The sequence below is a fragment of the Mesorhizobium sp. SARCC-RB16n genome (assembly GCF_008520305.1).
Taxonomy (GTDB): domain Bacteria; phylum Pseudomonadota; class Alphaproteobacteria; order Rhizobiales; family Rhizobiaceae; genus Mesorhizobium.
In genome coordinates this window covers 1-56,964 of sequence record NZ_ML703297.1, presented here as the reverse complement: position 1 = coordinate 56,964, position 56,964 = coordinate 1, and the positions used below count along the sequence as shown (strand labels likewise).

Below are 56,964 nucleotides of genomic sequence, written 5' to 3'. Positions count from 1 at the left end.
CCGTTTTTGAGACGAGGATCCGCGAAAATGTCGTCGAAGTCCTCATCGAAGGGACCGTCTAAGCTGTGGTCAGTTCGGTACCCGGAACGCCGCTTCGGTAGTTCCAATTGTCACGTCATCGGATCGCTTACGCTTTGATCGTTTCCCTCAGAGTGGAGCCCGGATACTCCTTGCGGAATAGACCGCGCTTCTGGAGGATCGGGACGACCGATCGCGTGAAGGCCTCGAAGGAGCCTGGCATTACGGTGGGCGTCACTATGAAGCCATCACAGCCCTTATTTTCGAAGAAATCCTGAAGCTGGTCGGCCACGGTCTCGGGCGTGCCCACGACTTGAGGGCAGAGTTCGCTTATGGCGAAATGCTTGGCCGCTTCGCCGAGCGTGAGATTGTTGGCCTTGGTGCCTTGAAGGATGATATCGAAGGAACCACGAGAGCCGGTTTCTGCCGGGATGTCGATGATTGGCTTGTCGACCGGATACTGCGACAAATCGAGCCCGGTGTGGTCAGACATGAAGGGGATTCCGACGTGAGGGTCGACCAAGTCATTGATGTAAGCCTGCTTTTCGCGGGCAAGAGAGTTCGTTTCGCCGACGATCGGGTCTACTGAGACAAGGATGGCGCAATCGTCCGGATTTCGCCCCGCCCTGCCGACGCGATCCTTCATCTCGGCATAAAATTCCTGCATGTCCGGCAACGAGTGCTGAAGCGTAAAGACAAGCTCGGCGTGGCTGGCGGCAAAATCGCGGCCGCGCGGTGACGATCCGGCTTGCATAATGACCGGGTGTCCCTGAGGGCTCGGTGGGACGGTGAATACGCCCCTTGCTCCGACGTATTTCCCGGCGATCTCGGTGCGGCGCACCTTCGCCTCATCAATGAAGTCGCCGCTCTCCTTGTCAAGGACGAGCGCGCCGTCCGCCCACCCCGTCCACAAGTCGAGGCACACTTTCAGGACCTCCTCGGCGCGGTCGTAACGTTCACTGCGCGGCAGGAGCGCCTCCTCGCCAAAGATCTGCGCATCCAGGTCGCTAAAGGAAGTCACAATGTTCCAGGCGATGCGGCCGCCACTTAGCACATCAAGCGAGGAAAGCACTCGGGCTATCGCATAGGGGTCTTGGAAAGTCGTCGATAATGTCACACCGAGTCCAATGCGCGACGTCGCCCGCGCCATCATCGCCACTAGCGGGACAGGATCAAGCAGCGACATCTGCCCGCCTCGCGCCATAGTGGTTTCGTTATGGAAAGAGAGAACATCCGCGAAGAATAGTCCGTCAAATCTGCCGGCCTCGAGCGTTCTCCCCAGCGTTTCCCAGAACGCGGGGTCGAGAAACCGATTCTCTGTTTGCGGATGGCGCCACATGGCATGATGATGGCAAGTTGGCCCCGCCAAGAGAAACGCTACAAACTTCATCTGGCGAGACATTCTGGACTCCTACAATTTGGCTTTTGATATATATGCTGTTCTCATTGCAAGGGATGTGCCGACGGAGAAAACGTCCAGCTAGGTAACTGATTTACAATCGCTTTCCTCAAGCCATCCAAGGATGGTGCGAAAACTTTCCCGCAAAGCACTAGGAATGTGGGGCTAATGTTAGATTCAGAACAAGGTCTTGTGCAGATTCCGACGATTTATCGGACGGCATTCCGATCAAAAGCCGGACGCGTCCGGTTTCGTCCCGGAATCACCGTCCGGTTTCATTGGAATACGCAGTCTTGTTCATAGTCAGACTGGGGACGAACCAATGAAAGCGGATTGTTGCGGGGGATCCTCGACGCCGGCCCGTCGCAAGGCGCGGTCGACGATATGCGAGATCGAAGAGGACGTCGTGAACGGGCGATAGAGCGTCTTCGATCGCAGAACAGCCGATCTTCCACCACCATCGGCCGCCCGTTCTTGATTTATGTGTCAAACGCCGCGTCGCCGACCTCCTGGGCAGCGGCAGACGAACGCTCCGCCGGCTCTTACCGCACACGCGCACGGCGCTGGTATTACGCCAATGTGCGTCAAACCCGACCTTCATCCTTCGCCACGTCATACATTTCAGGCGAGATCAAGTTCTCCGGCAAGCCTGTAATTACGCGCCAGCGTGCGCAGCTTGTCCCAGGTCGCTTTCTCTATCTCAATGCCGTTTGCCATGCGCTTCTGTGCGCGCAAATATCCGATCTCGCCGGGGTAGAACACGCCGGGCGAGCCTTCCGACGGCGTCGCCGATTTAAGGTACCGCGCGAACTCGGCGACCTCATGTTTGAATTTGTTAAGCGGGCAGAACGCAGCCACGTTGAAGACAGCCATAAAACAGCCTAAATTCTCCCGGCCGCTCGACTGGGGCCCGAAACCAGGATCTGGCAGCAGTCCGCATAACAGTTCCACGATTGCAGCGAGGCCGCTGCCCTTGTAACCCTCGGGTCCGCCGAGCGGCAGTAGCACCCCGCCCTTGCGATAGTCGTGGGGGTTGGTCGTGGGGCGACCCTCGGCATCGATCAACCAGCCCTCGGGAATTTTCTCACGGCGCGCGATCGCCAGTTCAAGCTTGCCGGCGGCAGCGGCTGAGGTTGCCATGTCGAGCAGAAATGGGGCTTGGAGATTGGAGGGCACCCCGATCGAGATGGGGTTGGTTCCAAGCCGCGCCTCACGTCCACCGAAGGGCGCGACACAATCGGGAAAGCTACCGGAACCAGCGACCGCAAACCCGATCATGCCGGCGCTTACCGCCATCAAAGGATACGCGGCTAGCCGTCCAACATGGCTCTGCCTGAAGACTGTGCACGCCGCGACGTTCGCGGTCTTTGCTTTTTCGATCAAGAGCGCCATCGCCTTAGTGTTGACATGAAAACCAAAACCCCAATTGCCATCGATAACAGCCGTGGTGGGGGATTCTCGCACAATTGTCCACTCTGCACCCGGCACGATATCCCCTGCCTTCAGGCTGTCGATGTAGCCTGGAATGGCGATCACTCCATGAGAATCATGGCCAGCCAGGTTGGCGTTGACGCAGCCGGTGGCGACTGCTTGCGCTTCGTCCTCTGAAGCGCCGGCTGCTTTCAACAGCGCCGCGCATATGCGGGTGAGACGGTCGGGCTCCACCACCAAAAAGCGCCCTTCGTGCGGTTCACCCAGCCGTAGGTCTTCGGTTGAACTCATGAACGTTTCCTCGATTCAGGCCCATCACGACCATCAGGCGGCGTAACACCCCTAGCAAATTTCTTGCCACCCGCGTGGGTCGAACTCGTGAGTAAGGGCGAGTCCTCAAAACTCACTGGCGCGGCTACGCCGCTCACGCCTCGGTCATGGCGTCTAACCGGCCGCGATCACCGACGGCGCTATCCCTATGGATCGCCCCGTCGACAGCAACTCCGGTCGAGCTACGTCCTGCCTGGGTTACGAGCGAAGCTCTCTCTCAGAGCCAAGCTACGACTTTCGAAGCCACGCATTTGGCGCACAAGTAACATTAATCCCGAACGCGTCGGTGTAATAGGTATCTATCAGGAAACCTGATTCTTCTATCAATCTAAATCCATCTATAACCTCGTGATTTACTACCGCACTATTATCCTCTATTACATAGTAATCGCCAGACGACATAAACCTGTTCAAGTAACTAAATATTGAGAATATCTTCACGTGCGCATCGTCAACCACAAGCCAGGGATGCGGCAGCCTCGCCAGCAAATTTTCATCGAAGTTAGCGACGTCAGATATGTCTACTTGATGAAAGGTCAGCAATGGATGCTTTTTTGCGTTTTCATGAACGCATTTCGTATACAAATCAAAGGAGTGAACTTCACCGGGTATATCACAGAGCACCGACATGTTATCAGCAAACCATAGCCCACTGCCACCCTGATATGACCCGAGTTCTAGAATTGTTCTTGGCTGAAGTTCCCAAATGAGCCGTGGATATAAAGCTAGGTCAAAAGGAAGCTTGAGAAGTATCAGCCCTTTATAAGTCTTTGCTAAGGCGCCAGCTTTTGTGGCGCGCTTGTCAGCACTCCATGGGAAGAGAGTCTGCATCCATACCCGATCGGACGGCTTCGCAAAGCGGTCAGAATGATCAGCATTCAGGACGTTGCTGATGGTGTCACACATTCCTGGCCAGTCAGGAAGGAAATCTTGCCACCCCTGATCAAGAAGTCCGCCTGGTTTTATATGATCGGGATAGTTCTCGTGGGCGGCATCCCAAAAGGCCTGATAGCCGGAAGTGAGTTTCATAGGTCTATCTCCATATTGCGTCTGCCTCATTATCCGCGCAATCGGCGTGCCACTCGCGGAACGAGGTCGCACATGCTTTAACGAGGGTGATCAACCCATGAATGCCGGCGTGCCCGCTGTCAGGTGTCGGCGTGCTTTGTCGGGTTCAGGACATCGGCGCTCAGATGGCGCCTGCTACCTGAGTGACCTCTAACGGTACATGCGTCCTAATGCCGAGCACGTCCTCGACTACTTTCAGATCACAATGCGCATCACCGTCCTGCAACAGATGGCGCGAGGCCTGCCTGCGCAGTTCAATGCGGCAGCACCTGCGGCAGTCGCCGTGCTTGAAAGCGTGAGGTGTCATCTCTGGCATGCCTACGTCGGATCGGGCCCTGGCGCTTTTGGAGGATTTTGGCGATGGCTTGATCTCATCAGCGATCCGCCACATGAAGGTAAGCGATGCATCAAGGCACCTTGCAATAGGCCGATGAACATGGAGCTTTCGCGCCATGACATTGGAACATGCAGAAGGCGATGTAGTCGCCGAGATCAGCGGCGCCGCGGCGGCTGAAGATTGTGCAACGATGCCCGGGCGCGCGCGGCGACGGAGGCTGTGGAGTTGCGCGGAGAAGCGCGCGCTGGTCGACCTTGCGAACGCGGCGGGGTCTTCGGTGACCGAGGTCGCGCAAGCGTTCGGCGTAGCTCCTTCGCAGCTCTATGCGTGGCGCAAGCAGATGGCCGGCGGCGAGCTCGATGCCGACCAGGCGATGGCGACCTTCGCACGGATCGAGGTCAACGATCTGCCTGAGGTCGACCGGCCCGCCGCCTATTGCCCGGACCCGGCCGGCAAGCCGAGCGGTGCGCGATTGCGGATCGACGGGACCGTCGATCCGACAGCGCTGAGCATCGTCCTGGCGGAGTTGACCAGGTGATCACGGTGGTGCCGACCGACCAGATTTACTTGTGCTGCGGCGCGACCGATATGCGCCGCGGGATCAATAGCCTCGCGCGGATGGTGCAGCAGGTGCTCGCGCTCAATCCGCACACTGGCGCGATCTTCTGCTTCCGGGGACGCAAGGGTCATATCATAAAAATTTTGGCGCATGACGACCAGGGGTTCTGCATGTTCACAAAGCGACTGACCGATGGCTGTTTTGCCTGGCCAGCCACAAAGGATCAGGTCGCCGTTTCGCTTACCAAGGCGGAGCTTTCGCTGCTTCTAGAAGGGATCGACTGGCGCCGACCGAGCAAGACTTATCGGCCGCGTCTGGCTGGCTAATTTTGCTCGTTTCTTATTGATTTTGTGTCGATTTTGCTTCCGTAACGGAAGTCTTTGGGGTATGTAATTTGGGTGTCGGAACAAGCTCCCTCAACCGCTGATTTCCTCGCCCGGATCGCGCTTCTGTAGGCGGCCGTTTCTGCCCGTGACATCACCATCGCCGAACGCGATGAGCAGCTGCGCAGAGAGCGCGCGGAGGCCGCACTTCGCATCCAGCGCCTGCAGCTGCGGATCGATCGCTTCAACCGCAAGGCCTTCGGACGCTCGTCCGAGAAGCTGGGCCAGATGCTGCTCGAGCTCGAAGATCTCGAGACCGATTTCGCCGCCGGCGTGCCCAATATCGAGCTGCCCATCGTCGCCGACACCGACAAGGTCCGGGTGCTGCCAGTGCGCAAGCTCAACCCCAACCTGCCGCGCAAGCGGATCCTTCGCGAGCCGTCTTGCGCGTGCTGCCCCCTCTGCGCGCCATGGGCGAAGATAGCGACGAGATGCTCGACCTGGTCGTCCAGGCCTGGCAGGTGATCGAGACCGTTCGACCCAAGTACAGCTGCCGGACCTGCGATAAAATCGTTCAGGCGCCGGCACCGGCCAAGGCCATTGCACGCGGCAAGCTCAGCTATGCCGCGCTCGCCCATGGAAGTGGGGTTATCACCTGCCGTGCTACCGTCAGACCCAGATGATGGCCGCCAAGGGCGTCGATATCGAGCGATCCACGCTTGCGCGCAGCGCCGGCTATGCCGCCGCCTTGCTCGATCCGATCTACAACCGCATTCGTGAGATCGGTCGTACCCGCACCAAGTTGCATACCGACGACACGCGGCTTCCGATCCTGGCGCCCGGCACCGGCAAGACGCACAAGGGCGCGCTCTGGGTTTACGTCGCCGACGACCGCAACTCGGGTTCGCAGGAGCCGCCGATCGCCTGGTATCGCGCCACCATGGGCCGCGCCGGCGAGAGCGTGATGAGCGAGCTCGCCGGATTTGCCGGCACACTCCAGGCCGACGGATTCAGTGGCTACAACCAGATCTACAAAGGCGGCGCCATTCGGGAAGCTGCCTGCCTGGCCCATCTGCGTCGCAAGATATTCGACGTTCACGACAGTCAGCCGACCGAGCTCAGCACGACGGCCATGGCCGGTATCCAGGCGATCTACCGGATCGAGGAAGAGATACGGGGGCTCCCGCCCGCCGAGCGATTGGCCGCACGACGAAGACGGACCCGACCCCTGGTTCGGGCGCTGCGACGACAGCTCACGCGCCAGGCCAACGGTTTGTCGCGCCATGCCGATATCGCGAAGGCCTTCGCTTATGGCACCAAGCGATGGCGCGCGTTCAATCGCTTCCTCTACGACGGCAAGCTCGAGCCAGACAACCTGATTGCGGAGCGGGCGATTCGTGGATTTACGGTCGGCGGGCGCAATTGGGTTTTCTCGGGCAACTTCACCGCGGCCGAGCGATCCGCGGTCGTGCTCAGCATCATCGAGACCTGCAAGCTCTGCAGCGTCGATGCCGAAGCCTACATGGCCGATGTCATCGAGCGCATCCAGAACGACTGGCCAGCCTCGCGCTGGGATGAGCTGATGCCATGGAACTGGGTGCGCCGCCAAGAGATGCCGCTCCCCTTGGCGGCATGAGCGCGATCGACGACATGGCGCTGTCGGATGAGGCGCTCGAGGCCTGGATGGCCGCCAAGACCAACCCCCGCCCGCTGGTGCGGACCATGTCGGCGCTGGATGGGTTCGTAACGGCGGCGGTCACCGGGCCGCGGTTCGCGGACCCGCAAGACTGGATGTGCCCGGTCATGGGATTGCCGCGGGACATCCTGGCCAAAGGCTCTGCAACCGATCACGCCGTGTCTGCCAGCATGGCCAGGATCCACAACCGGATCAACGAGACGCTCTTCGACAGACCGCAGGATTATGCGCCCCGGTTCGCCACCAAATCCAGCGGCGGCGTCGACCCACGGCCGTGGTGCCAGGGGTTCTACGCGGCCATGAATCTCAACATCAAAAAATGGAAATCGCTCCTCGACCTCAACAACCCCAACCACGGCCTGCTGCTGCCGATCCTGATCTACTGCGTCGACAAAAAGGGAAGGCCTGTCCTCGGCAAGCCCAGGCCGGGGCCCGAGACCGCGCGCCTCATCGAGCACGAGGCGTACAAAGATATCGCCCTCGTCATTCCCGCCCTCCGCGAACTCCACTACGTCACCCACTACGACCCCGAGTGATCGCCGGCGCACCAACCAACGAGCGACCTAATCAACCATCAAGACGATTCAGGAAAGGCGCCTTGGTGCAACGCTTACCATGAAGTGCGCAAGCTGCGCCGATATCTGGAAGAGTTCAGCCGCTATGTCGCTATGTCGACAGCAATGCCGATCTCATGCCCAAACGCCGAACGCCATCGCTGTGGCGAGGTCGTCTCGACCGCGTTCGTGGAATCGACGGTTAATCGAGTGATCGGGAGCGGGAGGCGATGACACCCCTGGCACCTTGCTTTAAGAATTCGGCCTAATGCCCCGCGCTCGCCATTTTTCTGCCACCAATGGCCTGCTCGAGCCACCCGATCTCCATTGCCGGCACCGACGACAGGAGCAGGTCCGTGTAGTCATCAAACGGCGGCGTTAGCACCTTGCTTTTGGAACCGTAGCGCACCACCTCGCCGCGATACATGACCGCAATGGAGTCGGCGATCGACTTCACCGTCGCGATGTCGTGTGTGATGAAGAGGTAGGCGACCCGTTCGATCTGCTGAAGATTAAGCAAAAGCTTCAGAATGCCATTTGCCACCAGAGGATCGAGAGCCGAGGTCACCTCGTCGCAGATAATGAGTTTCGGCTTACCGGCCAGCGCTCGGGCGATACACACTCGCTGCTTCTGGCCGCCCGAAAGCTCGGCCGGATAGCGGTTGATGAAGCCCTGACCCATCTCGATCTCTTCGAGCAGTTCTTTCACACGATTGTCGCGTTCGGCACCCCTAAGACCAAAATAGAAAGTCAGCGGCCGGCCGATGATGGTGCCGACGGTCTGGCGGGGGTTCATTGCCACATCGGCCATCTGGTAGATCATCTGCAGCTGGCGCAGATCTTCCTTCGGCCGGTCGGCAAGCCGGTTGGCAAGTGGCCTGCCGTCGAAGGTGACGGTGCCTTCTACGGGCGGTAGAAGCCCGGTGATCGCGCGCGCCAGTGTCGATTTTCCGGAGCCGGATTCGCCGACGACGGCCAAGGTCTGGCCCGGATAGATTTCGACCGAGATGTCCCTCAGCACCTTGACGTTGCCACCCCCGTACGCGGCGGTGATATTCTTCACCGACAGAAACGGCGTTGCGCCAGGCTTCTCCTCAGCGTGCTCGATCTCGTGCACGGAGACCAGGGCGCGCGTATAATCTTGGCGCGGTTCCTTGATGATCTGTCGCGTGTCGCCACATTCGACCAGCCGGCCGTGGCGCAATACCATGATCTCGTCGGAGACCTGGGCGACGACGGCAAGGTCATGGGTGATATAGAGTGCTGCCACGCCGGTGTCGCGTATGGCATCCTTGATCGCCGCCAGCACGTCGATCTGCGTCGTCACGTCGAGCGCGGTGGTCGGCTCGTCGAAGACGATCAGGTCGGGCTCCGAACACAGCGCCATGGCCGTCATCACGCGCTGCAACTGGCCGCCGGAAACCTGGTGCGGAAACCGTTCGCCGATGGTTTCTGGGTTCGGCAAGCTGAGCTTCTTGAATAGTGCCACGGCGCGCTTCTCGGCCTCCGTCCGCGTCGCCATCCCGTGCAGAAGTGTGGCTTCCACCACCTGGTCCATCAGGCGGTGCGCCGGGTTGAAGGCGGCAGCCGCCGATTGCGCGACATAGCAGACCTCGCGGCCGCGAAGCTTGCGGAAGCCTTCCTTGCCGCCTTTCATGATGTCGCGGCCATTGAGGATGACCTCGCCACCGGTGATGCGCACGCCGCCGCGGCCATAGCCCATGGACGACAAGCCGATGGTCGACTTGCCGGCGCCGGACTCGCCGATCAGGCCGAGCACCTTGCCCTTTTCCAGCGTCAGCGAAACATCGTGGACCAGCACGATGTTCTTCGGCGGCTCGCCGGGCGGGTAGACCGTGGCCTCGATGCGCAAGTTGCGGATGTCGAGGAGCAGGCCAGGCTTCGCTTTGCTGTCGGCCATCACCCGCGTCCTCCCTTCAGGCTCGTCGTACGGTTAAGCACCCAGTCGGCGACGAGATTGACTGAAATCGCCAGCATGGCGATCGCCGCCGCCGGGATCAGCGCCGCCCCGATGCCGAACACGATGCCGTCCTTGTTCTCCTTGACCATGGCGCCCCAGTCGGCATCTGGCGGCTGCACGCCAAGGCCGAGGAAGGAGAGCGTCGACAAAAACAGCACCGCATAGATGAAGCGCAGTCCAAGTTCGGACACCAGCGGCGACAGCGCGTTGGGCAGGATCTCGCGGAAAATGATCCAGCCGCTGCCTTCGCCGCGCAGCTTGGCGGCCTCGACATAGTCCATCACGTTGATGTCCACGGCGACCGCCCGCGACAGCCGGTAGACCCGGGTTGAGTCGAGAATGCCCATGACCAGGATCAGCGTCACCAGGTTGGAGGGCAGCACCGAGAGCACGACCAAGCCCATGATCAGTGTCGGGATCGACATCAGCAGGTCGACGAGGCGCGACAGGAGCGTGTCGAACCAGCCGCCGAACACCGCGGCTGAGAAGCCGAGGATGGCGCCGAGCGAGAACGACAGCGCCGTGGCAAGAACGGCGATGAACAGCGTGATGCGGGCGCCGTAAATCATGCGGGACAACAGATCACGGCCAAGATTGTCGGTGCCAAGCCAGTGCGCCGCAGTCATCGGTTCCCAGACATCGCCGATGATCTCGCCATTGCCGTGCGGAGCGATCAACGGGCCGAAGATCGCCGCCAGGACAAACATGGCCGTCAGCACGATCCCGATCAGCGCCGGGATCGGTATGCGTTTGATGTCGAGCATGCCCGGCGCCTATTTCGGATGTCTGAGGCGCGGATTAGCGACGATCGCCGCAATGTCCGCGATGATGTTGAGGCTGATATAGACGGCGGCGAAGATCAGGCCGACCGCCTGCACCACCGGCACATCACGCTTGGTGACGTGGTCGACTAGATATTGTCCCATGCCCGGATAGACGAAGATCACTTCAACCACCACCACGCCGACGATGAGATAGGCAAGGTTGAGCATGACGACGTTGATGATCGGAGCGATCGCGTTCGGAAAGGCATGCTTGCGGATGACGGCGAAGGCCGACAGGCCCTTCAGCTCGGCCGTCTCGACATAGGCCGACTGCATGACGTTGAGGATCGCCGCGCGGGTCATGCGCATCATGTGCGCCAGCACCACCAGCGTCAGGGCCGTCACAGGCATGGCGATCGCCTGCATGCGCTCGAGGAACGGCATGCCGTCATAGACGGTCGAGATGCCGGGGAAGATCTGCCACTTCACGGCAAAGAAATAGACGAGCACATAGCCAATGAAGAATTCGGGAAACGAGGTCGAGGCGAGCGCCAAGCCGGAGATCAGCTTGTCGACCCAGCCATTGCGGTAGCGCACCGCGATCAGCCCAAGCGTGATGGCCAGCGGAATGGCCACGATCGCGGCCCAGAAGGCCAGAAACAGAGTGTTCCACAGCCGGCCCTTGATAGCGCTGCTGATCCCCTGTCCACTCGTCATCGACGTGCCGAGATCACCGGCGAGCACACCCCCTAGCCAGTGGAAATACCTGACATAGGCAGGCTGGTTGAGCCCGAGCTGCTCGCGCAGATTGGCGAGCGACTCCGGTGTCGCTGACTGTCCGAGAATGGCTTGCGCGACGTCGCCGGGCAGGATCTGGGTGCCGGCGAATATCAGGACCGAGACGGCCAACAGCAGCATGATGCCCAGCGCAATCCGCTGGGCACCAAGTTTCACGATAGAAGAAGACATCTACTGGTTCCTCAACCGGCAATCCAGCACCGTGACAGGGCATAGTATCCTGACAGCTCATAGTTCGGATCGTCGATCCAACCCTCGACCTTTGCGCCGGTCGCATCGATGAACTGATTGAACATCGGGACGATGGTACCGCCTTCCTGATTCACAATTGTGCCCATGTCCGCGTAAATCTTCTTGCGCTTCTCGGGATCCAACTCGGCGCGGGCCTGGTAAAGCATTTTGTCGAACTTGTCGTTCGCGAATTGCGATTCGTTCCAGTCAGCTTTGGAGTAGTAGCCGACGGAATACATCTGATCCTGGGTCGGGCGGCCACCCCAGTAGGAGGCGCAGAAGGGCTGCTTTTGCCAGACTTCTGACCAGTATCCGTCGCCCGGTTCGCGCTTAATCTCCAGCTTGATGCCAGCCTTGGCAGCACTTTGCTGGAACAGCTGTGCGGCATCGACGGCACCGGGGAAGGCGACGTCCGACGTCCTCAGCAGCACGGGGCCGTCATGGCCGGACTTCTTGTAATAGAACTTGGCCTTGTCGGGATCGTATTTGCGCTGCTCAACCTCGGTGAACAGCGGGTAGGCGGCGTTGATCGGGAAGTCGTTGCCGACCGTGCCATAGCCGCGCAGCACTTTGTCCAGCATCTCGTCGCGGTCGATCGCAAACTTCAGAGCCAAGCGCAGGTCGTTGTTGTCGAATGGCGCCGTCTTACAGCGAGCGACAAAGACGTAGTGGCCACGCCCTGACACGTTCCGGATGGTCATGCCAGGTACCCGCTTGATGAGATCGACGAGTTTCGGCTGGACAAAGTTGACGATGTGCACCTGGCCGCTCTGCAAGGCGGACATTCGGGCTGTCGGATCATTGATGACAATGACTTCGACCTGGTCGGCAAAGCCGCGGTCGTCGCGCCAGTAGCCGGCAAACTTTTCGCCGCCGAGACGGACGCCGGGTTCGTTCACGGTAACCTTATAGGGGCCGGTGCCAATCCCTGCGGCCGGGTTGTCCTTGCCGCCATTCGGCTGAATGATCAAGTGGTAGTCATCCATTAGGTAGGGGAGGTCGGCGTTGGGGTCCTTGAGCGTAAAGACCACATTTTGGCCGTCGACAGCAATCTTATCGATGCCCTGCATAATGCCGAGCGCGCCCGACTTTGAATTCTTGTCGGAATGGCGCTCCATAGTGGCAAGCACGTCGGCCGGGGTCATTTCCTTGCCATCGTGGAACTGCACACCCTTGCGGATTTTGAAGGTCCAGACCTTGGCGTCCTTCGACGAGCCCCACTCTTCGGCGAGCGCCGGCTGAAGTCCACCCTTGGGATCGATCTGCACAAGCTGCTCACCCCATGCACGACCGAACGCAATATCTACCGAGGTCGAAAAGTGTGCCGTGTCGAGAGTGTCGGTAGCCGCTCCGCCCTGCAGGCCAGCCTTAAGTGTTCGGCCCTTGACCGGTTGCGCGGCGCGCGCTGCATTGGAAAGCAGCGAGTTGGCGAAAGGTGCGCTAAGACCGAGCGCAGCGGCACGCCCAAGAAAATCACGACGGGATAGTCTTCCCGATACAACCTGTTGGCCTAGATGACGGATTTCATTTGTCATGGTACTTCCCCTTTTTTACGCCATTGCGGCTATTTATCTTAGTGTGCTTTTCATCAACCTGTATGACGGCCTATATACCGGTATGATACTTCTGGTGCTGCGCTGATCTAAAATCCCGTTCGGTGGAATTGCAGCTGAGCAAGGTTCGAGAGCCTGAGCGGATCGGCGCGCCGAATGTCATTGCGGTAAGATTTGTCACGCGGCCGCATAAGTGAGCTGACAGAGGGTTGTGATGTCGTAGACCGGCAATCCGGTGCTTCGTCGGATGGCCGGAGAGACCAGGGGGAACAATGTACATTCGAACAGGACCGCCTGGATGTCAGCGTGTTTCGATCGTAAGCCCTTCAGGCAAGCCGAGACTTCCTCTTCAATAGTGGAAGGATCGGTATACGGCGGCGGGCGCTGCATCTCGTTTTGCCACATAACACCACCTTCGATACCGCCGATCACAACGCGCTCCCGATCAGCCGAATCTTGAACGGCGAGCATCTTGTCATCGAGGCAGCTCGAATCAGCCGCAATCACCGCAATTCGTGCGGGAGCAGGAAACTGCCTCAGGAGCAATGGAAGCAGTACGAGACTTGTGGCCGCCACGGGGACTTTAACTGCCGCAGCGACAGCGGCTTGGTGACGGACCGAGTAACCACAGTTGGCGCTGATCGCCACAGCTCCTCGAGCAACGAGGCGACGAGCGGCAGCAATGTAGGCTGGCTCCAGCGCTGGGTCACCCTGAATGACGTTGTCGGCCCAAGCTCCCTCAACGGTCTCTGCGATGACTGGAAAAGGAAGCCTCTCCTTAAAAGCTTCGATGGCCTCGTCCGACGCAGACTCGCCGGCGAGTGCTCCTCTTTCAAGATTGAGAATACCAAGGGAACGGGGGAGCGACAATTCAGAGCCTCACAAATTGATCTGCCTCAGCTAAGACTATGACGCAACGCTCAGCCCGCTTTGCGCCAAAGATGCCGGATGCATGAAATGAATGACGCACAAAGTTAGATGCATTTGAAATGTGTTCTCCGCAGGTGGCGCTACCAGGAGCGGTTGCAAGTACGACCCGGAGGGGATACCGCGCTAGACGACCGCTAGCCGATGCCGCGCGTTTGCGCTCCATGGGCGCCAGTTGAAGCAATACCGGGTCAAGGCTTACCCAGCAGCACTCAGCCCTGCCAGCGGGTGCGACCTATCTGAGAGAATGAGTGATGCAGCCAGAGTCTGGCCGCAGTGCATGCTCAAGCTAGAGACTGGCAGCTTGCCGCGCTCTTCGTTTGAAGCTTGGGTGGGTGGGCCGAAGCGAACCCGCGCGGTTGGGAAGCAGCCGAGGGGCCGCAGAACGCTCCGCCACGCCCACGTGAGCACCGGTCCGCAAAGAGGCTGACGCCTAGCCGGCTGCGGCCTAGTATCCAAGGTCAAGATCTATCTTCCAAGTAAGTGGCTTGTTGTTGGAAAACTGAACCAGACTCTCCACGCATCGATCGATGTTTCCATCAAGAACACCGTCCGCATTCACGGCCTGATCGCCTGAGGCTATGACGTTTGGAAGCCGCTGTATCCCGGTTCTTGACGGGGCTGGAAAATGGTACGTCGCAGGATACGCATTTTTATAGTTCCACCAGACATCCGCACCATAGCCAAAGATCTTGCCGGCCTGCAGCGCATCATAAAGAGGTTTCTCCTGGATGAGATTGCCACGTGCGACGTTCACTAAGACAACACCATGTTTCATCGCTGCAATCTCGGCGGCGCCAATGAAAGCCTCTGTTTTTTTTGTGATTGGCGTCGACAGTACTACGTAATCACTCTGCGCCAGCACATGATGCAACTTGTCGATTCCGAACACCTCATCCGCTACGCCGGCTCCAAGCTCCGGATGAAGACGAACTCCCAATATCTTCATATCGAAGGCTTTGGCACGCTTGGCGATAGCCGACCCGATCTGCCCCAGGCCGATTATTCCGACAGTTCGATCATTCAGCATGGCCGACCGCGTCTCGTTGGCAAAAACCCGCAGGGGGTCGCCATTGACGACAGCTTGGTGCTTAAAAAGCAATCGCTTGGCCAAACCCAGCAAAATCGCCATGGCCTGCTCTGCCACCGGAATACTGTTGGCTCCACGTAGATTGGTGACCTGGACACCGAGCGTTTTAAGGCGAGCGAGGTCAAGCTCGTCGCAACCCGTATGCATCCAACATATCAATTTCAGCTTCTTGGCGATGTCCAGTGCACCGTCGGGCATGACCCATCCAACGAAGCAATCTGCGTCACTGATGTCATTTGAAATCGACTCGAGTGTCAGATCGAACCGAGAAAGGTGAGGTTCAGGACGGGGGCCTACAACGGTGGCTCCAGGAACCGCCGTTCGAAACCGAGCCAGCTCGGCATCGGTCGCGTGCCATCCAACAAGTATCTTCATTACAACGCCCCGGCTTGTCGTTAGTTGATTACTGCAGGATCATGGAGTAAATGGCCGCGTCCAATTGACCAAAACTTCAGACGACATGAAACGTATCGTGCACAAGTGGCAGGGGTTTGCAATGAGGCCCTCCAAAATGCCGTGTTGCCTAGCTGGTGCTGGGGCGTCTGGTCGGCCCCGGCCGGTTAACCCCGCCAACACCAAGCGTAGCCTCTACGACGTTGGCCCAATAGGCCACCCCATACGGGATTGCTGCGTCGTCAAAATCGTAACCGGCATTATGCACCGCAGCCGAAGGACCATTTCCGATGAAGATGAGGGCCCCTGGGCGCGCCTGCAACATGTAAGCGAAATCCTCGGCGCCCATGACCGGCTTCAACTTCGCGTCTACTGCGGTCGCGCCGGTGCCTCCCGCCGCACGAATGGCAAGGGCGGTGGCTGCGGTGTCGTTCACAGTGGCTGGAACCGATCGGCGGTAGCGGTAAGAAATGTCGCCTCCGAAAGCTTGTGCGATTTTCCGAGCCGTCGTCTCCAACTGGGTCTCAGCGAAGTCGCGCAGGACAGCGGCCAACGCGCGGACTGTTCCTGCAAGTTCGACTTCGTCGGCAATCACATTATAAGCATTCGAAGCGCGGAGTTTCGTGACGGAGATCACCAGCGACTCGATTGGATCGGTGCTGCGCGACACTAGAGCCTGCAGGCCAATAATGACCTGAGCGGCGATAACGACGGGATCAACTGTCAAGTGCGGGGCTGCAGCGTGCCCGCCGCGACCCTGTACAACGATGTCAAAATCATCCTGGGAGGCCATCATAGGGCCTGCGCAAATGGCGAACTTACCGATATCGATCCCTGGCCAGTTGTGCATGCCGAAGACCTGGGAGATTTGAAAACGGTCTAAAAAACCGTCCTCGACCATCTTTAACCCGCCCGAGGGCAATTCGACCTCCTCGGCCGGCTGGAAGATAAGCGCGACGGTGCCCCTGAAATCCCGTTTCCCAGCGAGGTACTTCGCAGCACCAAGCAGCATCGACGTGTGGCCGTCATGACCGCAGGCGTGCATCTTCCCGGGGGTCTTCGAGGCCCAATCCTTTCCCGGCGTTTCATGGATCGGCAATGCGTCCATATCGGCACGCAGGCCGATAGTCGGTCCTTCGCCACCCTCACCCTGGATCAAAGCGACGATGCCGGTGCCGGCTATGCCAGTTTCAATGTGGTTGATCCCAAATGACGCCAGCTTGTCCGCAACAAACCGTGCCGTCTCGTGCACGGCAAAGTCGAGTTCGGGGTTTTGATGAAGATGCCGGCGCCAGGCTGTGACCTCGTCGGCCAGGTGATAAAACTCGTCGACTGAGTGCATGCTGGCTCCCTTCAGCAAAGTCTGGCGCCCATCATATGGCGCTGGTTTGTACCATGTGCAGAATGCCCTAAGCGTTTGAAATGGTTTGGGCGAAATTTGCGTCCCTGTGAAATGAACCGTCGCATTTCCGCGACGATTGCAATAGTGACACCTTTTAAGTGGGGTAACGTTTCATCGAGCGTCAGATCCTGCAACGAGCGTTTCGGATCGCTTTGCGCAATCGTGGATTCGCCTCTAGGGTATTAAAATGATGGATGACCTTGACCGGCGCATACTTGGAGCCCTGCAAAAGAACAACCGGTTGTCGTTCGCCGAGTTAGCTGACCTGGTGGGATCCTCAGCTGCCTCATGCATGCGCCGCGTGAATAAGTTACGGGCCGACGGTGTTATCACCGCTGATATCTCCCTGGTGGACCCCAAAGCGCTCGGGAAGTCTCTGACGGTGGTCGTAACGGTGGAGCTCGATCGTGAGCGTCTGGATCTTGTCGACGACTTCAAGCGAGCGATGAGGGCGGCGAAAGAAGTTACTCAATGCTATATGGTGACAGGTGATGCTGACTTCGTTCTTATTGTAGGAGTGGAAGACGTCGAGGACTTTGACGTTTTTGTGAAAACCAAGCTCTATACAAATCCCAATGTCCGCAAATTCAAGAGCATGATTGCGTTGGACCGGGTAAAGTTTGAGCCACGGGTGCTAGTGTAAGCCCCAGCGTTTCCCTCACTTCCATCCACTTTTTGAAGCGTTCATTGCGGCGGAGCCGCTACTTTGATCGCAATCAATCCATCGAAGTCTGCGATTTAATTGTTCCGGCGGCCGTACCAAAGGCGGCCACGCCCGGTGTGCTGCTGGTCTGGAGCCGCAGCGGCGGCGATGCGCTTATGCGAGATTGCAAGAATTGGAGGACTCAGGAATGACAATTGCTGCAGCCGAACCTGCAACGACGCTCCCAGCCATAGAAAAACGGCACCAGGATCAACGGCAGTATCCTCACGGCGTGGCCTTCATGGATGGTCAGTACCTGCCGATGTCCGAAGCCAAGGTATCCGTTCTGGACTGGGGCTTTCTGCATTCCGATGCCACCTACGATACCGTCCATGTCTGGGACGGGAGGTTCTTCAGGCTGGACTTGCACCTGGACCGGTTCTTCCGCGGAATGGAAAAGCTGCGCATGAAGCTTCCCTACAACCGCAGTGAGATCGAAAAGATCCTTTCGACTTGTGTGGCGCTGTCCGGGCACAAATCGGCCTATGTCGAGATGATCTGCACGCGCGGTGGCTCGCCCACCTTTAGCCGGGACCCGCGCGAGTCGGAGAATAGGTTCATTGCGTTCGCTGTGCCTTTCGGGTCGGTTGCCAACAAGGAGCAGCTCGAGCGCGGCCTGCATGTCGCCATCAGCAACACCGTTCGGATCCCGCCCAAGTCGGTCGATCCGACTATCAAGAACTATCACTGGCTCGATTTGGTGAAGGGCCTGTTCGATGCGTACGACTACGGTGCCGAAACTGCGTTGATCGTCGACGTCAATGACAACATTGCCGAGGGGCCCGGCTTCAACGTTTTCACCGTGAAGGATGGCCACTTGAAGACACCGGCTTATGGCGTCCTTGCGGGCATTACCAGGCAAACCGTATTTGATCTGTGCGACGAACTGGGCCTATCCGTCAGCGCCGGCGACATTGATCGCAACGAGCTGAAGGGCGCCGATGAGGTTTTCATCACGTCTACAGCAGGCGGGATCATGCCGGTGTCCAAGATTGACGAGACCATTATAGGCGACGGCAAGGTTGGCGCTCTGACGCGCCAGCTGACGGCCTTGTATTGGGAGAAGCATGCTGATCCCGCATGGTCGACCGCGGCAAATTACGCATAGTACCGCAATATATTACCGAGAGGTCCTCCCCAGTGCGGGGAGGGCGGTGCTGCCGTGAGTCTGCCGATGACCGACGCCTTCATTTCTCATCTCTCGAATGAGCTCGCCGGTCTGAAGTCTGCCGGCCTCTACAAATCCGAACAGGTCATATCCTCGATGCAGTCAGCCGAGATCGAGGTCGGCGGGCAGAAGGTGCTCAATTTCTGCGCCAACAACTATCTCGGCCTCGCCGACAGCGCCGACCTGCGCGCGGCGGCCAGCCAGGCGCTCGACCGTTATGGCTACGGCATGGCCTCGGTGCGCTTCATCTGCGGCACTCAGGAAGAGCACAAGCAGCTCGAGGCGACGATTTCATCCTTCCTCGGCCTGGAGGACACCATCCTCTACGGCTCCTGCTTCGACGCCAATGGCGGCCTGTTCGAGACGCTGCTCGGCGAGGAGGACGCTATCATCTCGGACGCGCTGAACCATGCCTCGATCATCGACGGGGTCAGGCTGTCGAAGGCCAAGCGCTTCCGCTATGCCAACAACGACATGGCCGATCTCGAGGCGCGGCTGAAGGAGGCGAAGGATTGCCGCTTCCGGCTGATCGCGACGGACGGCGTGTTCTCGATGGACGGCATCATCGCCAACCTCAAGGGCGTCTGCGACCTTGCCGACAAATACGACGCCCTGGTCATGGTCGACGACAGCCATGCGGTCGGCTTCGTCGGTAAGAATGGCCGCGGCTCGGCCGAGCATTGCGGCGTCGAGGGCAGGGTGGACATCATCACCGGCACCCTCGGCAAGGCGCTCGGCGGCGCTTCCGGCGGCTACACGTCGGGCAAGAGCCAGGTAGTCGACTGGCTGCGCCAGCGCTCGCGCCCCTATCTCTTCTCCAACACGCTGATGCCGGCAATCGCCGGCGCCTCGATCAAAGTGTTCGACCTGATCCGCCATGGCGACGCGCTGCGCCAGCGCCTATATGCCAACGCAGAACGCTTTCGGTCTCAGATGGGCAAGTTGGGTTTCACGCTGGCCGGCGCCGATCACCCGATCATCCCGGTGATGCTGGGCGATGCCACGCTGGCGCAAGAAATGGCGGCGCGCATGCTGAAGCGCGGCATCTATGTCATCGGCTTTTCATTCCCTGTCGTACCGAAAGGCCAGGCGCGCATCCGCACGCAGATGTCGGCGGCGCATTCCTGCACCGACATCGACCGCGCGGTCGAGGCGTTTGCGGAGGTAGCAAGGGAACTTTCGATTATATGACCCGCGGTCTCTAATACCGGCCGCAAATAGGAGGTTCGGGCGAGAGCCTTCTACCCCATCAGCCTATCTGGGCTAGCTGCTTCGGCGCCCGAAGGGTAAGCAGTTGGGCCTTTCCTTCAGTGACCACGACTGTTTCCTCATGCAGGACGATTTTACCGGGCTCGTACTCCAAGGCAGGCTCAATGCAGAGCACCATGCCTGGCTGCAACACCGTATTGTCCTCCAGTCGAATGGACGGCGGTTCGGTCAGCCGGAGCCCAAGCCCGTGGCCCATGCGCCCGTTGCTGTTGAGATCCGTCCCACCGGAAGAAAGCGCCTTGGCCATCTGTTCAAACACATATCCGGCCGTAACCCCTGCTGTTACTGTTTGAAGCCCAACCTCGTGCGCTTCCCACACCTTGTCGTGAGCATACCGCAGGGCATCCGTAGCCCTGCCAACCTGGTAGTTGCGATCGTAGTCGCAGAAATACCCGTCGAAGGTCGTGCCCGTGTCAATGAAGAGCAGATCGCCATCAGCGATTGGCCGGTCCCTTGGACCGCCCGTAATCTCGAAAGGCCCGCCGACGTCGGATCTGCAAATGAGGGTCGGGATAGCGCCGGCGCCGCCCATATTGAGGCGACCGCGGAATTCCCGAAGGATCGTACGTTCAGTATCGCCGATTATAACGAAATCGGGCACTTGGGCGTATACGGCGCCCGCGATGTCGACAGCCTTTTTGATTTTACTGACCTCGGCCGCGCTCTTGATCATGCGGAGCTGCCAAATGAGGCTTGCGCCATCGACAATCTCGACGCTTTTCAGGTCACCGATGATCGCATTCAATTGCGTTACCGGCATTCCCAGTCGCAGTTCGAAACCAAGCTCAGCTCCGACCCGTCCGTGTCGCTGGGGCAGGTCGGATATCGCAGAGACAACAAGAGAGGTGCCTTCGTCTTCGGGCCGAGGCGACGGCCAGGATCTGATTTCCGTGATCCACGTCTTCTCGATAATAGCCCTTCCAATTTCGGGAATGATCGCAAGGGGCGCCCCGATAGCAGGCACTAATACAAACCAAGGTCGGGTGTAACTCTCCCAGAATGTGGAATCGACACCGATGAAGTACCGGATATTGTCCATTGAAGTGAGCAACAAGCCGTCCAGGCGATGTTGACCCATCAACCGCTGAGCCCTGGCGACACGCTCTTCGAACTCAGACGGCGCAAATCCGTAGGAGGCTTGCTGATCCATTCGATAATCCTGTCTATCCAAACGTTCTGGACCCTGGCGGCTGCATCTGCCCACCATCCTAACGGCGCTCAGCGCACGAAAGATGCCAAAATCGCGCCGGCGGCGCAGACGCTATTTCAAATGTGCCTGATCGCTCGCCAGATTTGCGTCTCTCGCCCGACGAGCACGAGGCGCTTCGAGTGGGTGGCCTCAATCAGGCCGCCTGAGCATTCAAACCGCCTATCTCGATTGCTTCCACGGCCACTGCTTCATCGTTGTCGGATGTATCTCCGGTAATCCCTACCGCACCAAGCAACCGACCGGCCTGGTCTCGCACTAGGACGCCCCCGGGGACGGGAACAATCTTGCCGCCTGGTATAGTGGTCAGGCCGGCTACAAAGTGAGGTCGGTCGGCTGATGCTTTGTCGAGCCAGCGCGAACCGAAACCGACGGCCAAAGCTCCGTAAGCCTTGCCGAATGCAATTTCAAAGCGGAGCATTGAAGCCCCGTCCTGCTTCTGAAACGCGACCAAGTGGCCGCCAGCATCCAGGACCGCAACGCTCAATGCCTTAAGACCCTTCCCGCTTGCTGTAGAGCAAGCCCGATTAATGATGGAATTGGCAACTTCCAATGTCAGCTTGGTCATATTGGATTTTCCCTTGAGCTTGTTAGCTGGGCGTCTTCTATTCTTCTATGCCGCGATACGAGCATCGACCGGAAGATCGGCAGCCACAACCGTGGCCAGCATGGCCGATGTTGCAGCAGAAAGCGTCCACCCTAGATGCCCGTGTCCCGTATTGTAGAAGACACCCGGAACCCGGCCTTTGCCGACCCGGGGCATCATGTTCGGCATCATGGGTCGCAGCCCTGCCCACGGCACAACGTGTTCAGTTACCACTTTCGGGAACATCATCCGGGTCCAGTCGATCAAAGGTCTGATGCGATCTTCACGGATGTCGAAATTGACGCCGTTGAACTCCGCGGTACCTGCCACGCGCAGGCGCGCTGCGCCGAGGCGGCTGGTCACGATTTTCGCGCGGTCGTCCAGAATGCTTACCCAAGGCGCCGAGGAATCTGCCGTAGACCCCTCCAACTCCACCGTAATTGAATAGCCTTTCACCGGATAAATATTGATGCGATCCCCGAACATCGCAGCGATATCGCGGCTATTTGTTCCCGCACATACTACAATGCCATCGGCCACCAGCGTCAGATCGGCGCCATCAGTTGTGCAAACGAGGTTAAAGCGATCCCGGCGTTCAATCCGGATCACCGCAGCGTCATAGATGAATTGGGCGCCGCGCTTTGTGCAGGCCTTCGCCAAACCCGCGCAATATTTGTGGATGTCGCCGGTCGAATCCGACGGGGTGTAAAACCCTCCATAAAAATTGCCATGCAAGGCGGGTTCAATCCCGGCAAATTCGCCGGGCGTCACCGATCGCCGGTCGAGGCCGCCCTCGTTCAGCATCTCATTCACTTTCAACGCATGGTCGAAGCCGGTTTTATCCCAGTAAACATGCAGGATACCGCGACGGACGTGATCAAAGTCGATGCCTTCACGGTCAGCGATCTCGAAGAGGTACTTACGGGCCGCGATAGCCAGGCGGGTCGTTTCAATCGTGTTCTCGCGATATCGCGAAATATTGGATACGAATTCCATCAGCCAGCTGTACTTGTGCCACGACGGGGTAGGGTTCATGAGGAGCGGTGCGTCCCGCCGAAGCATCCACTTGATGCCCTTGAGGACGGTTGACCAGTGATTCCAGACTTCGGCATTGCTCGCGGACAGCTGGCCGCCGTTGGCGAACGACGTTTCCATCGCGGCATAGCGGCGCCGCTCGACCACAGTGACGTCGTAGCCTTGCTCCAACAAAGCATAGGCCGTCGACACACCGGCAATTCCGGCGCCAATTACAATGATTTTGGGCATTCTGAACTCCGAACACTACAATGGGGTGCGAGACTGGCCCGCGGCGAATCCCCAAATCTGTCTCGGGTACCTGAGAGCTTAACCGGACTTGCCGGCTTTCCCCTTCGGTGGACGCTCGAGGCGTCTCTCTCCAGATCGTTCGGCGGTGCGGTCACTTTTGCCTGAGAGTTTCCTTGGGGGGTTGCTCCGTCGGCGTCGGCAGATGCCGATCTCTCCCGTCCAGCCTTTGAACACTACCAGCTATACGGTCATAGAGCATACCGTTGGTCGCCATTTCGATATCAGTGCTGAAATGTACGGATCATTTTGCCGGTGTTTTTGACCGATATGGCCCAACGTGCCCGATTTCCGGCCAATGTACGGAAAAGTCATTTACCGGACATTGGCGATTGGCGCAAAGCCTCTTCGGAAATGTATTCCCAGACTTTCCAGTACTTGCGCTACCTGATGTCCCTTTTTCGTTTCCTCTAACGTGACCTTGAGATGCGGTCCTTCGGCGCCACCGTGGCTTCTAATCGCCTCCAACACGCGCAAGGGCAAATAGGCCTCTGTGCCGTCTGAGGCTTTGACGAACCCAAACCTCTTGCTTGCGTTGAACCACTTCACCTGGGCGTCGACTGGTGCCGCGACCGCCGGCGGTGGCCGCTGAAAGAAGCTGGGCACGATAGACTTTTCCGGAAAGAAAACGGCTCGTCGTCATCTCGATGCCGCCGCGGCTTGCGATGGTCTTTGTACCTGCTCATGTTCTCTCGGCTGACGTAGGAGGGAGGCGTTGCGCCCTTATGAATAAGGTGGGACGGCCGGCCGATCAACAATCGGAGTTGTTTTCGCGGCGGCGTTCCTACCGGCGAAATGTCGTCGCATCCATCGCCACATTCGTCGCGCCGAAATTGCCGCCCCCTTGCCCACGCCATTCACGCGCGGCATGCTTGCCACATGCTCGACCCTTTCGCTCCCGACAGCTAAACTCGTGCGCGCAGAGGCCCACATTATCGGAATTGAACCGAGGATTAGCGGTGCCCTCGAGCTGGCGATGGCGCTCAACCTTGCCCAATTCCACAAGGTGCTCCAGGCCTCCTTTGGTTGGACCGACAGCCATTTGCGCCAGTTCAACATCGGCGGCCTCATCTATGGCGCGCCGGAGTTCGACGAGGACGGCTTCAGCGCCAATCGCATCTCCGAGGCAACCGAGTTACGGATGGTCGATTTCGTTTTTTCCTAGGATCCCGACGAGCAGCCCATCACGATCCTCTATGAGTACGACTTCGGCGACAACTGGCGCCATCTGCTCCGTCTGGAACGCCTTCCGGGCGAGGCAGGCGTCAATTATCCTCGCTGCATTGCAGCTGGCCGGTCAGGGCCGCCAGAGGACGTCGGCGGCCCGCACGGCTATGCCGAGTTCCTCGAAGCATGGCGCGACAGCGGTCACGAAGAGCATAAGGCCATGCGCCGGTGGGCCGGCCGCAAATTTCATCCCGAACTGTGACCTCGACGCCATAAACAACGCGATCGCCAAGGCAGTGCGCGCCGCACGAGGAAACTACCGCTTCCGCCGCCAATCCAAGGGAGAGTTGTCCGCACACGACAGAAACCGTTTCAAGCTCAAACCGGCCAACAAGATGTAAGGCGGCACGGCCAGCGAATAGTGACCACAGTTCAACTCCAAAACAGTCGGTCTGGCTCCGGCGTCCTTGAGCCTCTGCATGAACCTCTCTGACAGTGCCGGCAGCACCACTTTGTCTCTCTTGGCCAACACAACGTGAAGATCGAGATCAGGCCGTGCCAGACAATGTGCATAATTCTCCAGGTTAAGCGGACCCCAGGCCCTTCTGAGATCGGTCAGCTCAATCTCAGCCTCAAGGCTATCGCGTATCGATCGTGTCGCGCGGCCCGTCCAGACCATGTCCGCCAGACTCCCCGCCGTCAGGAACAGCGAGGCTTTTGAGACGGCATTGTCGCGCGCGGCAATCAACCCCGCGACCCAGGAACCCAAGCTCATACCAAGAACCGAAATCTCTCTATAGCCTTCGCTCCTCAACCAACGTATGAGCTTTCGCCCATCCAGTACTCCCTGCCTTATAGACTGGATCGTTCGCCCGAGATTGGGGCTAAGCATATAATCGGCGTGGACGGAGCCGGGGCGGCTGCGCTCGAAGTGATAAGGCATAGCGATCTCGACTACCGTGATACCACGCCGCGAGAAAAATTTGGCAATCTGACGGTTCCGCGCGCCTGCATTCCAATGGTGAAAGATCACCATTGCCTGGTCGAAGGACCCGCTTTCCGTGATTTTCGCCCACACGACATTGTTCGCTGCAATATCAGTCGCAATGTCCGATGGAAATTTTAGCCACCCATCCCTCCTTTCAAAACCCTGATCGCTCTCACTCGGCTCCTCGAAAAAGGCTGGATCAGCGACGGCCTGGTCCGCAAGCGCACAAAACTCCTCGATGCTCGCAATCTTCCTCGCTCCCGGAAAGGCGCGGTCCGCGTCAAGGATGAGATGCGTTGTCTTTTTCCCTTCCTCGCCGCGCCGCGCCCGCCGCTCATCCCAACGATCAAGCCAACTATGATACATTCTGATTGTTTCCTAACTCTCTCGCTCGCCTTTCCCGAATCCGGGATCAATTAGGCCGTATATCGCGAGCAGCACTCCCACGCCCAGAAGGATTGAAAAGCCAGCAAATGCATCGATTAGCAAGTAGCCAGCAACGAGTAACGCCACGACCGCCAACATCTTCCACAAAGCCACCTGAAACCGAGTTCCGACACCCAAACGGATCCAGCCATACACAAAAACAACACAGGTCGAAATAACGATAAGAAGGCTGCTGTACTGCGTCGGCATTCTATAGGCGATCCCGTCTCTCACATCATTGCCCCCATATAAGGCTGAATACATGTCGCCGACTAACCAAGCCGCAATATTTTCTCCACGCGACGTCAGGTAAGAGCTTTGAGCCTTCATGCATATGGCGATCAGAACCCCCAAAACAGTACATCGAAAAATGCCACGCATCACCCTGAGACCGGCTTCATTGACCTTATGTTGATAACTCACCTCCGGTCGGCTCTTCGATGCCTCACGAATTATCCAAAGATCATGGATGACCGTGTAAAGCAAAATGAGACCCACAAAGAACAGATAGAAGCACAGGCACATATAGAGGTAAGCGAGCCCCGTGAATACGACCTCTTCCGGCACGGATATGACCTCAGGGCGCACAATCGCTAACTTGCCCCAATCCGTCGCATAATTGCCAGCGCCTTCCATCAACGGAATCAAACATACGCCGATCCACTGAAAGAGCCCGGCGAACACCACGCAAATCAGAAAAACGGACCAATATGAATACGAAGAAGCTTCTACATTGTGCGCCCAAGCATCGTCGTTTCCGATCCGGTCGCCCTCCGTTACAAGCTTTAAGCGCCCCTGAGTTTTCCAAAAGACAACTAGCTCTGTCACGAACACAAAAAACAGTGGCAAAAGCACCATGAACAGGAATGTCCAATTCGGCGCCCAAAGAAACCCAACCTGCTTCACGAGGCCATCCGCCCGGACGTAAGTAGCGTCGTGAATCCCCGTGATATACGATAAAAACCCAAGAGCGGCGGCACCCGCAAACACCGACGCCGGTAAATTCAAAGGAGATCCGCGGCTAAAAAGCGCTTCCGATCTCCTCGCCAAACTAAAACGCCGCCTCGGCCCCCTGGCGTCAGTATTCCGTGCCAGCTTTGCCAGGGATTCTGACTCGTCATCGAAGGTCGTGTTCCGTGCCCAATCTGGAATCGCCAGCGCAACGTCGCTTCCGGCTCTCTTCCATTCTCGTCTCTTGGCCGCTAACCGCGATTGCGCCGCACTTAGCTCCATCTGCCATTCGCTGGTAGCCACCGGATCATCGCACCCAAAAACCCTCGCCAGCCAACGGATGTTCGCAGCGCTAATTCCCTTGTCGTTCTCTTGAAACCAAAGCTGGACCGTTCGCAGATCGACCCCAGTCCGGTTGGAATCAATCTGTGAAATCGCCTCTGCGAGAAGCTCGGGCGTCCATGGGCCTGCCGGAAATCCATCTTTGTCCAATGGCCGACCCGCACCCGCCGCGGCTAGTCGTTTGAATAGCTCTTTGAAATCACTCCCGTCTCTCGGTGGCGGGAGAAATAACTTGGCGTTCCTAAACAAGTACTTGCAGGCTCTGGTTTCGCTTCGTTTCGCTAGTCTTCGTATCCTATCGTGCCATCGTCCCTAATCAACTTATTTCTCGACCTTGTGCAACGGGCGAGGGGCGGGCCGCGAATCACTCGGAGCAGGACAATGGCTATTGAACTGGCGTGCAGCAACGGAGAGGCACAAGAGGCAGTCGGAGTTGTGAGTCTGATCGCGGCGCATCGTCATGCCATGGCAAAGGTGGAGAGTCTCGGAAAACGGTTAATGCAAGCCGAAGATGCCGAGGCGGCGCTGATCGGGCCGCAGCTTGACGCCGTGATGGCGGACGAGGCGGTTGTGCGACGGCAGGCAGCGATGGCGCCGGTTGCCGATGTTTGCGAGCTGAAAATGAAAGCCGAATATTTCGAGCGGCTCATGAACAACGGTTGGTGCGACGTGGATTGGGATGACCTGCAGGAGCTGCTGCGATCTTTCGTCGATTTGCCCATCTAAGAAAAGACCGCAGAAAACCAAGATGCCAAGGCGTGCCATGCGGCATAGGCCAACGTCGGCATCGCGATGATCGCAATGAATGCAAGCGCGCCCGGTATAGCCCCGTCCGTGCGGCCCTCGACTGGGTAATAGTAGCGGTTCGATTCCTCTTCGTGATTCATTGCTTGCGCTCCCTCGGCCGTTTCAGCAAAAGTTCAATTGGATGTTGAAACTTGGTCGCCCAAAGGCCATCTGCTTTCATTTTCGCGTTAAGCTCGGCCACCAGATAGTTAGCACTGACGGCGTTGCCTTTCGCGTCGGTTGCGGCGAACGCGTAGCCGGCCGCGATGAGGGCGGTCCCCACGTCGATCGTGTTGCCGTCGAGTTTCGCTCCACAGACGACAAACGTCGCGTTGTCCAGCGCCATGGCGATAGGCTGGCAAGTCACGGCCGCTGTCGAAAACAAGGCGGCCAGGTGGGCGAGCGAGATGTTGCCGCAATCGAGTTCTCTACCATTCGCATTCAGGGCGGTCGTGCCCCGCAAGCACGATTGGACGCCATAAAGCCGGTAGAGCTTGCCACGGTCGCCCCACGTATCTCCGGTCAACAGTTCGGCGCTTTTCGACACGAGTACGGGAGTGGCTGTCGCGCTCAGTGGCGTGGTGCCTTGGGCGCTCACAGCGTGAGCGGTCGCGAGTGCGAACAGCGCGGCGAGGCTAGTTCGCTTCATCGGTCTGGAACTGTTTGCCGAGATCGGAGGCATGTTCGAGATCCGGTCGCAGAGACTTGCCTTCCGTGTTGCGGCCGATCGCAGCCATCTCGAAGAAGACAATGGAATCGTCGTCATATGCGACCGAATAGGGGTCGTTGGCATTGCCAGCCCCGACGAGCGCAAAGCACGAAACCGCGTCCGGTACGCCAGATTGGCTTTTCAGGACCAGCGTCTTGCACAACACGACGGATGCGCGGGTGTTATAAACAGCGTCCTCGTAGTCCTGCACGGCCTTCGTACAATCCCACTCCTCGGTTTTATAGGTAATCTTCGGCTTCGGGCAGGCCGCGAGGCCTCGCAGCCTGTAGGTGACGCCGTTGATGACGCGTTCCGTCGCGGACTTGATTTGCACCGGCTCTGTCAGCTGCGTCACCTCGCGCTGATAAAGGCCCCCGTGGCCATCGTAGCGCTCGTACACGAAAATCTTTTCGCCAGGCTTTGCGAACTTCTGCAGGTACGCGGTCGAGGGCTGCTCGAACGGATGCGGCTCGTTCGTGCCCAGGTCGGCTGCGCATAAAACGGTGCTTTGCAGCAACAAAGCCGCAACGAAGGGCATCTGTTTCATCGGAAAAATAGCCTCGATAACGCTTCTCGTATTGACACTTTACTTTGGGACCCTGTACCCATAGTAAAGTGTCAATTTCGGTAACGCAATGAAAAACCGGATCGCCCTTGCGGTTTCGCTGTGTAGCGTCATGGCATCATTCGGCGCACACGCGCAGAACACGCCCTCGAAGCGCATTGCGGCGGTATTTCCACCGCCGGCCCGCACGGCGCTTTCGACCGTTTCGGACGACGATCACGGTTCGGCGATCAGCGGCGGGTGTGCGCCGACGGACCGCCGGCGCGCCGCGGCCTTGGTGCGAAAGACCGCCGAAGAAGAAGGCTTCAATCCCGATCTAACCGAGGCGGTTGCCTGGGCAGAAAGCGATATGGGCGGCAATCAAAGGCCGTCTCGCGCGGGCGCTCTCGGCATCATGCAGCTCATGCCGGCCACAGCGTCTCGTCTTGGTGTGGCTGACAGATGCGACGAGAAAGCCAACATCCGCGCGGGCGTCCGGTATCTGAAAGCGCTTTATGACGAGTTCCATGATCCGCTGTTGATGTTGGCCGCCTACAACGCAGGTGAGCAGAACGTCTACAAAGCCAACGGCATTCCCGTGAACGACGAGACCACGAAATACGTGGTGAAAGTGCTCAATCGCTGGAAGCTCGGCAAGCTGATCAAGGGCGCCATTCCCAACGATGTTGACGATCACGCAGCCGCGACCGCCACGGTCGGTGGCGCCGCCTGGCAAGATGGTCACGTCATCGATTTTGGCAACTGAAAAGGAGTAAAAGGACGATGGATTATAAAAAGGCAGGCAAATTCGCCCTGCAGTTTATTGCCGCTGCGGCGATCGGCGTGTCGCTGGCGCCGGCGAGCGCATACGCGCAGTCGGCAGCCCCGGTCGAGGGCGTGCTGGAATGGTTCGTCGGTGTGCTGCAGGGCAGCATTGCTCGATCTTTTGGGATCATAGCAGTTTGCTTTCTCGGCTTTCTTGCCATGACCGGCAGACTGGTGTGGATGATGGCCCTTTCCATCATCATCGGCATCGCTCTCGTCTTTGGCGCTGCAGCTCTGGTCGATTCCATCAGGTCTACCGCTGGAGGCGCGTGAGCGGATGGACGACGAAGAGGTCTATGTCGAGCCCGTAAGCCTTCCTTTGACGCGCCCCCCAATGAAATGGGGCGTTCGTTACGAGGTGTTCGCGATTAACGGCATGGGTGCCGTCATCGGATTCATAGCGACCAGCAGCTTCACGCTCGGCCTGTCCCTCTTCGGCGTGACGCATCTGGTGAGCGCCTATCTGTGCCAGCGCGACCCTTACATCTTCCACATAGTCGAACGCCGGCTGTCGAAGCGGGGCGCGGTCGCAAACTCAGGCTTTTGGGGCGCGAGGAGCTATTCGCCGTGACCGTAAACGCCGATCTGAAGTTCGCCAAAGCGCGCAGACGGGAAAAGCCTGTCGAGGCGCATGTCCCTTATCTGCGGCATGTCGACGACAACCTGATCGTCACGAAAAGCGGGTTTCTCGTCGGGGTCATTCAGCTTAGCGGCCTGCCATTCCAGACAATGGATCAGGCAGAACTCAACAGCCGCATGTTCAATCGCAACACGACATTCCGCAATCTCTCCACGTCCCGTTTTGCGGCCTATTCGACCATCATTCGACGTCACGTAGCGCCAGAGATCGAAGGGGATTTCGACAACCCTTTCGTGGCTGAGCTCGATGCCCGCTATATGGACGAGTTGGGGTCAAAGAATCTGTTCGTCAACGAGGCTTTCCTGACCCTCATCCGCCGCCCGATGGTTGGGCGTGTCGGATGGGTCGACAAGGCGTTCAACGCGTTCCGCATCAGTACGGCCGGCGAAGAAACACGTGAAGAGGCCATGGCCGAATTGCACGATGTCCTCAATGGCGTCGTAAAGGACTTTTCGGCCTATGGCGCGCGGCTTCTGGGGGTGGTGACACGGCGCGACAGCGTGTTTTCCGAACCTACCGAATTCATCGCCAAGATTCTCGCCGGCGGCGCAGATGTGGAAATGCCGCTCCCGCGCATGAATTTGGCTACTGCGTGTGCGACGCGGCAAATCTTCTTCGGCAAATCCGCTGTGGAGATCAGAGGGGCGCAGGCAAGCAAGATTGGCGCCATGGTGTCCATCAAGGAATACCCGCCCTTCACGGCACCCGGGTCGCTTGATGGTCTGTTGCGGCTCCCGCATGAATTCATCCTGACGCAGTCGTTCGCGATCAAGGATCGCGTGACGGCCATGCGACGCATCAACACCATCTCAAACCAGGTCGGCGGTTCGGATGAGGCCGGAACCTCCGTCGAGGATTCAGTGCACGCCGGTGCGGACAAGCTTGCCGGCGGTGAGGTGGTTTTCGGGCAGCACCACATGACGGTGATGGCGCTCGCCGCCGACGTCCAAGGGCTCAACCGCGCCTTGTCCGACATAACCGCCGAACTTTCGCGCATGTCGATCGTTCCGGTGCGGGAAACCCTTAACATGGAGCTTGCGTTTTGGGCACAACTGCCCGGCAATTTCAGCTACATTGCGCGCCGCGCCCTGATCTCGTCGCTGAATTTTGCCGGGCTGTTTTCAGGCCACAATTTCCCCTCAGGCCAGCGTGAAGGACTGCACTGGAAGAGACCAATCGCGCTTCTCGAGACGACCAGCCAGACAGCCTACTATTTCAACTTTCACGTTCACGATGTCGGTCACTTCACGGTTTTCGGTCCGACCGGTTCGGGCAAGACGGTCGTGCTGTCATTCCTGATGGCGCAGGCGATGCGGATTTCGCCGCGACCCCGGTGCGTGTACTTTGACTACATGCGGGGCGCCGAGCTCTTCATTCGCGCGCTCGGCGGCCGCTATGAGGTCATGCAGCCGATGCAGGCCACCGGCTTCGCGCCGCTCCAGCTGGAAGACACTGCAGAAAACCGCACGTTTCTTGAAGGGCTTCTGCGCTACATCCTGACCCCTGACGACGGTTCGCTCGATGTGGCCGAAATGCGCGTGATCAACACGGCCATCGACAAGGTCTACAAGATCCCGCGCCAACAACGCACGTTTGAGTTGCTGCCGGAAGTGCTGCGCGGTTCGCTGACGCCCGGGATGAACGATCTCGCAGCGCGAATTGAACCGTGGCTGGACCCTGGCGACAAGGGCTGGCTCTTCAATAACCCCGTCGATCTCGTCGACTTCTCGAAGCCGGTGGTAGGGTTCGACATGACGAAGATCCTGGCCGACAAGAAATTGCGCTCGGCCGCTCTGCTATACATCTTCCACCGGCTCGAAGAGATAATCGACGGAACGCCGCTTCTCATGTTCCTCGATGAAGGCTGGAAGCTGCTCGACGACGATGTGTTTGCCGCCTTCATCAACGAGACGCTGAAAACAATCCGCCGGCGCAACGGTGTCGTCGGCTTCGGCACCCAGACGGCCGAGGATGTGGTGAATTCGTCGATCTCGTCGTCGCTGATCGAGCAGACGAAAACCAACATCTTTTTCCCCAATCCGAAGGCGAGCAAGGATTCCTACATGGCGCGCTTCTCGCTGACGGCGAAGGAGTTCGAGTTTGTGCGCCGCACAGCCAAGGAGACGCGAACGTTCCTGGTCAAGCACGACAGCGATTCCATCGTGGCGAAGCTCGATCTGTCCGGCATGCCCGATCTCATCAAGGTGCTGTCGACCAACGAAACCAACATCAAGGAGTGCGAACGGCTACGGGAGATCTACGGGCAAGAGCCGGAGGCGTGGCTACCATACCTTTGCGGATGGGAGAGCGAGCATGAAGAAGCGGCTTAGCAGCGTGATCGCCGCGGCCGCGATCTTGCCGGGGCAGATGGCGCCTGCCCCGGCGCTGGCCCAGATCGCCGTCATCGACAATTCCAATCTGGATGAGCGCGCGCAAGACGAGCAGCACAGCGAGAAGTCGCAAGAAACCAAATCCGACGAGAAGGGGAAGAAAAAGAGTGTCGTTTGCACCTATACGAATAAGTACAGGTCGCAAATGTTCAGTCGCTCCCCTGGTGAGGCGCTGAACCACGACGCCGAAAACGCAAAGCTCATCCGCTACTATGCTCAAAAATATGGCGTTCCGGAGGGTCTGGCCCTGTCGGTCGCGTACCAGGAATCCCGCCTTGACAGCTGTGCCGGCTCTCACACCGGCGTCAAGGGCGTGATGCAACTGACACAGGGAACGGGCAGGCAGCTCGGCTTCGATCGCGATATCAACGAGCAAAACGTCGAGGGCGGGGTCAAGTATCTCGGCAAAGGCGTCGCACAATGCGGCGCCAGCAACTACAGCTGCCTGGCGAGCTTTTACAACGGCTCCAATGCCGCCGAACAGGCGCAGTGGGCCTCAGGCGTCGGCCGATGGCACGGCTACTTCGACAACTACGTCTCCAGCGGACAGGCGCCGGCGGCGGCCCCACCAGCGATCAGCATCGTGACGTCGAGCGGACCGGGCGGCGCTGCCCAAACCGGCGCCCTCGATTCTGTCTCCAAAGCCGCGGCCGACCTTGACGGAGGCTCCGCACAGATGACGGCCAATTCCGCGCAGATCGACGCGCTCGTCGGTGGCGTCGGACAAGTTGGCGAATACAAGGAGGCCTGGGAGCTCAACTCGTCCGCTCGCAGTCTCAATACGGACGTGACCGGCCAATATATCAATCAGGCCTCGGACTTCACCGCCCTCCTCGGCCAGTATCTTTCGTTGAGCAACGTCGGAGCCTCGCAGACTGCGCGGATCATTGCGCCGCCGCCGGATGGGGGCCCAAATCCATTTTCATGCGACCCGGCCGAGCTTCAACGCCTGCGGATCGATCGAAGCCAATGGCTACCCTGTGCCAGCCAGCGAGCGCACAGCAGTTCCGGGAACGCGCAGTCAGTGCAAATCAATGCTGATCCAACCGGCGCGGCTCGCGCAATTGAAGCAATTCAGGAATAGGAGGCTGACGTGAGAAAAATCGCTTTCGCAGCATGTGTAACACTTCTGTCCAGCGCGGCTCACGCGCAAATCGCCGTCATCGACAATGCGAACTTGGACGTTGCCCGCCAGAATGCGGACAACACCAATTCGATCATGGGCTCCAACAAGGACATCCTCGAGAAGAGCAACCAGATCCTGCAAGCGCTGACGGGCAGCCGCAACGGCTCTCTCGGCATTGGCCAGATGGGCCTGGGCGGCAATATGTCGATTGCGCAAGCGCCGAGCTTCGGAGCGATCCTCAATGGCGGCGCCCTCTCTTTCGGCGGACTGTCGCCGCAAATCCAGAAAATCGCCGGAGCTGTCATCAACGGCCTGCAGCTGGTCAAACAGCTCCAGCAAATTACCGGCAATGGCAGCAGTGCCGTCAATACAGCCTATGGCGGCAGCGTCAACGTCGCGTCGCTGTTGAGCGCTCTGACATCCCAGGCTTCGCAAGGGGTCGCGCAACGCGAACAGTCGTTACAGTCGGCCAGCGGCCAGGTCGGACAGTCCGAGGACGTCAAAGGCTCGGTCGATCAAAACACGCGCATGCAGCTCGAGAATGCTCGTGCGGTCAACGAGCTCATTGGCGTGCAGAATGGTGCAGTCGCCGCGCTCAACGAGGAAATGAAAACACGGCTGTTGCGCCAGAGCCAGGTGCAAAGGCTGATGACGCCGGCGCAAGTCAATCCATTCCAAAACTTCGGCACAAGCGGGAACTGATCGTTGACGGCGCGAGCGAAATCGATGGCAGCTTTGTGGCGGTGGGTCGCCGTGGTCGCCGTCGCGGTGACGAGCGTCACGGTGGGCGGGTGCGCCAGGCCAGGTCGCGAGCTTAAAGCGCCGTGCGCGCCGCTGGCTTATGTGGGTGACGCAAGCTGCGGACCCTTGAAGCCGGTCAACGCCACGCCGTTCGATGGTGTTGTCGAGGATTAATGAACGGGCTGGCGACAAGCATTCTGGGAGGCATCGATGACGTCGGAAAGGGCTTTGTTTCCACCGTCTACATGCAGCTCGGCTACGCGCTGGGGAATGTCTACGCGCTCATGCTCACCGTCTATATCGTTTGGTGGGGATACTCGATCCTCAGCGGCCGCGAGACGATTTCTCCGATTGACGCGGCGTATCGCCTCGGTCGTGCGGTGGTCATTTATCTGTTGCTGAATGGATGGGGCACGTTCTCCGAAACGATCTACAAGCTCGTGCAGGCGGTGCCGAGCGAAATCGGCAAGGTCATCGTCGGGGCCGTATCGCGCGCGACGGGCAACCAGCTCTCGGATCAAGATGCGATCCCGGCACTGATCGACAATCTCTACCGAGGTGCCCAGGATGTTGCCAATCAGGTCTACAGCGGCACCTTTTACGACATATTCGGCGCGCTGCTTTCTACCATCGTGCTTCTGGCCGCCATCATCTTTTCGGCGCTTGCAATAGCGGCAATCATCGCGGCCAAGATCATGCTGTTCATCACTTTGGCGCTGGCACCGGTCTGGATTGTCCTTTGGCTCTACAGGTGGTCAACCCGGATGAGCGAGGGGTTCATTTCGCTGACCACGTACCTGATCATCCAGCAGATCCTCATATATGGCTTCCTGGGATTCTATTTTTCTCTCGTAAATCTTGCCTTGAACACTGCCACGTCGGGAGGTGCCAGCGTCGACAATAAGATGTCGATGGTCCTGCCACTCGTCCTAGTCACGATCATCGGCATCTATGTGCTCATGCAAATCCCGGCAATCGCCTCGATACTGAACGGCGGCGGCTATCTCAGCACAGTCGGAGCATACCGTTCCTATGGAAATGTCCTGGGCAATGTTGCCCGCTATTCCGGAGCGCGGTTCGCTGCAAATCGTTGGCAGCGGCTCAGGCCGTCCCGCAGTAACGAGGCGGCTCGATCATCCATTCAGCAAGCGGCGCGCGATAACGCGAGACCATTGGCCTAGATCGCAGGCATCGACCTGATCAGCGCGGCTTTGTGGCTGCCGCGGGAATTTGGAAATGGGGCGAAAGTAAAGTGACAGAAATGCCAGCAAGCATAGCCGCCGAGACCGGCAGACCGGTCGACAACCGCTACTATGAAGCAGGTGCGACGTGGGAGGACGACACACACCGGTCTCTCAGACGCTCGCGCACGCTGGCCTGGCTTGTCAGCGGCGTCGCAAGTGTGGTTGCAGGCCTGTCGTTGCTGACGCTCGTCCTGATCCTTCCGCTCAAGCAATTCGAGCCCTATGTGATCGAGGTCGACAAGGCGACCGGCTATCTCGAAATTGCGCGCGCGCTCAAACCGGGCGATCTGTCGCAAAATGAGGCGGTCACGGCCGCCAATCTCGTTCGCTATATCCGCGCGCGCGAAACCTATGACGCGCGCGAGATCAAGCAGAACTACGATCTTGCGCAGCTCTATTCGACAGCAACGGCGGCCAAGGATTTGACTTGGGCTTACACACCGTCCAACGCGCAGTCGCTAGACAAGATCTACGGTCGCAACGTCACCATCTCCGTCGACGTCAAGTCGGTGTCGCTGCTCAACAACACGACGGCGTCCGTGCGGTTTTCGACCATGACGCGTCGCGAGAACTCCTCGACGACCGACAATTGGGTGGCCGTGGTCAAGTTCCGTTACACGACGACGCCCATGAAAAACGAGTGGCGCTTCGACAATCCGCTTGGCTTCCAGGTGATGGAATACCGTCGCGATCAGGAGTCCGCGCCGACGGCAGGGAGCTCGCAATGAAGACCCACATCGGGGCTGCTCTTTCCCTGCTGATCCTGCTTGGCTCGGCCAGCTGCGCTGCCGCGCGCGACTATCGTATCCGCTACGTGCCTTTCGACAATGACAACGTGACGGCGGTCAATGCCGCGCTCGGCGTCTCCACGATGATTGAGCTCAGCCCGTCCGAGGTCATTGAAACCGTCTCGGCCGGCGACACGAAAGGCTGGTCGATCGTGCCGAAACGCGGCTCGCGCTTTCTCTTCATCAAGCCGCTCGAACGGGACGCCTGGACGAATGTCAACGTCATTACCGACCGGCGCGTCTATTCGCTGCTGCTCAAAGCCACCAACAGCGATCGCGACCGTGCGTCCTTCCAAGTCCGGTTCAAATATCCGGATGAGGATCAAAACGCGCGCTTGCTTTCCCAGGCCCAGAAAAGCGCTGCCGATCCCGATCTCAAGAACCTCAACTATGCCGATCTCAACTACAATTACGTCTATGGCGGGGACGATAGCCTGAAACCCCGCGTCGCCTTTGATGATGGCACCAAGATGTTCCTGGAGTTCACAGGGGATATCCCGGCCATCTTCGTCGTCGACGAAAAAGGCCATGAATCACTCGTCAATCAGCGGACCCAGGGAAAATACACGATCATTGACAAGATTGGCCGGCAATTCACGCTGAGGGCCGACGGGAAAACGCTCTGTCTCTACAATCGAGCGCAGCCATCGAAGGCCGATCCTGTCTCCGACGTCTACGGGCCGAAGAAGCTGGTGCGCGGGTCCGGCCCCTTCTCTTCCCCGATCGCAAGGGGGAGATAGGTGAGCAACATCGACTATAATGAGCTCGATGGCGGCCCGACCGTCGCTCGACGCTATGCCGGAATGGGCGCAAAAGTCGCCATGGTCGTCGCAGGGCTGACTGTTGCGATCGCGCTGATCTGGGTCAATTGGCCTCGCGAGCCGCGGTCTCATGCTGTCGCCTCGAACTCTGGCGAGAATTTCAACCCGCCCGAATTTCGTCCGCCGGCGCTGGCCGAGACGCCACAAGCGGCCGACAAGACAATCGATCAAATCGTTGTTCCCCCGCCTGCGGAAGGGGAAGCCAACAAGCAGCAGGCCGACAATGTGGATCAGACGGTCCAGCAAGGCGAAGATCTCGACGCGCAGCGGCGTGCAGTCGAGGCCCAGATGGCAGCCGAACAGGCTCGCCGCAAAGCTGAAGAGGAAGAGGCCCGTCGCAAGTCCGCGGCCGACGAGGAGGCCCGCCGGAAGGCCGAGGAGGCTGAGCGCCAAAAGGCAATGTGGGAGCGCCTGCGGTCAAACCAGATGATTACCAGCGAGCAAGAGAGCGCGGCCGCCGCGCACGATCAGCCGGCCCAGGCACAAATCGCCGCTGACGGTCAGCTTGTTCCGGTGCCAGGGGCCGATACCGATCCCAACAAGGCTTTCCTCGCGCAATCGGAAACACATTCGAATGCGATGGCCAAGGCACGGGTTTTCCGCCGCACCGATGCGTTGATCCCGGAAGGTACGATGATCCGCGGATTTCTGGAAACCGCCATCAACACCGATCTACCCGGCATGGTTCGCGCGGTCGCGCGCGAAGACGTCTATTCGCTCGACGGCCGCCGCATTCTGATCCCGAAGGGCTCCCGGCTGACCGGTGAGTATCGTTCGGGGATCGCGCGCGGGCAAAAGCGTGTTTTCATCGTCTGGAATCGGGTCATCCGTTCTGACGGCGTTTCGGTCGACATTGCCTCGCCCGGAGCCGACCGTCTCGGACGGGGCGGTCTCGGTGGCCGCGTCGATACGCACTGGCTTGAACGCTATGGCAATGCGATCATGCTTTCCGTGGTGGGCGGCGTTTCGGAATATCTGTCCTCGCTCGCCGACAATGGCAACGACAGCCAGCAACGTCAGGTGACAACCGTCGACCCCGTCACGGGGCAGACAGTCACCACCACCTATGGCGGCTCCGGTTCGCAACGCGATGCCCGCAGCATCGCCTTCGACAAATCCTCGACGGCCCTGCAACAGCTGGCACAAGAGGCATTCCGCGACACACAGAACATTCCGCCGACGATCTACGTGGACCAGGGCACGCCGATCGTCGTCTTCGTTCGCCGTGATCTGGATTTTTCCGAGCTTTATGCGGATCCGGTGCAGGAGGAGCTGGCTCGACTGAAGCGCGGCGGAAAGCCGGCAAAGGCGCTCGATCCGACGCCGCTGTTTATGACGCCGAAGGCTGAGGCTGGTCCCTATTATCCAGGCTACGGGAATCCGGCCAAATGAATGTCATGCAGCCTGTGCCGGACCCCTGGGCGCGGGCGCCGGTCCTGCGCGCCGAACTGGAACCGATCTGGCCCTATATGGAGGAAGAAACGGTTTCGGAAATCGCCATCAACCGACCCGGCGAAGTTTTCATTGAGTGCCTTGGCACAAAGGACATGGAGCACGTCGTCAAACGCGAGCTCACCAAAAACTGGATTCGCTCGGTCTCGGTCGGCGTCGCCTCGGCCACCAACCAAGTCGTCAACGAAGTCACGCCAGTCCTGTCAGCCGCGCTGCCATCAGGCGAGCGCTTTCAATGCGTGCTGCCGCCGGCCGCACCGGATGGCGGCGTGATCTCCATCCGCAAGCAGGTCATCATGGACATGACCCTTGGGGACTACGCAAGGATGGGCGCCTTCGAACATACCGAGATGGGAAGTGGCCTGGCGCTCTCGGCCGAAGAAAGGCAGCTCGTCGAGATGCTGCATGACACCTCGCCGTTGGACTTTCTGCAATACGCGGTTCGCAATCGGATTTCGCTCATCGTCTCCGGCGGCACGTCCACCGGCAAGACGACCTTCCTCAACGCGTTGTTGAAGGTCATCCCCTCTCATGAGCGCATCATAACCATCGAGGACACGCGCGAACTCAAGCCGGCGACGTTGAACACTGTGACCCTGCTTGCCTCGAAAGGTGACCAAGGCCTTGCCAAGGTCACGCCGCAACAGCTTCTCGAGGCATCGCTGCGAATGCGGCCCGACCGGCTGCTGCTGGGCGAACTGCGCGGTGTCGAGACATTTTCGTTCTTGCAAGCCATCAATACCGGCCATCCGGGTTCGCTGACGACCGTTCACGCCAATTCCGCCCGTTCGGCCTATGAGCGCTTGGCGCTCATGGTCATGCAAAGCAATGTCGGGCTCTCGCGTGACGAGATTCTCGACTACCTGCGCGACGTGATCCCAGTCGTGGTGCAGATGGTGCGCGGCGACGGCGGACGCCGATCGATAAGCGAAATCAAGTTCACGAAGGCGGAGACGATTTGACGAGGTCGCATTATGGAAAAGATCGCTGGCAGGATCTTCTTGACGCTGATGGCTGTGGCCCTAGGCGCCTTGCTGTTTTTGGTCGCATACGCGGCTACGGACTGGTACAGGACCGGTTCGCATTTTCTCTTTGAGAGCCTGAATGCGGACCCACGGCCAGTCTTCGGCTACGCCTGGACGGACCTGAAAGCTGGAAGTTTCGCAAAGGTCGAATACGCCAGCGCCGCAGCCGTATTCGGCTTGGTCCTGCCGCTCGTCATCGCATTTCTTATGCGGCCGCCCAAGCGCAACGACGCGAAATTCATGTCAATGGCGGACGTTAGCCGGGCTGGCCTGCTGAAGCCGAGGGGAATCTTCATCGGACGGGCCGGCGGCAGACTGGTCAATCTGTTTGCACCGCACCGCGACCGGCGCACGGGCAAATTGAGCCTGACGCGGCCGAGACTTCGTGGCGGCAAGAAACTTTGGATCGACGGCGACGACGTGGGCGGCTTCGTCATTGGACCGCCAAGGTCGGGCAAAGGCGCGGCGCTGATCATTCCCAACGCGCTGATGTGGCCACATTCGCTTGTCGTGCTCGATCTTCGCGGCGAGACTTACGAAGCGACAGCCGGCCACCGGGCCACGTTCAGCCAGGTCGTTCGCTTCGCGCCGGCCGACCGCGACGGCAACACCGCTTTCTATAATCCGATGGACTTCATTTCCCTCGATTCGGCTCAGCGGGACATCGACCTACGCAACATGGCGGCCGCACTCTTTCCGCGGCCACCTGCGAACGCCGATCCTTATTGGGTCAACGATGCGCGCCTCCTCTTCACCGGCATTGCCTCTTACGTGATGGAGTCCCCGCAGATCGCCGACGAGAACCGCAGCTTTGCCACCATCCTCAAGATCATGAACGGCACCGACGAGCCCATTTTGGAGTTCCTGGCGAGCTTGCGCGACAACCGCCGGCATGAAGTGTCCGATTTTACGCTGCAGACGCTTCTGCCCTACGCAGATATGGCGGAGAAGCAGTTTTCCGGTCTCTATGCCGGCGTTCGAACCGGAATGGCGCCCTTCTTGAACGAGCGGCTGATGCGGGCAACCTCGCGCAGCTCCTTCGACATCCGCAATCTCAAGAGCGCGCGGGTCTCGCTCTATCTCGATTTTCGGCGCGAGCAGATGGCTTCCCTCGGCCCGCTGTTCAATGTGCTCATCACGCAGATGATGAACTTCATGTCCGAATCCATGCCACGCCCCGGCGAGCATCAGGTGCTTGTCCTGCTGGATGAATTTCAGAACCTGGGCAAGCTTGAGAAAGTAACGGACATGGCGACGGTCCTTGGCGGCCACGGCGTGCCGATATGGTTTTTCGTACAGTCCCTAAAATCTGTCGATGAGATCTACCGGAAAGAAAGCCGCGAAACGCTCATCAACGCTGCCCGAGTCCAGATCTTTTTCGGCGCCCAAGAGACCGATGATCTGCGCTACGTCTCCGAGCAGATAGGCGAAACCTCCGAATCTCAGAAGGACGTCACCAGAACCCAGGCCAGCCTTTTCGACACCTATTACACGCGCTCCGTTCACAACAGGCAAGTGCGTCGGCCGCTCATGCGCCCCGACGAAATCCGCACCATGGACAAGAGCAAGCTCGTCATTCTGCCGCGTGGCGAAAACGCAATCCTTGCAACCCGCAATTTCTATTTCGCAGATCGTGAACTCTCCAAGCGCGCTTTCATGGAGCTGCCAGAAAGTGCGAACGCAATTCCCGCCAAACCCGTCGCTGCCACCGCTCCCCTCCCCTCCCCATTTGTCCAGTCGATTGTGCCGGTTGGGCCACGCTATCGTTCCGGCATCACACACTCGCGGCTGCAGCGCGGTGCGACTTTCGCTGCAAAAGTCGGACGTGCCGACCACCCAGCCCCTCGCCGTCGGCCGCAAAAGGCGGGCGCTGAAGGGTCCCTCGTCCCGCCGGCAACGGTGGCGCCCGCAGCGCCAAACGCCGTCGATTTTTCGGCTTTGGCGGCCCGCGCGGCGTCGACCAGGATCTCGCCGCAAAAAGAGGCTATGCTTGCGGCCATTCTCGGTCAGGCCAAATCTTTCCGTCCGCAGTCGGCGGACGCCGAGACATTCGACCGCAATTTAAGCATCGTTGCAGAAGCACTGCCGGACGTCGTGGACGAGTAATTTCTACCAGCGCCCCGTCGGCAAGGCGAAACGGCCCTCGCCGGAATGTAACCATGCTCCATTGCGAAAATATTTCCGCCTAGCGCCCAACCTTTGGAATTATCTTGGTCGAAAATCACTCAAAACCAAGTCACAAGGAGAATGTTCAGTGTTCGCTCCCAAGCCTCTGGACCGCTCCTCTGAAGGTTCGATCCTTCTTTTGGCCGGGCCGTTTGAGCCCGGCCTTTTTCTTAACTCCTCAGTTCCGAGGTCTTCGGAGTGAGACTCCGCGCCTCCGCGCGCCTTTGGGCAAATTGGATCATTACGTTACGCGCCCATGCACTGGGCAGGTGTCTCCTCTTTACGTCGGCCAACTTCGGCGACCGGCAAGGTGAGCAGACTTCGCGGAACGACGGAACCAGTGCGCTGCCCCCCGCTCTGTTCTCTGGGGGGCTACCGTCATGACCTGTCAACTCTGCGGCGGCAAGCGCCGCATATACCCGTGCCGGGATGACGAGACCTGCCCGATGGCGGGACGGCGGCTGCGAGGATTGCGCCGGCCGATGTGCTGAGTGCCATAGCGGTGGAGTTCGCCTCCCGGACGGCTCCCAGTCGGAACGCTCCAGCGCCCCGGAAGATCAGCCGCCTCGGAAACAACCTCAAATGCTACAGCGACTTCGGACTCATGCCGGGGCAGCCTGATATGCAAATTACCGAATTGCATGTCTTTGCTCCAAAAGGGCCCCTTCGGCAGCCGTGCTAGCGCTCGTATTCGTCGCCCTGGCTACGTTGCGTCTTGCGGTCCTGCTCGTCGGCCTGCCGTCCCTTTTGCTTGGCTGAGTCTTTCTGCTGCTGAACGCGTTGTCGTACCTTCTCGGCCTGCCGCCCCGACGTCTCGGGCTGACGCGTATCTTCTCGGGTCGGCAAATCGCGGCCGCGGGCTGCTCTTTCCGGCGCGGCGTCCCCGGCTCCGCCTGTGCCCTTTTGCTGCTCGTACTGGAGGCGGGCGAGACGATCGTGCATCTTGTCGTTCACGCCATCGCGGTATTGCTCGAAACGGGTTTGCTCGGCGTTGGGGAGCGTGTCTCGCATCTGATCCAACGCCTGGTTCACACGCGCCATCTTCTGCCGCATTTCCAAAGGTGTCTGTGCCATTTCGCTAGCTCCTATCAGCCTGGTCAATTCTTTCATGCCGGGATGGGACAAGAACGACGATCGCCGCGGTCCCGCGGCAGCAGCGGCCGGCTTCTCGCCTTTCCTATGAATCTGGAGCGCATGGTTGCCGATCGCCTCGGCTGCAGCCAGGGCTTGGCCGGTCACGCCAGCCGCCCGCATCACGGCGGCGGTCTGCTGCCACATGCCGGCGATTGCCGCGCCACTGGCGACGAGCAATCCGCGGTCAATTCGACGCTGCCGCTTATCCTCCACGCGCGCGACCGTCTTGTCACTGACTTGGTAGCGCGGATCGTTCTGCGCGCGTTTGTAGGCGCCTGCATGTTCCTTCGTGTACGGTCGGCTCGTCGCGTAATCATATCGGCGGGTTGCCACCATCGCTATACCGTGTTGGCGCGCCTGCTCCGCGTAGGCTTCCCGCCAGGCATGGAGATCCGCCTTGTAGAATGTCAGCCGCTCGCCGTCGGCCGACCGGGCCTGCACCATGGCGTGGATATGGACGTGCTTCGTCTCGGCATGGTGTGCGAGCACAAACTTGTGCCCTGGCGCGCGCTCCTCGAGCACGGCACGCGCGGCCGCCATGATGGCATGCGGGTCCGTGCCGGCTCGAGCAGAGAAGAGCAGGTGATAGACGTTGCGGCGCTCCCGGCCGGACAGTTGCGGCCGCCATTGCTCATAGATTGCTGCGGCTGCCTTCCTCGGCTGGTTGGTGGCAACCTCCTGCCCATTCGGCTGGCGAACCTGCTTGTGCGACCGAATGAACTTTTGGAGAAAATATTGCGCCTTACGCTCGTTGCCGACGGCCGCCGTCACTTCGGGCGCCGCGCGAATGCCGGCCTTGCTCATGGCTTCGCGCAAGCCGGCTTCGATCTTGTCGAGCGCTTTGCTGCGCGAATTTGCACGCCCGGCCGCAAGAACCTTGGCAAGCGGTCCGGCGCGTTCCTCGGTGTGGCCATAGACATTGACGGTGTTGCCCTTGCGTGCATAGACGGACGGTTTCGATCCGAAGGCCGCATTTAAGGCAGCGGAAAGCGCTTCGTCCGTGACGTCGCCGCCGAGCTCGAACCGCACTTCGATGAAATTCGTATTCTCAAGCTGCGGCTCGAATGTCTGCTTGAATTGACGCAGAAAGCCACGACGATCCTCCGCATTGGCGAGCCCCTGTCCGCTATCGGTGAAGATCTCGATGTCACGCTTCCCGCCGAGTTCAGTTTCGCGCGTGCCGATATAGGCGAGCAGGGCGGCGGCCTGCTTGCCATTGGCCGCGCTCGACAAGACCTTGAACACCGCCGGCTGCGCGCCGGCGGCGTAGGCCGCGCGTCCGGCACCGGCCCTCGCCTGACGCGTCGGCCGCGCGAGGTGTCGAGCGGACGGGAGCGCGTCCGACCTTCCGCCGCCACCGCTTCGGCGCCGCCATTCTTCTTCCTCTTCCTTGACGAGAGCTCCGAGTGCGAGGCGAAAGATCGCTATCGCCGCTTTGGCGTCCATGGAACGCAAACTTTCGCCGGTGCCTTGCGCTCTAGCAGACAGCGGTATCGCGCGGACGACCCCTCCCCGGCCTGTAGCCGAAACAGGGGCCCTTGTGATGCCGGGGCTCGCTCCTGAGTGGTTCGCGCTCGTCGTCGACCATTTCCCGCCAACCTGGGGCAGAGGCCCGCGCCCTGCGGCGACGCCACTCGCATGCAAGTTCGTCGCTTTAAGATCGGCCGTCTCTCGACGGCTGGATTTCAAAAGCTTGTCATCATAAAGGTCCTCCTCGAGGTCGCCAGCGCCCGGTATGCGCAAATAGCGTTCGATCTCGGCAGCATATCCGGCAAGGCGGCCGCTCATGCCTTGACCTCCCTTCGTTTGCGCGGCCTCGCAATCATCGCCTTTAATTCTTCCCGGAACCGTCGCACGAGTTCGCCAACGGCGATCAAGGCACGCTCGAGGTCTTCGTCATACGGCACCCGGCCCTCATTCATGGCGCGGACCGCCTGATTGAAATTCACACCCACACGGCGAAGCTGGTCGGTGGCCTCCTCAATAGAGGGTCGCAGTTCGCCCGTCGCAGCCGGAAGAAAGCCAGCCTCGGTCCTCACAAGGCGGCGAACGACTTCGCTGACCGTCACCGACTCCCGATCAGCAATGGCGCGCAGCCGCTCCATTTCGACGCCTGAGAACCGCACGTGCAGGACCTCGCCATAGCGACGGGATGCATTCTGGGTTTCTGTTTCGTGGTTTTTGGGTCGCATCTTCAAGCCCGCTTGCGGGCGCTAAGGCCCTGGGCCGCGCCGCCTTTTTCGTGTGTAACACAAAAAAGGCTATCCTGCCAAATACAAAATCGAACCTTCATAGCAATACCTACACTGATATAGCGGCATCCTTAGCACCAACTCGCCGTTAAGCTGGACGTCCGGGTCATAGAAACATCTGTCCTTGAAGACATTGTTTTAACTTATCGACAAGTCCCATCGTTGATATTTTTCTGCCGTAACATGTTTCCTTGCTGCGCTATCATTATGCTAACATGGAGACAAATCGCAACGAGCGGGAAATATGCCGGGGCTCTCGCGTGAGCTAGATGCGTCGGTTGCAAGATCGCGGCTTCGGGGTGGTCATCGCAGATAGGGGTGACCGACTGTTCGGAATGTCGCTTCAAAGAGGCAATTCGCCCTGTCAGATCAAATTCAGGACTGCCTCAGATACCTGTCCGATGAGCAGTGTGCTCCATTGTTGATCATAGTACAGAATGACCAACCTAGTTTTCCCTCTATTAACTGCGAATGCTATGAGGATTTGATCTCCGTTGGCTTTTTAATTTTTTGTCGCCGAGATGGGCGCACACTGATCCGCACGCAGAACGAGAAGCGGGAAATGCTCAAAGTCATAAGTGGTGATTGGCCCACCGGAATGTTGGTTAAATGCGGTGGCGTGTTTAACCCGCGGCCGAGCCACATGGAGTTTCGTGTGGGGTTTACGCGGGAGGAAAAAGTCGCGTTGCGAGATATAGCGCGCGCCGAACTTATCTCGACAGACAACACAACGGGCAGCGCCGTGGCGTACGGGCTTGCTGGCGCGGCAATTTTAGGTCCACTCGGTGCGCTTATGGGCGCTCAGGCAGCAAAAAACGGTCAGAAAACTTTGGCGGCTGTTGTCTTCAAAGACGGGCGTAAGGTGATTCTCAGCGGCTCCAGTGAAGAACTGGCTCCCATCATTGCTGCGGGCTTCGCGTGGGACAAGATGGCCCCCGCGCTTCCTGGGACATCACCGCAATCAGATGCGGGCGCGATTGTCGAAGGCGAACGCTATGTTGACGAGCCGACGGCAAGTGCAGCTGCCGATGACTGGCAACGCAAGATCGAAGCCTACAAGGCAATTCCTTCTCCAGAAGCGCCAAAGCTTGAACTCCCCGACCGACCACAAGCAGGCGGAGTGCGTGCATTCGGGAGACGGCAGATTTCCAAACTCTAGCGATTGAATTCCGTCACCGAGGCCGCACAGACAGGCGGCCCTCATTAGCAGCCAGACGCGCTGCTAATCGTTCGGCAGTTTGTGCTTGTGGGTCTTGATGTAGTCCTGCACCGCCTTGCGCAGCAACTCGGTCATGCTGTGACCGTTGCTGATCGCGAGCAGCTTGAATTGGCGCTGCTCCCCGGCCGTAAGGTAATAGCCGCAGCGTACCATTTCCTCTTCGCGAATCCTTTTGCCAGCAACCGGATCCTTCTTCTGGCCCTGTCGCAGCATCTTGCGGAAGTCCGGGCTAGGCGGCACCGATGCAGTTTCAAGCTCCGGTGCCGCCGATGATGCGGCGGTAAGTCTCTGGGGGGCGGGATCGGATTTCGGAGCGATGAACATGCTCGGCAGCGTCGGCGGCTGTGTGGAGATCGCTCGCATCATGCGAGCCTTCTTGTCGACTTGTGTCGCGGGTGTGCTTTTCTCGGTCATGCGGCCTTCCTCATTGCTTCGATGAAGGTCTTGAGAACGTCATCAAAGACCCCTTCACTTTCGGCAATTGCCTTCGCATCAGGCTGATCGGGGCTATAGAGTGTCTGTCCGCTTTGCAGGTCCCGATAGGCAACACGGTTTTGCAGCGCATGTTCGGCGATCGGCGTGCCGTTCGCCTGAATGATTGCGCGCAGTTCTGTCAATGCTCTCGCCTTCGCATCGATGATGGTCTGTTTTGTAAGGACAAACACGGCTGGCAGCGGCCGCCCACGCGTTTCGACCGCGAGCGGAATGTAGTGGTCAGTGATCTGGATTGCGGCGGTGACGTCGTCGAGCGCGAAAAAGATCGGCACCACGACGATGTCGGCGGCGAATAGCCCGGCCATGAGATTGTCATTCGTGGTGCCTTCGGTGTCGATCAGCACCACGCAGCGATCGCCATTGTGCAGCTCTGCTGCCTCGAGGATCTCGCGCGGCGTCGTGGCGCTGACGAGCTGCAGTGTCTCGGGACGATTGCCGGCCTCCTTGAGCATCTGTGCCCAACGGCTCATGTTCTGGCGAACGTCGCCGTCTATGAGGGTCACCGCGTAGCCGCGCTCGAGAGCAACCGATGCGAGCGCGCGCAGCAGGGTCGATTTGCCAGTGCCACCTTTGGCGATAGCGGCAGATATGATCATAGTTCAGGGGACCTCTGATGAACCGCTTTTATGTCAATCGCCTCCCAAGCAATTGTCATAGCCGCACCCAAAGTGTAGTGTCAATTTATGAGCGATCAACCGGACAAGGCAACCATTTTCAGGGCAGCTTTAGCTGAGATTTCGGTGCGAGACGGCTGCGACGCCGCTCTTGATGCGGCAGCCGCGACATTGGCGCATTACAGCGCTCTCGCCTCCGTCGGCATGATGCGCCAGCGCGATCTGATTTTGATCGTGCCTAACAGCGAGGCGTGCAGAGCGGATGGTTAGGGAGATATTGGTGGCCGCAGCGGCGGCTGCGAGCGTCGGCGCCGCCGCTCAAGGCGATCAGTCCAAGAGCGGCGGCAATCCGATGTGGCCCGCCGGACTACGATGGGATTGCGAGACGGCGGCGAAAATTGTGTGTGAACGCGACGGCTCCTGCAAGCTGGCCAAAGGAGATGCTCCATTCCTGCTCAATTACGACAACAACAACATCGAGTTTGCGAACGGGAATGTCCGCATCAAGCGGCATTATCAGCAAACAGTGCAAGCCAGTCCTCTGCAAAGCGAGGTCAAGGTGGAACTTGCCGACAATCGGGTCATCTGGCTGACGGCGGTAGATGCCAGCCGCACCTATTCCGACGCCTGGGTTGGCGCTCTGACGGAATTGAAAGGCGGCGCCGTCCTTTTGGAATCCCAAGGCGTGTACTGTACCCCGCACAAGTGAGCGTCCCTCCCCGGGCCATGCACCGTACATGGTTTGTATAGCGCCGGAACTGCTAGCGGGCCATCATCTCCGGCCTCCGCCGTCCCTACGGCGCTATTGGGGGCGCGCTCCGGCTCCGGCTCTTTGGCCATGGGAATTGCGGCGACACAGAAGAAGCTCCTTCGACGGGACCGGACTGCGGGTGGAAGAAGCCAGGTGCCACCAGCGGGCGATCACTGCAGGAAGGATTTCGCGGTTTGCTGATCGACCCCGGAAAGCAGATGAGGTGGATGGCTCCCGCTCCCGGCATCTGAGTGCCACAGTGGGTTGCTGTCAGGCAACCCGAGCAAAGGAGCCATCCGCCATGCAGATTACCACCGTGGGCCTTGATCTGGCCAAGCGCATTTTTCAGGTTCATGCCGTCGACGCGTCTGGGGGCGTTGTCGTGCGCAAGGCCCTGCGGCGGTCGCAGGTCCTGCCGTTCTTCGCCAAGCTACCGCGCTGCCTGATCGGGATCGAGGCCTGCGGGACGTCACATCACTGGGCTCGAGAACTGACGGAGCTCGGCCATGAGGTCCGCTTGATGCCGCCGAGCTACGTGAAGCCTTATGTGCGTTTGGACTAACCCGCTCCGCGAACCGCGGAGCGGCAATGAGGCGCTGGGCGACGGCGCGATCTTGATGACGTCGTCCGTGGCACCGGCCATGGGTGCAAAAGGAGCTCCAATTGGGCGAGCATGGGATGGCTGCTTGCAGCCCATTCCATCGGACAAAGGAGCTTGTCATGACCCAACTTCGCCAGCGCATGAGCGAGGACATGCAGGTACGCAACCTCGCGCTCAACACCCAACTCTCGTATCTGCAACAGGTGTCGCTGTTTGCCCGCCATTTCGGCAAGTCGCCGGACCTGCTCGGGCGCGAGGACATCCGGACCTACCAAGTCTATCTGACCAACGAGAAGAAGCTGTCGCCCGGTTCGATCCACACCGCCATCGCGGCGCTGCGCTTCCTCTACAGAGTGACGCTCGAAAGGGACTGGGCACCTGAAGAGGTTCTCCCGCTTCCGAAGAAACCGCAAAAGCTGCCGATCGTCCTCGGTCCCGAGGAAGTTCTAAGGTTCCTCGGCTGCGTGCTCGACGTCAAACACCACGCCATCCTGACCACGTGCTATGCCGCCGGCTTGCGCATTTCGGAGGCGGTTCAGCTCAAGCCCACCGACATCGACAGCCAGAGGATGGTCGTCCGCGTCGAGCAGGGCAAAGGCCAGAAGGACCGCTATGTGATGCTGTCGCCGAAGCACCTGGAGATCCTGCGCAACTATTGGAAGATGCGCCGGCCGGAGGTGTGGCTCTTCCCCGGCGATCGTGCCGGCCAGCCGATCACCAGGGAGGCGGTGGGACAAGCCTGCGCGAAAGCGCACAACCGCTCCGGCTTGACCAAGCCGGTCACGCCGCACAGCTTGCGACACGCCTTCGCCGTCCATCTCCTCGAGGCCGGCGCCGACGTGCGCACCATTCAACTGCTGCTCGGTCACAAGAGCCTCGCGACCACCGCCCATTACCTGCGCATCGCCACCAACAAGGTCTGCGCCACGTCGAGCCCCTTCGAGCTCTTGCCGCGTCCAGTTCCCACCCCGCCGCCGCCGGCCGAGCCGCAATACTTCTGAGCGGCGCGACGATGGCCCGCTCGGGGCCGGAAGTGGCGGACATCTTCCGCCGCTACGGCAAAGCCTATCGTGCGCAGCATGACGCGTCGCTGTCGGCCGCCCAGCGCCGCGTCATGACGGCGATCGAACTGTGCCGGACCGCCGCGCTCGGCGGGCACGTCGAAGCGTGCGGTCAATGCGGCCACCGGCGCATTGCGTTCAACAGCTGCCGCGACAGGCATTGTCCCCGCTGCCAATCGCTGGCCCGCGCGCAGTGGCTCGAGGATCGTCGCGCCGAACTGCTCGACACGCAGTACTTTCACGTCGTCTTCACGCTGCCGGAACCCATTGCCGCCATCGCCTATCAGAACAAGGCGCTCGTCTACGGTCTTCTCTTCCGCGCCACGGCCGAGACCCTGCGTGCCATCGCCGCCGATCCCAGGCATCTCGGCGCCGAGATCGGCTTCTTCGCGGTGCTGCACACCTGGGGCCAGAACCTGCTGCACCATCCCCATCTGCACTGCGTCGTCCCGGGTGGCGGGTTCTCGCCGGACGGCACACGATGGATCGCCTGCAAGCCCGGGTTCTTCCTGCCGGTCCGCGTGCTCTCACGCCTGTTCCGACGATTGTTTCTGGAGCATCTGGAGAAAGCCTTCGCGGCCGACCAACTGCAGTTCTTCTCTGTCTTGCAGGCCTTGAGCGACCGTAACGCCTTCCGGCGCTACCTGGCGCCCCTTCGAAAGGCCGAGTGGGTGATCTACGCCAAGCCGCCCGTTGCCGGAGCCGAACAGGTCCTCGATTACGTCGGCCGCTACACGCACCGCGTCGCCATCTCCAACAACCGGCTCATCGACATCGAGGATGGCGCCGTTCGTTTCCGCTGGAAGGACTGCCGGCATGGTGATCGGCAGAAGGTCATGACCGTCTCGGCCGACGAGTTCATGCGTCGCTTCCTGCTACACGTCCTGCCGGAAGGCTTCCATCGCATCCGCTATTACGGCTTCCTCGGCAATCGCCATCGCGCGCAAAAGCTCGCCCGCTGCCGCGACCTGCTCGGCATGCCGGTTCCCGAGGCGTCGAACAGCGGCTCCGCGAAGGACTACCGCGACCGCTACGAGGACCTTACCGGGCATTCCCTCCGGCGATGCCCGGCCTGTCATCAAGGGCAGATGATTGTCATCGAAGTCTTCGATGGCGTCACCGGGCTCCCGCCATACTGGGATACGTCATGAAAGGAGCCCTCAGCTTCATCATCACCGTATTTGCACGGGCCGTTCGGCTGGAAAAACCGGACCGGTCCCGCGGAGATGCGCGCCGTCGCCCTGGGCAGCCTCTCCCCGCGAGGCGCGGCGCCGGTCCTTACTTTGCCGGGACCCATGTCCGTGGCGGCTTTCAACGCATGCGACCCCTGCAATCGCCGCGTCCGCACCGCCACGCGGTACCTGTTAGCGGGCGCGGCTCAATTGAACGCCCATAGCGGCCACTCGTGCCGGCGGCTTAGTCCAACACGTTTTTAGCTCACCGTCGCGATCCGCCACAGCGCGCTCTCGCCACCCGTCTTTCTGCGCGACGCCAAGCTAAAAACGCTCTGCATAATCATCAGGATTTCAAAATGCGAAGGAACGTACGCAGATCGGCTGTTTGTCAGCGCTATCGCCCAACATTCCTTCGCATTATTTCACAGCGTATCGAGCCAGGCGAGTATGCTCGGATCTCGTTTCCAGGATGATGAACGAACCGTCGCCGCTGGCACGGCGACCTGTTCCAGTGCCTTTCGCTTCGTCTCCAGATTAGCCTTAGCGTAGTGGTTGGTGGTGTCGAGGCTCACATGCCCAAGCCAACTGCGGATGACCGTGATGTCTACGCCGGCCGACACGAGGTGAACGGCGGTGGCGTGGCGGAAGCTGTGCGGTGTTACGTGCTTTGTTTGCAACGATGGCATGGTCTCAGCCGCCGCCTTCACATAAGCAGAAAGCTTGAACCGGACGCCCGAAGCGCTGAGCGGCTCACCATAGCGCTTGACGAACAACCGCTGGTCCGGTGCCCGAGGCTGCCGGGCAAGCAGCTTTTCCAGCAGTATCACGGTTTCCGGCCAAAGCGGGCAGATACGCTCTTTTCGGCCCTTGCCCGTAAGTCGGACGCAACTGGGACTTTCGAACCGGATTGCCCCGGAGCACATATCGAGCGCTTCCTGGATTCGCGCGCCGCTGTTGTAGAGGAACGAGAGCAGCGCATGGTCACGCATGCCTTCGAGAGTCGATCGGTCTGGCTGGTCAAGGATTGCCGCCACTTCCGGTGGATCCAGATAGCAGGGTTCCGATACCGGCGCCCGCTTGATCGGGATGTTGAGGATTTCGACACATTGCGCGATCAATGCGGGATCCCTGGTCGCCACGAAGTTGAAGAAGCTGCGGATTGCGGCAAGCCGGCAGTTACGGGTACCGATCGTACCGCCGCGGTCGTGTTCGGCGTGCCTCAGGAATGCCGTGACCTGCGCCGCAGTCAGATCGGCCAGCGAGATCATCGCGACTTTCTTTTTCGCGCCATCAGCGACGAACCGGAGGAGGAGCCGCCAGGTGTCGCGATAGGAACGGACCGTGTTGACCGACGCATTGCGCTGCTCAACAAGCCATTCGTAGAAGAACGCGCGCATCAGTTCCGGGAACGTATTGGTCTTGCTCATGACCGCACCTCCCGTTCGAGATTGAGGCATGGCGCGCCCACGCCCCTGAACCGCTCATTCGCGAGATGCAGCAAGTCCTGGGTGACGGTGATGTAGATCAGGGTCGAGTTGATATCCCGATGGCCAAGGTAGGTTGCAAGGAACGGCAATCGATCCTGCGGGTTGATCCCCAGACGGTACCATTCAAGGATACGGTTCACGACCATCGAGTGCCGAAGATCATGAACGCGAGGCCCGAACTGCCCTTGCAGTGGCTTCAACCCGGCACGGCGTACGACGTCCGTGAGTAACCAGGTGATCATTTCCGGCGTATAGCGGGACCTGCGCTGGACGTGCCAGAACAGGGCGGAGTGCGGATCCTGCGACGCGCCGGCCTCACGCCGTGCTGCGATGTAGGCCTGAAGTTCGGTCACTACACTGTCAGGAAGCGGCAGAATTCGGGTCTTGGAGAACTTGGTCTGCCGAACCGTGATGGTGCCGTGACCGCCATCAACGTCACCGAGATCGAGCCTGGCCAACTCTCCCCGCCGCAGACCCGCGCAGTAGGCCAGCAACAGCATGGTGTAGATGGTCAAGGGACGAAGTGTTGCCCGCGGCGAGGGATACGAACGGGCAATGTCGAGCATTCGCTGCACGTCGGCGGGAGAGTAGATATGAGGCTTTCGCCACTGCTTGCGGATCTCCCTTTGGGGTCTCGGATCCGGCCGGCGCCGAGGAGCTGACGGATCGCGACGCCGATGGATTTTTGCGAAGAGGCGCTCAAGGTTTTCGCGCTCATAGGCATGGTTGCGCGCGCCTTTCGTCGCCGCCCATTGATCGATCATGACGCTCAGCGGCTCGGTTTCCAGTTGCGGGTTCAGTTGCAGGAACCGGTCGAACTCCAGGAGCCGCACTGGTTGCGACGTATATTTGTATCCCCTGCGGCGCATCATGGCGACATGCTCAGCCATAACCTCGCCCAGCACGCTGCCGAACGGTTTGGGCTGGCGCAGTCTGGTAAGAGCCTCTTCTGGATTACACGATATCAACGCGCGCCAGATCGGCATGCTCTGCTTTATATGACATGCCTCACGCAGAGCTTCGACAGGGTTGTGATCGATTGCACCGGTTGCCCGGAGGTGGTCGAGGAACCGGTCGATGATGCGGGTGCGATGCAGGAGCGTGGATGTCGCCCAGCGAGACGCTAATTCTCGTAGCCAAGCCTGCAGCGCTTGTTGGTCGAGCATCCCATGCCGTTCAACGATATCCTGGAAGCTGTGCAGGACCTGTTGATAGCAGGTGCGGCTTTTGAGATTCCGCAGATCGAGGCTCGCGACATAGCTGCCAATGCGCATGCGATCGGGATCAGGCCAACGGGAGATCATGCCAGCACCTCCGTTCCCGGCACATCAAGAGCGACGGCCCTCAGATCCTCGGTGGCAAGCTTGAGGTAGGGGTCTGTCGACCCGGTCGAGCGATGTCCTAACAGATCGCCAATTACCTTTTTCGGAACTGCCGCGCGCAGCAACTCGGTCGCACGAGCGTGACGGAAGGTGTAGGGCCCGCACTTGCCCAAGGGTTTGACGCCGGCATCCCGGAGCCTCCGCCGAACGAGGCTATATAGCTTGTCGAGCTTGCGATAGGGCGCGCGCGTACGGATGAAGATTTCCCTGGCATCGGTCCCGGGTCGTCCAGACCGCAAGTAAGCAAGGATCGCTTCGCCAACCGGCTCCAATAAGGGAAGGAGCGTGTAGGCTTGCGTTTTGCTGTGACGGACACGAACGACTTCGGCCCGCCAGTCTATGTCTTCGATCCGCATATTACGGACTTCGCCGGCTCGTAGCCCATAGGTGGCGAGGAGTTGTAATATCGCATGGTCCCGCAAACCGGCGACCGTCGTGTCAATGCCCGTGCTTGCCAGAACCGCGGTGATCTGGTCGCGCTCCAGAATCGACGGCACCCCTTCATAAGCATAGAGCCGCGGCGAGATGATATGTGGCGACAGATCTGCCGCGACGCGGGCAGTCCTGTGAAGGTAGCGCAGCAGCGAACGAAGCCGCTCCGCTGTGGATTTCAGCGAACTGCGCGTCATCTTCGAGCCCCGCAGGTCCATATAGCTGTCGATGTCGCCGACGGTTACTCCGCTGAGACCCTCGACTCCGCTCCGGTCGAGTTGCCAAGCAAGGAAGTAGCGGGCTTCCCACAAGAACGCTTCGATGCTGGCCTGGGCAAGGCCACGCTCCTCGCGAAGCCAGGTTTCGTATTCGCTGCAGATCGTAAACCGTAACGCGTCAGCGGCGCAGACTACTTTGGGAGCAGGCGGCCACTGACCCTGCCCAAGCCTTAGTAGCGCGTGAATCCCAGACTGCGGGACTTCGTGCCAGCGCTTGCTGGGCTTTCGTCCACGACGCTTCCGGAATAGTGCGGTCGCATGGTGCAGATATCGCTCTACCAGGTCTTCGGTCACGTCTGCGACTGGAATTCCTCGGCGCACGAGATAATCGAGGAACTCCTGCGCATAGGCGCAGTAATTTCTGATCGCCACCGGACTGTATTGGCGGTTGGTCAGCGCTGCTTTCAGCTCAGTGAGCAGTTCGTGTTCGGATTTCAACATCAATCATTCCTCTGTTGGTCAAACGACCACAGAGGTTCGTCGGAAAAAAATAATGCGGAGCAAAGCCGTCAGTCGGCACCAAAAACACGCGGATTTTCTGTCTCCATCCCGCGTTCCTTCGCATTTTGAGCACCTGACGATTAGTGAAGCGCGGCAAGAATGATGCGGTGGACGCGGAAGCGATCTGCGAAGCGGTGACACGCCCGACCATGCGCTTCGTGGCGATGAAGTCGGCCGAGCAACAGGCCGCCCTGTCGCTTCACCGCACCCGCAATCTTCTGGTCAAGCAGCGCACGCAACTCGTGAACATGATCCGCGGCTTGTTGGCTGAGTTCGGCATCGACATTCCCCAAGGTTTGGAGCGGGCGCTCAGGCTGGCGCGCCAGATCGCCGCGAAGGAAGCGACGCCGGAAGTGCCGGCAATGGCAACGCAAGTTCTCAGTCTCCTGTGCGGGCAGGTGCTCGACACCCATGTTCGTCTCCAGGCGATCGACCGTTCGATCAGTGCCCTCCAACGAACCGACGACGTCGCACGACGCTTGTCGACGATCCCCGGTATCGGTCCGGTAGGGGCTACAGCGTTGGCGGCCTCCGTTGCCGATCCGGGACAGTTCCGCTCGGGTCGAGAGTTCGCCGCCTGGCTCGGGCTAACACCTTCCCAGAACTCGAGCGGCGGCAAGGATCGGCTCGGCCGCATCACCAAGATGGGCGACCGGTATCTGAGAAAGCTCCTTGTGGTCGGCGCGACCTCTCTGATCCGACGGGCAAGGCATAAGCCCGAGGCTGCGGATCCGCGCCTCCTCGCGTTGCTCGCCAGGAAGCCAGCTCGCGTGGCGAGCGTAGCCATGGCAAACAAGATGGCCCGCGTGGTCTGGGCTATCATGACGCGCGGCGAAACCTATCAAGCGCGTCATGCTCCGAACCTTGCAGCGTAAGTTGCGCAGAAGACGAGACTCTGAAGCAGAAATCAGATCGAGCCGATCGATCGGCTCCATGAGATTGTGAGAGCGACGCGATGTGATGGCGAGACCGGTCAGGCCGGGAACAGGGACAACCCGTCGAATGTCCGAGGCATCATAGCCTGATAAGCAGATTGGGACCCAGTTCGCCGACCCCATCAGGGCCAGCAGTCTCGAATGGCTGCATCAACAGGCCGGACAGAAGACTGCACCCGACCAACGCGCCAGAACAACGAATTACCTCTTGCAATACGGGAGCCATCCACAGAAGACGTTCACAGTCCGACGATCATTGAACCTGCACCACTTGCCAGCCATCAGGTCCCTTGGAGAAAGCGACCACGCCATCACCTTCGTCTTTCCAGGAAGCGCGAAGCTTGTATTTCACGGTGCATTGCACCCCAGGTCTGAACTGACCCCGTAAAGTTGGACGGTTCATTGA

The 56,964-nt window shown here is 59.5% G+C and carries 54 protein-coding genes, 3 pseudogenes and 1 riboswitch (1 of these 58 only partly in view); of the genes and pseudogenes, 32 read left to right on the top strand and 25 right to left on the bottom strand.

Going from position 1 to position 56,964, the window contains the following annotated elements:
• A protein-coding gene (locus C7I87_RS31465) for a non-heme iron oxygenase ferredoxin subunit (RefSeq protein ID WP_149907857.1) crosses the window boundary here: on the top strand, positions 1-62 show its final stretch. 262 nt of this gene lie to the left of the window's left edge; 62 of the gene's 324 nt are visible here — the last part of the coding sequence; its start codon lies beyond the left edge, outside the window; its stop codon occupies positions 60-62.
• A 65-nt stretch (positions 63-127) separates the two neighbouring features.
• Here C7I87_RS31465 and C7I87_RS31460 read toward each other — a convergent pair whose 3' ends face one another.
• The 3 genes from C7I87_RS31460 to C7I87_RS31450 all read right to left on the bottom strand — a co-directional run bounded on the left by C7I87_RS31460 (position 128) and on the right by C7I87_RS31450 (position 4,207).
• Complete coding sequence (locus C7I87_RS31460) at positions 128-1,420, bottom strand: LLM class flavin-dependent oxidoreductase (RefSeq protein WP_246696471.1); 1,293 nt, start codon at positions 1,418-1,420, stop codon at positions 128-130.
• A 618-nt stretch (positions 1,421-2,038) separates the two neighbouring features.
• Entirely contained in the window at positions 2,039-3,139 is a 1,101-nt protein-coding gene (locus C7I87_RS31455; protein ID WP_188394067.1) for an Ldh family oxidoreductase, read from the bottom strand.
• A gap of 267 nt (positions 3,140-3,406) precedes the next feature.
• Entirely contained in the window at positions 3,407-4,207 is an 801-nt protein-coding gene (locus C7I87_RS31450) for a CmcI family methyltransferase (protein ID WP_188394066.1), read from the bottom strand.
• A 491-nt stretch (positions 4,208-4,698) separates the two neighbouring features.
• Here C7I87_RS31450 and C7I87_RS31440 point away from each other — a divergent pair, with 491 nt between their 5' ends.
• From C7I87_RS31440 to C7I87_RS31425, 6 genes are all read left to right on the top strand, one after another.
• The gene (locus C7I87_RS31440; protein ID WP_149907854.1) at positions 4,699-5,121 is read left to right on the top strand and encodes a transposase; all 423 of its coding nucleotides are present in this window, start codon (positions 4,699-4,701) and stop codon (positions 5,119-5,121) included.
• The gene (gene tnpB, locus C7I87_RS31435; protein ID WP_127405583.1) at positions 5,118-5,468 is read left to right on the top strand and encodes an IS66 family insertion sequence element accessory protein TnpB; all 351 of its coding nucleotides are present in this window, start codon (positions 5,118-5,120) and stop codon (positions 5,466-5,468) included. The genes C7I87_RS31440 and tnpB overlap by 4 nt, the downstream gene beginning before the upstream one ends.
• A gap of 150 nt (positions 5,469-5,618) precedes the next feature.
• On the top strand, positions 5,619-5,990 hold the full coding sequence (locus tag C7I87_RS35665) for a transposase (RefSeq protein WP_210250679.1): 372 nt from the start codon (positions 5,619-5,621) through the stop codon (positions 5,988-5,990).
• Positions 5,936-6,148: an IS66 family transposase zinc-finger binding domain-containing protein gene (locus C7I87_RS35660; protein WP_306440524.1), complete on the top strand. Its 213-nt coding sequence runs from the start codon at positions 5,936-5,938 to the stop codon at positions 6,146-6,148. The genes C7I87_RS35665 and C7I87_RS35660 overlap by 55 nt, the downstream gene beginning before the upstream one ends.
• Positions 6,145-7,101, top strand: coding sequence for an IS66 family transposase (locus tag C7I87_RS35655; RefSeq protein ID WP_210250676.1), 957 nt, complete (start codon positions 6,145-6,147; stop codon positions 7,099-7,101). The genes C7I87_RS35660 and C7I87_RS35655 overlap by 4 nt, the downstream gene beginning before the upstream one ends.
• Positions 7,053-7,697 (top strand): UPF0149 family protein, encoded by a 645-nt coding sequence (locus tag C7I87_RS31425; protein WP_246696470.1) that lies wholly within the window; start codon positions 7,053-7,055, stop codon positions 7,695-7,697. Before C7I87_RS35655 ends, C7I87_RS31425 begins: the two co-directional genes overlap by 49 nt.
• Before the next feature lie 283 nt (positions 7,698-7,980).
• On the opposite strand, the gene C7I87_RS31420 is transcribed toward C7I87_RS31425, so the two are convergent.
• The 7 genes from C7I87_RS31420 to C7I87_RS31390 all read right to left on the bottom strand — a co-directional run bounded on the left by C7I87_RS31420 (position 7,981) and on the right by C7I87_RS31390 (position 16,794).
• On the bottom strand, positions 7,981-9,636 hold the full coding sequence (locus tag C7I87_RS31420; RefSeq protein WP_149907853.1) for an ABC transporter ATP-binding protein: 1,656 nt from the start codon (positions 9,634-9,636) through the stop codon (positions 7,981-7,983).
• Positions 9,636-10,460: an ABC transporter permease gene (locus C7I87_RS31415; protein WP_149907852.1), complete on the bottom strand. Its 825-nt coding sequence runs from the start codon at positions 10,458-10,460 to the stop codon at positions 9,636-9,638. Before C7I87_RS31415 ends, C7I87_RS31420 begins: the two co-directional genes overlap by 1 nt.
• 9 nt (positions 10,461-10,469) lie before the next feature.
• A complete protein-coding gene (locus C7I87_RS31410) occupies positions 10,470-11,429 on the bottom strand; it encodes an ABC transporter permease (protein WP_149907851.1) in 960 nt (319 codons plus the stop codon).
• A gap of 11 nt (positions 11,430-11,440) precedes the next feature.
• The gene (locus tag C7I87_RS31405; protein ID WP_149907850.1) at positions 11,441-13,024 is read right to left on the bottom strand and encodes an ABC transporter substrate-binding protein; all 1,584 of its coding nucleotides are present in this window, start codon (positions 13,022-13,024) and stop codon (positions 11,441-11,443) included.
• A gap of 195 nt (positions 13,025-13,219) precedes the next feature.
• Positions 13,220-13,912, bottom strand: coding sequence for an aspartate/glutamate racemase family protein (locus C7I87_RS35435; RefSeq protein ID WP_188394065.1), 693 nt, complete (start codon positions 13,910-13,912; stop codon positions 13,220-13,222).
• A gap of 505 nt (positions 13,913-14,417) precedes the next feature.
• Positions 14,418-15,434: a 2-hydroxyacid dehydrogenase gene (locus C7I87_RS31395; RefSeq protein WP_149907849.1), complete on the bottom strand. Its 1,017-nt coding sequence runs from the start codon at positions 15,432-15,434 to the stop codon at positions 14,418-14,420.
• A 148-nt stretch (positions 15,435-15,582) separates the two neighbouring features.
• Positions 15,583-16,794, bottom strand: a complete 1,212-nt coding sequence (locus C7I87_RS31390) for a M20 aminoacylase family protein (protein ID WP_149907848.1) — start codon at positions 16,792-16,794, stop codon at positions 15,583-15,585.
• 247 nt (positions 16,795-17,041) lie between these two features.
• On the opposite strand from C7I87_RS31390, the gene C7I87_RS31385 reads away from it, so the two are divergent.
• From C7I87_RS31385 to C7I87_RS31375, 3 genes are all read left to right on the top strand, one after another.
• Positions 17,042-17,497: an Lrp/AsnC family transcriptional regulator gene (locus C7I87_RS31385; protein WP_149907847.1), complete on the top strand. Its 456-nt coding sequence runs from the start codon at positions 17,042-17,044 to the stop codon at positions 17,495-17,497.
• A 208-nt stretch (positions 17,498-17,705) separates the two neighbouring features.
• Positions 17,706-18,665, top strand: coding sequence for an aminotransferase class IV (locus C7I87_RS31380; protein ID WP_246696468.1), 960 nt, complete (start codon positions 17,706-17,708; stop codon positions 18,663-18,665).
• 66 nt (positions 18,666-18,731) lie between these two features.
• Positions 18,732-19,916: a glycine C-acetyltransferase gene (locus C7I87_RS31375; protein ID WP_149907846.1), complete on the top strand. Its 1,185-nt coding sequence runs from the start codon at positions 18,732-18,734 to the stop codon at positions 19,914-19,916.
• Positions 19,917-19,974: 58 nt separating this feature from the next.
• Here the strand turns inward: C7I87_RS31375 and C7I87_RS31370 are convergent, their stop codons facing one another.
• The 3 genes from C7I87_RS31370 to C7I87_RS31360 form a co-directional block, all read right to left on the bottom strand.
• Positions 19,975-21,144 carry a M24 family metallopeptidase gene (locus tag C7I87_RS31370; protein WP_149907845.1) on the bottom strand — a complete coding sequence of 390 codons (1,170 nt, stop codon included), beginning with the start codon at positions 21,142-21,144 and terminating at the stop codon, positions 19,975-19,977.
• Positions 21,145-21,337: 193 nt separating this feature from the next.
• Positions 21,338-21,769 carry a GlcG/HbpS family heme-binding protein gene (locus C7I87_RS31365; protein ID WP_149907844.1) on the bottom strand — a complete coding sequence of 144 codons (432 nt, stop codon included), beginning with the start codon at positions 21,767-21,769 and terminating at the stop codon, positions 21,338-21,340.
• Between the two features lie 45 nt (positions 21,770-21,814).
• Positions 21,815-23,053 carry a D-amino acid dehydrogenase gene (locus C7I87_RS31360; protein ID WP_149907843.1) on the bottom strand — a complete coding sequence of 413 codons (1,239 nt, stop codon included), beginning with the start codon at positions 23,051-23,053 and terminating at the stop codon, positions 21,815-21,817.
• Positions 23,054-23,191: 138 nt separating this feature from the next.
• Positions 23,192-23,281: riboswitch (glycine riboswitch) on the bottom strand.
• Between the two features lie 697 nt (positions 23,282-23,978).
• Here C7I87_RS31360 and C7I87_RS31350 point away from each other — a divergent pair.
• Positions 23,979-24,539, top strand: a pseudogene (locus C7I87_RS31350) (plasmid pRiA4b ORF-3 family protein).
• A gap of 54 nt (positions 24,540-24,593) precedes the next feature.
• On the opposite strand, the gene C7I87_RS31345 reads toward C7I87_RS31350, so the two are convergent.
• On the bottom strand, positions 24,594-25,631 hold the full coding sequence (locus tag C7I87_RS31345) for an RcgR family putative quorum lactone hydrolase (protein ID WP_149907842.1): 1,038 nt from the start codon (positions 25,629-25,631) through the stop codon (positions 24,594-24,596).
• Between the two features lie 12 nt (positions 25,632-25,643).
• Positions 25,644-27,233: an RcgA family putative transporter gene (locus C7I87_RS31340; protein ID WP_149907841.1), complete on the bottom strand. Its 1,590-nt coding sequence runs from the start codon at positions 27,231-27,233 to the stop codon at positions 25,644-25,646.
• Positions 27,234-27,365: 132 nt separating this feature from the next.
• Here C7I87_RS31340 and C7I87_RS31335 point away from each other — a divergent pair, with 132 nt between their 5' ends.
• Positions 27,366-27,710, top strand: coding sequence for a hypothetical protein (locus C7I87_RS31335; protein WP_149907840.1), 345 nt, complete (start codon positions 27,366-27,368; stop codon positions 27,708-27,710).
• Here the strand turns inward: C7I87_RS31335 and C7I87_RS35430 are convergent.
• The 3 genes from C7I87_RS35430 to C7I87_RS31325 are packed head-to-tail and all read right to left on the bottom strand — an operon-like array spanning position 27,707 to position 29,026.
• Entirely contained in the window at positions 27,707-27,871 is a 165-nt protein-coding gene (locus C7I87_RS35430) for a hypothetical protein (protein WP_188394064.1), read from the bottom strand. The two genes, C7I87_RS31335 and C7I87_RS35430, sit on opposite strands and share 4 nt — an antisense overlap.
• Positions 27,868-28,419 (bottom strand): thermonuclease family protein, encoded by a 552-nt coding sequence (locus C7I87_RS31330; RefSeq protein ID WP_149907839.1) that lies wholly within the window; start codon positions 28,417-28,419, stop codon positions 27,868-27,870. Before C7I87_RS31330 ends, C7I87_RS35430 begins: the two co-directional genes overlap by 4 nt.
• Positions 28,406-29,026 (bottom strand): hypothetical protein, encoded by a 621-nt coding sequence (locus C7I87_RS31325; RefSeq protein WP_149907838.1) that lies wholly within the window; start codon positions 29,024-29,026, stop codon positions 28,406-28,408. Before C7I87_RS31325 ends, C7I87_RS31330 begins: the two co-directional genes overlap by 14 nt.
• Before the next feature lie 295 nt (positions 29,027-29,321).
• Here C7I87_RS31325 and C7I87_RS31320 point away from each other — a divergent pair, with 295 nt between their 5' ends.
• The 13 genes from C7I87_RS31320 (at position 29,322) to C7I87_RS31260 (ending at position 42,181) form a co-directional block, all read left to right on the top strand.
• A complete protein-coding gene (locus C7I87_RS31320; protein WP_246696475.1) occupies positions 29,322-29,789 on the top strand; it encodes a lytic transglycosylase domain-containing protein in 468 nt (155 codons plus the stop codon).
• Positions 29,790-29,806: 17 nt separating this feature from the next.
• Positions 29,807-30,121 carry a TrbC/VirB2 family type IV secretion system protein gene (locus C7I87_RS31315; protein WP_149907836.1) on the top strand — a complete coding sequence of 105 codons (315 nt, stop codon included), beginning with the start codon at positions 29,807-29,809 and terminating at the stop codon, positions 30,119-30,121.
• A gap of 4 nt (positions 30,122-30,125) precedes the next feature.
• A complete protein-coding gene (locus tag C7I87_RS31310) occupies positions 30,126-30,419 on the top strand; it encodes a VirB3 family type IV secretion system protein (RefSeq protein WP_149907835.1) in 294 nt (97 codons plus the stop codon).
• Positions 30,416-32,818 carry a VirB4 family type IV secretion/conjugal transfer ATPase gene (locus C7I87_RS31305; RefSeq protein ID WP_149907834.1) on the top strand — a complete coding sequence of 801 codons (2,403 nt, stop codon included), beginning with the start codon at positions 30,416-30,418 and terminating at the stop codon, positions 32,816-32,818. Before C7I87_RS31310 ends, C7I87_RS31305 begins: the two co-directional genes overlap by 4 nt.
• Positions 32,802-33,962, top strand: a complete 1,161-nt coding sequence (locus C7I87_RS31300; protein ID WP_149907833.1) for a transglycosylase SLT domain-containing protein — start codon at positions 32,802-32,804, stop codon at positions 33,960-33,962. Before C7I87_RS31305 ends, C7I87_RS31300 begins: the two co-directional genes overlap by 17 nt.
• Positions 33,963-33,971: 9 nt before the next feature.
• Positions 33,972-34,706, top strand: coding sequence for a type IV secretion system protein (locus tag C7I87_RS31295; protein WP_149907832.1), 735 nt, complete (start codon positions 33,972-33,974; stop codon positions 34,704-34,706).
• A 24-nt stretch (positions 34,707-34,730) separates the two neighbouring features.
• Entirely contained in the window at positions 34,731-34,919 is a 189-nt protein-coding gene (locus tag C7I87_RS31290) for a hypothetical protein (RefSeq protein WP_149907831.1), read from the top strand.
• Positions 34,919-35,926, top strand: coding sequence for a TrbL/VirB6 family protein (locus C7I87_RS31285; protein WP_149907830.1), 1,008 nt, complete (start codon positions 34,919-34,921; stop codon positions 35,924-35,926). The genes C7I87_RS31290 and C7I87_RS31285 overlap by 1 nt, the downstream gene beginning before the upstream one ends.
• Before the next feature lie 80 nt (positions 35,927-36,006).
• Positions 36,007-36,717: a VirB8 family type IV secretion system protein gene (locus C7I87_RS31280; protein ID WP_149907829.1), complete on the top strand. Its 711-nt coding sequence runs from the start codon at positions 36,007-36,009 to the stop codon at positions 36,715-36,717.
• The gene (locus C7I87_RS31275; RefSeq protein ID WP_149907828.1) at positions 36,714-37,517 is read left to right on the top strand and encodes a TrbG/VirB9 family P-type conjugative transfer protein; all 804 of its coding nucleotides are present in this window, start codon (positions 36,714-36,716) and stop codon (positions 37,515-37,517) included. Before C7I87_RS31280 ends, C7I87_RS31275 begins: the two co-directional genes overlap by 4 nt.
• Positions 37,518-38,990, top strand: coding sequence for a type IV secretion system protein VirB10 (gene virB10 / locus C7I87_RS31270; RefSeq protein ID WP_149907827.1), 1,473 nt, complete (start codon positions 37,518-37,520; stop codon positions 38,988-38,990). It begins immediately after the preceding gene.
• Entirely contained in the window at positions 38,987-40,012 is a 1,026-nt protein-coding gene (virB11, locus tag C7I87_RS31265) for a P-type DNA transfer ATPase VirB11 (RefSeq protein ID WP_149907826.1), read from the top strand. The genes virB10 and virB11 overlap by 4 nt, the downstream gene beginning before the upstream one ends.
• Before the next feature lie 12 nt (positions 40,013-40,024).
• Complete coding sequence (locus tag C7I87_RS31260) at positions 40,025-42,181, top strand: type IV secretory system conjugative DNA transfer family protein (RefSeq protein WP_149907825.1); 2,157 nt, start codon at positions 40,025-40,027, stop codon at positions 42,179-42,181.
• A 738-nt stretch (positions 42,182-42,919) separates the two neighbouring features.
• Here C7I87_RS31260 and C7I87_RS31255 read toward each other — a convergent pair.
• Both C7I87_RS31255 and C7I87_RS31250 read right to left on the bottom strand, forming a co-directional pair.
• Positions 42,920-45,163, bottom strand: coding sequence for a relaxase/mobilization nuclease domain-containing protein (locus tag C7I87_RS31255; RefSeq protein ID WP_149907824.1), 2,244 nt, complete (start codon positions 45,161-45,163; stop codon positions 42,920-42,922).
• A complete protein-coding gene (locus C7I87_RS31250; protein ID WP_149907823.1) occupies positions 45,160-45,573 on the bottom strand; it encodes a MobC family plasmid mobilization relaxosome protein in 414 nt (137 codons plus the stop codon). The genes C7I87_RS31255 and C7I87_RS31250 overlap by 4 nt, the downstream gene beginning before the upstream one ends.
• 472 nt (positions 45,574-46,045) lie before the next feature.
• On the opposite strand from C7I87_RS31250, the gene C7I87_RS31245 reads away from it, so the two are divergent.
• Positions 46,046-46,786 carry a hypothetical protein gene (locus C7I87_RS31245; protein WP_210250675.1) on the top strand — a complete coding sequence of 247 codons (741 nt, stop codon included), beginning with the start codon at positions 46,046-46,048 and terminating at the stop codon, positions 46,784-46,786.
• 63 nt (positions 46,787-46,849) lie between these two features.
• Here C7I87_RS31245 and C7I87_RS31240 read toward each other — a convergent pair whose 3' ends face one another.
• Positions 46,850-47,260, bottom strand: a complete 411-nt coding sequence (locus C7I87_RS31240) for a hypothetical protein (RefSeq protein WP_149907821.1) — start codon at positions 47,258-47,260, stop codon at positions 46,850-46,852.
• Complete coding sequence (locus tag C7I87_RS31235) at positions 47,257-47,937, bottom strand: ParA family protein (RefSeq protein ID WP_149907820.1); 681 nt, start codon at positions 47,935-47,937, stop codon at positions 47,257-47,259. Before C7I87_RS31235 ends, C7I87_RS31240 begins: the two co-directional genes overlap by 4 nt.
• A gap of 87 nt (positions 47,938-48,024) precedes the next feature.
• Here C7I87_RS31235 and C7I87_RS31230 point away from each other — a divergent pair, with 87 nt between their 5' ends.
• The 5 genes and pseudogenes from C7I87_RS31230 to C7I87_RS31210 all read left to right on the top strand — a co-directional run bounded on the left by C7I87_RS31230 (position 48,025) and on the right by C7I87_RS31210 (position 51,519).
• Positions 48,025-48,225 carry a hypothetical protein gene (locus tag C7I87_RS31230; protein ID WP_149907819.1) on the top strand — a complete coding sequence of 67 codons (201 nt, stop codon included), beginning with the start codon at positions 48,025-48,027 and terminating at the stop codon, positions 48,223-48,225.
• Between the two features lie 10 nt (positions 48,226-48,235).
• Entirely contained in the window at positions 48,236-48,664 is a 429-nt protein-coding gene (locus tag C7I87_RS31225) for a hypothetical protein (RefSeq protein WP_246696467.1), read from the top strand.
• 343 nt (positions 48,665-49,007) lie between these two features.
• Positions 49,008-49,259: pseudogene (locus C7I87_RS31220) on the top strand (IS110 family transposase); the annotation flags it as partial.
• Positions 49,260-49,426: 167 nt separating this feature from the next.
• Positions 49,427-50,308, top strand: coding sequence for a tyrosine-type recombinase/integrase (locus C7I87_RS31215; RefSeq protein ID WP_188394061.1), 882 nt, complete (start codon positions 49,427-49,429; stop codon positions 50,306-50,308).
• An 11-nt stretch (positions 50,309-50,319) separates the two neighbouring features.
• Entirely contained in the window at positions 50,320-51,519 is a 1,200-nt protein-coding gene (locus tag C7I87_RS31210; RefSeq protein ID WP_149907816.1) for an IS91 family transposase, read from the top strand.
• A 446-nt stretch (positions 51,520-51,965) separates the two neighbouring features.
• Here the strand turns inward: C7I87_RS31210 and C7I87_RS31205 are convergent, their stop codons facing one another.
• Genes C7I87_RS31205 through C7I87_RS31195 form a run of 3 tightly spaced genes read right to left on the bottom strand, consistent with a single transcriptional unit; the run spans position 51,966 to position 55,563 of the window.
• Positions 51,966-52,970 carry a site-specific integrase gene (locus tag C7I87_RS31205; RefSeq protein ID WP_149907815.1) on the bottom strand — a complete coding sequence of 335 codons (1,005 nt, stop codon included), beginning with the start codon at positions 52,968-52,970 and terminating at the stop codon, positions 51,966-51,968.
• On the bottom strand, positions 52,967-54,334 hold the full coding sequence (locus tag C7I87_RS31200) for a tyrosine-type recombinase/integrase (RefSeq protein ID WP_246696466.1): 1,368 nt from the start codon (positions 54,332-54,334) through the stop codon (positions 52,967-52,969). Before C7I87_RS31200 ends, C7I87_RS31205 begins: the two co-directional genes overlap by 4 nt.
• Positions 54,331-55,563, bottom strand: a complete 1,233-nt coding sequence (locus tag C7I87_RS31195) for a site-specific integrase (protein ID WP_149907814.1) — start codon at positions 55,561-55,563, stop codon at positions 54,331-54,333. The genes C7I87_RS31200 and C7I87_RS31195 overlap by 4 nt, the downstream gene beginning before the upstream one ends.
• A 143-nt stretch (positions 55,564-55,706) precedes the next feature.
• Here C7I87_RS31195 and C7I87_RS31190 point away from each other — a divergent pair.
• A pseudogene (locus C7I87_RS31190) lies at positions 55,707-56,498 on the top strand (IS110 family transposase); the annotation flags it as partial.
• Positions 56,499-56,964 lie beyond the last annotated feature (466 nt).

Coding starts and splice junctions, on each gene's coding strand:
- C7I87_RS31460 (WP_246696471.1), bottom strand. CDS start 1,420: ATGTCTCGCCAGATGAAGTTTGTAGCGTTTCTCTTGGCGGGGCCAACT.
- C7I87_RS31455 (WP_188394067.1), bottom strand. CDS start 3,139: ATGAGTTCAACCGAAGACCTACGGCTGGGTGAACCGCACGAAGGGCGC.
- C7I87_RS31450 (WP_188394066.1), bottom strand. CDS start 4,207: ATGAAACTCACTTCCGGCTATCAGGCCTTTTGGGATGCCGCCCACGAG.
- C7I87_RS31440 (WP_149907854.1), top strand. CDS start 4,699: ATGACATTGGAACATGCAGAAGGCGATGTAGTCGCCGAGATCAGCGGC.
- C7I87_RS35660 (WP_306440524.1), top strand. CDS start 5,936: ATGGGCGAAGATAGCGACGAGATGCTCGACCTGGTCGTCCAGGCCTGG.
- C7I87_RS35655 (WP_210250676.1), top strand. CDS start 6,145: ATGATGGCCGCCAAGGGCGTCGATATCGAGCGATCCACGCTTGCGCGC.
- C7I87_RS31425 (WP_246696470.1), top strand. CDS start 7,053: ATGGAACTGGGTGCGCCGCCAAGAGATGCCGCTCCCCTTGGCGGCATG.
- C7I87_RS31420 (WP_149907853.1), bottom strand. CDS start 9,636: ATGGCCGACAGCAAAGCGAAGCCTGGCCTGCTCCTCGACATCCGCAAC.
- C7I87_RS31415 (WP_149907852.1), bottom strand. CDS start 10,460: ATGCTCGACATCAAACGCATACCGATCCCGGCGCTGATCGGGATCGTG.
- C7I87_RS31410 (WP_149907851.1), bottom strand. CDS start 11,429: ATGTCTTCTTCTATCGTGAAACTTGGTGCCCAGCGGATTGCGCTGGGC.
- C7I87_RS31405 (WP_149907850.1), bottom strand. CDS start 13,024: ATGACAAATGAAATCCGTCATCTAGGCCAACAGGTTGTATCGGGAAGA.
- C7I87_RS31395 (WP_149907849.1), bottom strand. CDS start 15,434: ATGAAGATACTTGTTGGATGGCACGCGACCGATGCCGAGCTGGCTCGG.
- C7I87_RS31390 (WP_149907848.1), bottom strand. CDS start 16,794: ATGCACTCAGTCGACGAGTTTTATCACCTGGCCGACGAGGTCACAGCC.
- C7I87_RS31385 (WP_149907847.1), top strand. CDS start 17,042: ATGATGGATGACCTTGACCGGCGCATACTTGGAGCCCTGCAAAAGAAC.
- C7I87_RS31380 (WP_246696468.1), top strand. CDS start 17,706: ATGACAATTGCTGCAGCCGAACCTGCAACGACGCTCCCAGCCATAGAA.
- C7I87_RS31375 (WP_149907846.1), top strand. CDS start 18,732: ATGACCGACGCCTTCATTTCTCATCTCTCGAATGAGCTCGCCGGTCTG.
- C7I87_RS31370 (WP_149907845.1), bottom strand. CDS start 21,144: ATGGATCAGCAAGCCTCCTACGGATTTGCGCCGTCTGAGTTCGAAGAG.
- C7I87_RS31365 (WP_149907844.1), bottom strand. CDS start 21,769: ATGACCAAGCTGACATTGGAAGTTGCCAATTCCATCATTAATCGGGCT.
- C7I87_RS31360 (WP_149907843.1), bottom strand. CDS start 23,053: ATGCCCAAAATCATTGTAATTGGCGCCGGAATTGCCGGTGTGTCGACG.
- C7I87_RS31345 (WP_149907842.1), bottom strand. CDS start 25,631: ATGTATCATAGTTGGCTTGATCGTTGGGATGAGCGGCGGGCGCGGCGC.
- C7I87_RS31335 (WP_149907840.1), top strand. CDS start 27,366: ATGGCTATTGAACTGGCGTGCAGCAACGGAGAGGCACAAGAGGCAGTC.
- C7I87_RS35430 (WP_188394064.1), bottom strand. CDS start 27,871: ATGAATCACGAAGAGGAATCGAACCGCTACTATTACCCAGTCGAGGGC.
- C7I87_RS31330 (WP_149907839.1), bottom strand. CDS start 28,419: ATGAAGCGAACTAGCCTCGCCGCGCTGTTCGCACTCGCGACCGCTCAC.
- C7I87_RS31325 (WP_149907838.1), bottom strand. CDS start 29,026: ATGAAACAGATGCCCTTCGTTGCGGCTTTGTTGCTGCAAAGCACCGTT.
- C7I87_RS31315 (WP_149907836.1), top strand. CDS start 29,807: ATGGATTATAAAAAGGCAGGCAAATTCGCCCTGCAGTTTATTGCCGCT.
- C7I87_RS31310 (WP_149907835.1), top strand. CDS start 30,126: ATGGACGACGAAGAGGTCTATGTCGAGCCCGTAAGCCTTCCTTTGACG.
- C7I87_RS31300 (WP_149907833.1), top strand. CDS start 32,802: ATGAAGAAGCGGCTTAGCAGCGTGATCGCCGCGGCCGCGATCTTGCCG.
- C7I87_RS31290 (WP_149907831.1), top strand. CDS start 34,731: ATGGCAGCTTTGTGGCGGTGGGTCGCCGTGGTCGCCGTCGCGGTGACG.
- C7I87_RS31285 (WP_149907830.1), top strand. CDS start 34,919: ATGAACGGGCTGGCGACAAGCATTCTGGGAGGCATCGATGACGTCGGA.
- C7I87_RS31280 (WP_149907829.1), top strand. CDS start 36,007: ATGCCAGCAAGCATAGCCGCCGAGACCGGCAGACCGGTCGACAACCGC.
- C7I87_RS31275 (WP_149907828.1), top strand. CDS start 36,714: ATGAAGACCCACATCGGGGCTGCTCTTTCCCTGCTGATCCTGCTTGGC.
- virB11 (WP_149907826.1), top strand. CDS start 38,987: ATGAATGTCATGCAGCCTGTGCCGGACCCCTGGGCGCGGGCGCCGGTC.
- C7I87_RS31260 (WP_149907825.1), top strand. CDS start 40,025: ATGGAAAAGATCGCTGGCAGGATCTTCTTGACGCTGATGGCTGTGGCC.
- C7I87_RS31255 (WP_149907824.1), bottom strand. CDS start 45,163: ATGAGCGGCCGCCTTGCCGGATATGCTGCCGAGATCGAACGCTATTTG.
- C7I87_RS31240 (WP_149907821.1), bottom strand. CDS start 47,260: ATGACCGAGAAAAGCACACCCGCGACACAAGTCGACAAGAAGGCTCGC.
- C7I87_RS31235 (WP_149907820.1), bottom strand. CDS start 47,937: ATGATCATATCTGCCGCTATCGCCAAAGGTGGCACTGGCAAATCGACC.
- C7I87_RS31230 (WP_149907819.1), top strand. CDS start 48,025: ATGAGCGATCAACCGGACAAGGCAACCATTTTCAGGGCAGCTTTAGCT.
- C7I87_RS31215 (WP_188394061.1), top strand. CDS start 49,427: ATGACCCAACTTCGCCAGCGCATGAGCGAGGACATGCAGGTACGCAAC.
- C7I87_RS31210 (WP_149907816.1), top strand. CDS start 50,320: ATGGCCCGCTCGGGGCCGGAAGTGGCGGACATCTTCCGCCGCTACGGC.
- C7I87_RS31205 (WP_149907815.1), bottom strand. CDS start 52,970: ATGAGCAAGACCAATACGTTCCCGGAACTGATGCGCGCGTTCTTCTAC.
- C7I87_RS31200 (WP_246696466.1), bottom strand. CDS start 54,334: ATGATCTCCCGTTGGCCTGATCCCGATCGCATGCGCATTGGCAGCTAT.
- C7I87_RS31195 (WP_149907814.1), bottom strand. CDS start 55,563: ATGTTGAAATCCGAACACGAACTGCTCACTGAGCTGAAAGCAGCGCTG.